Genomic DNA, 54,731 nt, shown 5'->3' on the forward strand with positions numbered 1-54,731 from the left:
CCAGGCTCAGCGACTTGTCCAGGCCCAGCCAAACGTTTTCGGCCACGGTGAGCGTGTCAAACAGGCTGAAGTGCTGAAACACCATGCTGATGCCCAGCTTGCGCGCTTCTTGTGGGTTGCGGATGTTGACCGGCTGGCCCTTGAAAAACACCTGGCCCTCATCGGGCTTGACCGAGCCGTAGATGATTTTCATCAGCGTGGACTTGCCCGCGCCGTTTTCACCCAACACGGCATGGGCCTGCCCCGGCATCACCGTGAGCGACACGTCCTGGTTGGCCACCACGCCGGGGTAGCGTTTGGTGATGCCTTGCAAAGACAAGAGGGGGGTGGTCATGACGGGCTCAAGGGGTTCGGATGGGGCAATTGGGCTGCACTGATTTTCACCTGTTCGCGCAACCACCGAGCAGAGGCCGACGCATGGCTGCGTTCGTGCCACAACTGGTAATAGACCATCTTGGGGAAATCCACCGGGCAAGGCAGCATCGTCAAACCCGGCAGCGCTTCCGGGCCTTGCAAAAAGCGCTGGCAATACTGGCGGCCCGTGGTCAACACAAGCAAACTCGATGCCACCATGCGCGGCATCAAACCAAAGTGGGCGCAACGCGCCGAAATGTTGCGCACCCAACCGCGCTGATCCAGGTGCTCGTCGATCACACCGCGCCAGCCAAGGTAAGCTGGGGTGGGCGCAATGTGCTCACAAGCCAGCCAGTCGTCCTGCGTCCAGCCCCGGCGCACCGCCGGGTGTTGGCTGCTGACCAGGCACACCACATCGTCTTCAAACAATTGGGCGCGGTGCAGCTCTTCGCTGGGCTGGGCCCAGTTGCCAATGACCACATCGATCAGGCCCTGACCCAGATCGTGCGCGTACTGAGCCTGTGCAGACAGCGCATGCACTTCCACCCGGCAGCCCGGTGCCAGCGACTTGATGCGCGCCACCACCGAGGGCAAAAACAAAGGGTCCAGTGTGTCGCTGGCAGCAATGCGGAAAGTCTCGCCAGCATGGGCGGGGTCAAACACACGGGCGGGCGAAAACAGGCTCTCGGCCGATTGCAGGATTTGCGACACCGGCCCCAGCATCTGCAGGCCCACATCGGTGGGCACCATGCCGGTGCCAGAGCGCACCAAAATCGGGTCCCCCGTCAGCTCACGCAGGCGTTTGAGCGCCACGGACACGGCGGGCTGCTGCTGGCCCAGTCGCATGGCGGTTTTGGAGACACTGCGTTCGGTGAGCAAGGTGTGAAGGGTTCGAATGAGTTGAAGGTCGATCTTGTCAAAAAGATGCGGCGGCTTCATATCAGATTCCCGATACAGCTTATGGCTTGGCGCATGCGCATTGCAGGGTTAACCCCGAAAAATTTGCGCGCCATCCATGCTAGTTGATCGCTCTTGCCCATGCCTTTGTCTCTGAAGTTGCCACTGTTTTTTCATTGCGGGTCGGTCACGCTGCCAAACCGCGACTTTTAAAGAATGCAGGGGAATGTAACACCTGTGCATGTGGCGACATGTGCCGAAGAAGTCGTTTACTTTGCCAATGGCGCAGACACCGTCTGCGCCATTGGACTGGCCTCAAGTTCAGCGCGCCACAGTCAAGATCCTGGATGACTTGCTTGGTCTGAATAACAAGAAAGTGAGGCCAGCCATTCCCAAAACCCCATAGCCAGTATCGTGATTTGGGCATATCAGCCCAAAGGCTTTGGTCTAGCATGAAGCACGCACAAGACGATGCCCATGAACCCAACTCCTCACCCTGTTACCGAAGCCCCCCTGCGCTTTTGGCACCGCGATGCGGTGGTTGAGCGCTGTCACGTTCCCCCCGACCGAACTTTGCTCGACCTGTTGCGCGAAGACCTGCGCCTGACCGCCACCAAAGAGGGTTGCGCAGCGGGCGACTGCGGGGCTTGCACCGTGGTGGTGGCAGAAGCCGTGAACGGGTGTTTGCACTACCGCGCTGTCAACAGCTGCATCAAGCCCGCGCACGCCATCGACGGCCTGGCGCTGTGGACCGCCGCCGACCTGGCCCAAGCCGACGGCACGCTGCACCCGGTGCAGCAAGCCATGCTGGCGTGCCATGGCTCGCAGTGCGGCTTTTGCACCCCCGGTTTTGTCATGAGCCTGTTTGCGCTGTACCAGCGCACGGTGGCGCTTGGCCAAGGCGTGGACAAGCACAGCGCCATGGAGGCCTTGTCGGGCAATCTGTGCCGCTGCACAGGCTACCGACCCATCGTGCAAGCGGCTTGCAGCATGGGCGAGCAGCCCAACCGCCGCTTAAACGAAACCCCCATCGTGGTCGCTTTGCAAGCCTTGGCCGACACAGCCCCTGCGACCCATCGCAGCGCCTACCAACGGCCTACCGACTTGCACGGCCTACTGCAAGCTCGCGCCCATCATCCGCAAGCGCAACTGCTGGCCGGGGCCACCGACGCGGGCTTGTGGCTCACCCAAGGCCTGCGCCGCCTGCCGCAAATCATCGACCTCACCCGCGTGGCCGAGTTGCGCCGGGTAGAGCATTACCCGCAGCACATCGCCATCGGCGCGGCGGTGAACTTGCAAGACGCTTTTGAAGCGCTGGCCGCCGACCGGCCGGTGATCGCGCCCTTTGGCGAGCGCTTTGCGGGCTGGCCGGTGCGCCAGTCGGGCACGCTGGGCGGCAATGTGGCCAACGGCTCGCCGATTGGCGACAGCATGCCGTTGCTCATCGCACTCGGCGCACAGCTGGTGCTGATGGCCTGGAGGAAAGGCCGCGCGGTGCACCGCCATGTGCCGCTCGAGCAGTTTTACACCGGCTACCGCCAAAGCCTGCTGGCCCCGGACGAGGTACTGGCTTGGGTGGTGGTGCCCAAGCCTTTGCCAGGCGAATGGCTGGGCGTCTACAAAGTGTCCAAGCGCCATGAAGACGACATCTCGGCCGTGTGTTTGGCGGTGCAGCTGCATGTCGAAAATGGGCACATCAACGCCGTGCGCATCGGCGCGGGCGGTGTGGCGGCCACACCTGTGCGGGCGCTGAAAACAGAAGCGGCCCTGCTGGGTCAAGTCTGGAACGAAACCTCCTTGCAACAAGCCCAAACGGTCATACAGCAAGAGTTTTCACCGCTGAGCGATTTGCGCGCCAGCGCCAGCTACCGCCGCCAGATCCTTGCCCAGCTGCTGCGCCGCGCCTGGCTGGAGAGCACAGGGCACCTCACCGTTCGACTGGAGGCAGTCGCATGAAAACGCCATCCAGCAAAGCCCCAGACAGCAGCACCCACCGCTTTCACGAAAGCGCCTGCGCGCAGGTGCAAGGCCGCGCCAGTTACATCGACGACCTGCCCTTGCTTGAGGGCACGCTGCACGCCGCGCCGCTGATGAGCCCGGTGGCCAATGCCCAACTGCTCGACATGGACCTGAACGCCACCCTCGCCTCGCCCGGTGTGAGCGGGGTGGTCACCGCAGAGGACATCCCGGGTGACCCGCTGCTGGCCACCTTGGTGCACGACGAACCCATCTTTGCCGGGCCACAACTCATGCACGTGGGCCAGGTGATGGGTTTGGTGCTGGGCCACAGCCACACCCAAGCGCGGCAGGCCGCACGCCTGATGCGATTGCAGACGAAGAACGACACGCCCTTGCTGCACGCCCGCGATGCCCTGCAAGCGGGCAGCTTTGTGTTGCCCCCAGTCACGGTGCAGCGCGGCGACGCCACTGCGGCCTTGCGCGCCGCAGCCCACCAATTGCAAGGCGCGCTGGAGATCGGCGGGCAAGAACATTTTTATTTGGAAAGCCAGATCGCCTACGCCATCCCGCAAGACAAGGGCCACTGGCTGATCCACAGCGGCACACAGCACCCGGGCGAGGTGCAGCACTGGGTGGCGCATGCGCTGCACATTCCGCTGTCGCAGGTGCGGGTGGTGTGCCGTCGCATGGGCGGCGGCTTTGGCGGCAAAGAAACCCAAGCCGGACATTTGGCGGTGTGGGCGGCGCTGGCCGCGCACAAGTTTGGGCGGCCGGTGAAGATGCGGCTCGACCGGGGCGACGACATCCTGATCACTGGCAAGCGCCACCCTTTCAGCCACGACTGGAGCGTCGGCTTTGATGCAACTGGCCGCGTGCTGGGGCTCGATTCGGTTCAGCTGGTGCACTGCGGGCACAGCGCCGACCTGAGCGGCCCGGTGGCCGATCGGGCGATTTTTCACACCGACAACGCTTATTTTTTAAGCGACCTGCAAATCACCTCGCACCGCTGCAAGACGCACACCCAAAGCCACACGGCGTTCCGCGGCTTTGGCGGGCCGCAAGGCGTGCTCTTGATCGAGACCGTCATGGGCGACATGGCCCGGCACTTGGGGCTGGATGCGCTCGATGTGCGCTTGGCCAACCTGTACGGCGTGGCGGATGGTGAAAACAAGCGCGACACCACGCCCTACGGCATGAAGGTCGAAGACAACATCCTGCACCCACTGATGACCCAGCTGGCCGAGCGCTGCAACTACCGCACACGCCGCCGCGCCATCAGCGACTGGAACGACCAGCACACGGTCATCAAAAAAGGCCTGGCGCTCACGCCGGTCAAGTTCGGCATCAGCTTCACCGCCACGCAGTTCAACCAGGCGGGCGCGGTGGTCTCGGTCTACACCGACGGCAGCGTGCGCGTGAACCACGGCGGCACCGAAATGGGCCAAGGCCTGCACACCAAGGTGTGTGGCTTGGTCGCGCGTGTGTTGGGCCTGCCCGCCACCCAAGTGCAAGCCAGCGCCAGCGACACCGACCAAGTGGCCAACGCCAGCGCCACCGCGGCTTCGAGCGGCACCGACCTGAACGGCCGCGCCGCCGAAAACGCCGCGATACAAGTGCGCCAGAACATCGCCGCCTGCATCGCCAAGGTCGATGGCTGCAGCGCCGAGGGCGTGCGTTTTGAAGGCGGCCAAGTCATCAGCCCCGCGCGCCAGCGCAGCTTCACCGAGGCCGTGCAATACGCCTATGGCCAGCGCGTACAACTGTGGAGCGACGGCTTTTATGCCACGCCCAAAATCCACTACGACCGCAGCACCTTGAGCGGCAGGCCGTTTTATTACTTCGCTTATGGCGCGGCCTGCAGCGAGGTGGCTATCGACACGCTCACGGGCGAATACCGCGTGCTGCGCACCGACATCCTGCACGACGTGGGGCATTCGCTGCACCCCGAAATCGACATCGGCCAGATCGAAGGCGGTTTTGCGCAAGGACTGGGCTGGCTCACCACCGAAGAACTGGTGTGGAACGCCAAAGGCGAGTTGCTCACCAAGGGTGCCAGCACCTACAAAATCCCGACCGCCGCCGACATGCCGGCGCAACTGAACATCGACCTGTGGCACGAGGCCAACCGAGAAGACACGGTGGGCGGCAGCAAAGCCGTGGGCGAGCCGCCCTTCATGCTGGCCATCAGCGTGTTCGAAGCCTTGCGCGACGCCATCGGCGCGACACGCCCCGGCCACACCCCCATCCGCCTGGACACCCCCGCCACACCCGAGCGCGTGCTGAACGCCCTCCTGAACCGGGTTTAATTGTTTAATTGGGGTCTGACCCCAATTTATGTTTAATTGGGGTCAGATCCCAATTTATGACCCCGATTTATTTGACTTGAATTGATCCTCCGATGACGGACCTTCCCTGTGTTTCCCATTTGCAAGGCTGGCGCGCAGGCCTTTTGTGGTTTCCTGACCCACTCGGCCCCGAGGCTCGGCATGAAAGCGATGGCCTGCTGGTCACCGCCCGCGAAGCCGATGGCGTTGTGCGCATCCAGGCCATTGGCCCTTACCGCGAGCTGGCCTCCCAGTACCCCGACCTGCCCGTGACCCACTGGCCCGGCCTGTGCATCGCGCCCGGCTTTGTGGACTTGCACATCCACTACCCGCAAACCGACGTGATTGGCTCGCCCGCCGACGGCCTGCTGCCCTGGCTTACGCACTACACCTTTCCACACGAAAAGCAGTTTTCCGACCCGGCTTACGCGCACGAGGTGACGAGCTTCTTTTTGGACGAGCTGATGCGCCACGGCGTGACCACGGCGCTGTGCTTTGCCACTGCCCACCCCGAGTCGGTCGATGTGTTCATGGCCGAGGCGCAAAAGCGCCAATTGCGCATGGTCACTGGCAAGGTGCTGCAAGACCGCCACAGCCCGGACGGCCTGCGCGACACCGACACCGACTTGAGCCTGCGCCAAACCGAAGCGCTGATCCGCCGCTGGCACGGTGTGGACCGCCTGGGCTACGCCATCACGCCGCGCTTTGCCCCCACCAGCACACTGGCGCAGCTGCACGGCGCGGGCGAGATCGCGCAGCAGTTTCCCGAGGTGTGGATTCAATCGCACGTGGCCGAAAACCTGGATGAAATCCGCTGGGTGCACGAACTCTTTCCCGATGCGCGCAGCTACCTCGATGTGTACGACCGTGCAGGGCTCTTGCGCGAGCGCTCGGTGTACGCGCACTGCATTTATTTGGACGAGGCCGACCGCCGCCGCATGGCCGAACTGGGTGCGACCGCCGCCGTCAGCCCCACCAGCAACCTGTTTTTGGGCAGCGGCTTTTTTGACTACGCCGCCTCGGACGCGGCAGGTCTGTGCTACGGCTTGGCCAGCGATGTGGGCGGCGGCACCAGCTTCAGCCCTTTTCACACCATGCACGCGGCCTACACCGTGGCCAGGCAAAGTGTGGGGCGTCCGGGCATCAGCCTCGCGCCCGAGCACCTGTGGTGGCAACACACGGCGGGCGCGGCCGCTGCGCTCGACCTGAGCGGCCAAGTGGGCAACCTGCTGCCCGGTTGCGAAGCCGACTTTGTGGTGCTCAACCCCCAAGCCACACCCCTGTTGGCGCGCCGCACCGCACAAACCGAGACCTTGGCCGAATGGCTGTTTGCGCTGATCGTGCTGGGCGATGAACGGCTGATTGCGCACACGGTGGTGCAGGGGCAGCCTGTGAACGTCGACCTGCAAAACCATGCATGAGCTGACCGACAATTGGGCATGACCGCCAACGAAGAGCACCTCATCATCGACCCCTGCGCATCCCAGCGCGCGTCTGTGCGCCGGGGCATTGCGCAGTTTCAGCAACGCCTGCAGGCCGCAGGCCATGACTTCCGGGAGCCGCCACCCGAGCCGACCTCGTGCTGCGGGCGCGGCTGCAATGGCTGCGTGTGGGAAAGCTACGACGCGGCGCTGCTGTTTTGGTACGAGGACGCTGGGGCTTTGCTGGCTTAAGGCTATCCAGCCCCCATTGGATCAAGCAGAGGCTGGCTGTTGGAACACCCGAATGCGTGGCGCAATCGCAGCAGTGAGCGTTCTCGCGGCTTGGCGCATGTCGTACTCGGTTTGCAGGTTCAGCCAAAAGCGGGGCTCCATGTTGAAAAACAGCCCCAAACGCAAAGCGGTATCGGCCGTCACGGGACGCTTGCCATTGACCAGATCGCTGATTCGACTGGGCGACACATCCATGTCAGCGGCCAGCTGACGCGCGGTAATCCCCATGGGCTTCATGAAGTCTTCCAACAAAATTTCGCCGGGGTGAATTTTGTCAAGTGATTCGGTCATCTTCAACTCCTCAGTGGTAGTCCACGATTTCGACTTGGTCAGCGCCGTTGTCGTGCCAAACAAAACAGAATATTTAAAAAACACGAATCCAGGTGCCCCATCACCCCGTCAAGCCTTTGACATCGCGCTTTCGATGTCCTGCGCGGCCGCAGGCCGCACCAGCCGTCCCACTTCCTGTCCATCGCGCAACAACACCAAGGTGGGCCAGAGCTTGACGCGGTAGCTGCGGCACAAGGGGCGGCCGGGGCCGTCTTCGACTTTGCAGTGCTGCCAATGCGGCTGCGCGGCCAGTCAAGTAACAACCCGTGCTGTGGATGAAAAATCCCAGACTGCAAAAATGAAGCGGTCAACGACGGTCAACGACGGCCAACGCATTGGCAAGATCATCCACCAACGCAAAATCAGCGGAGATTGACGCAAAAGACACCCAGTAGGAGCGGTCTCCGACCGCGAAGACCCCTATCGCGGTCAGAGACCGCTCCTACAAATGGTGTTCAAACCCCGGCCAGATCGCGCAGCGCTTGCGGGTTGGGCAGGCCCAGCACCCGGCCGCTGCCGCTGATGAGCTGGCGCTCGCGCAGGTGGCGCAGCACCCGCGAAAACGTTTCTGGGGCGATACCCAGTTGCGCAGCGATGGTCCGTTTGCGTTCGGTCAGTTTGACGGACAGACTGCCAGACTGATCGGTGGGTTCAGCATGACGCAGCAACCATTCAGCGCAACGTGCATCGGCGTCTTTGGCCAAGCGGCTCACACCCATTTCAGTTTGTTGACGCTGCGAACGCGCCATGTCCATGAGCAGGTTTTGCGAGGCCTCGGGCAAAGCGTGCACATCGGCCACAAAATTGGGTACGCTCACGTACTGCACATGCACCTCGGTTTCGGCCACCGCATCAACCGCGTGCGGCAAGCCCAGCAGGCCCGATGCAGCCTCCAGCCAAAATGGCCCTTCCACCACGCCCAGCTGGTGCGCCATGTGGCCATCCTCCAGCACCCCCAGCACCACGCGCCCCTGCATGACATGCAGGATACGGTCTACCGCGTCACCTCGGTGCAGCAACACAGTGCCTGCGACCACGGGGGCTGCGGGTTCGGACAAAGGGGGCAAAGAAATATCCAACATGGTGGAGCCAAATGTGCCAGAACAGCCAGCACCTGGCTTTGACGCACATCAAATCAGTCGTTCAACGAACCAAATGCAGCCTGCACCAGCGGAGAACACCAAACAAAGCTGGCGAATTTTGAGGGTTTGCCGGACTTGCAAATACCGCATCACCAGCCATGCCAAGCCGCCCAAACCACCCACCACCGCCGCTTGCGCCAATTCAATGCCCAAATTAAAACCCAGCAAACTCCAAAACCGGTGTGCAGAGTCAAGGCCAATGGCTTGCAAACTCGAGGCCAAGCCCAAACCATGCACCAAGGCGCTGGCCCACACCAACACCAAACGCAAGGTCATGCCCATGACACGACCGTGTTGCAGCAACCAGATCTCAGCCGCAGCCATGCCCATGACCGTCAAAGCGATGCCAGGCTCAACCCAAGCTGTGCCAAAGGGCAACTGGCCCATCAACCCCCAGGCCAAGGTCAAAGCGTGTCCAAAAGTGAAAGCACTCAAAATGACCAGAATTTGTCGCCAACTGACCCCGCCAAGCAACACCACGGCCAAAAACAGCAAATGGTCCCAACCCATCAGGATGTGCATGACACCCAATGCGGTGTAGTCCAGCGTCACTTCCCATGGGTTTGGAAACAAGGTCCGTTCGGGCCGCTCGGGCGTCAAGACCATCAACTGCTTATGCGCTCCCTGCGTGACGGCAATACTCAATTGCTGCTCGGCCTGGGACTGACCAAACAAACCCGCGCGAAAAGCCATGTTGTGCACAGGGGTCACATTCACGGACTCCACAGGATGGGCCAATTTAAAGCGCACCAACACCACCAAATGGTTCACTTCGTGCGCTGCCAAGTCATCGCTTGGGGTAGGCACCAAGGTGATGCCATCGATGTCTCTGGGACCCTGGGCATCGGTCAAACGCAACTGGGCCCGCAACTGCTGATGAATGCGGTCTTCATGTGCGGTCAGCTCTTGGCTAGACCAAGCCCCATCACCATCGTCGTCAATGCCACTGAAAGCCGACACCGGTAAAGAAACCACCAGATACGCGCCGTCGCCCTGCAAATGGAGTGTGCCTTTTTGCGCGACCATCAAATGGGCTTGTGCGCTGGAACAAAAAATCCCAAACGCGACAGCCAGCCAGTGTGCGCTTCGCCACACCCAGCTCATGCGTGCTCCAGACGGTGGCACGCCATCGGCCCAGTCCGCATCATGGGCGCGCGTTAGCCCAAGCTGCAGGCGTGCCTTTCACGCAACGTTGGATGAAGGGGTAGGTTTTGGTGATGAAGTAATGGTAAATGCCGTTTGGAAACTCGGGCGTCACGCCAGTACGGCCATTGCACTCGTCCAAATCACCCAAATCGGCCTCATATTCCCAGTCTTGCTGGAAGTGCCCCATGGCGAACAAGCTGGTCGAAGGACGGTCTGAATCGGGCGAAGTTTTGGTGCGGAAGCTGCCCTTCATTTCCTTGAGCGAAGAGCTGGCGCTGTTGGCCGTGGCGTAGCCCAGGTTGGCGTAAATCGGGAATCCATCTGCAGCCCAGCCGACCAAGGTCATGCTGGTCGCGCTGGCAGCGTTGAGCTTGGGGATCAAATGGGTGGGCATGCCGTGGTAGTGGTATTGGCCGTTGGGCTGGACATGGGCGTTGTTCTCGTCGGTGCCAAAGTCAAACTTCCAGGGGCTCACGGCCGGGTCACCCATGGCCTCCATGCGCCAAGCGCCGGTGCCGCCTGCGTAGTTACACCCCGACATGACAGAACTGGCTGTGTTGGTGCAGGTGCCTGCGGTGCCGGGGTCCATCTTCACGCTGTTGAGCGCAAACCCAGGCAACTTGACCGCAGTGCTGCTGGCCATGGCCACGGGATTGATCGTCACGCTGCCCGACACCGGTTGCGCTGACACCTTGGTCGCAAAATTACCACCGGTCACCACGTGGTTGGGGACACCGTTGCCAACCAAATTGCGCAATGTGTTGTTGCAAGTCCAGCTGTAATTGAACGCCAAGTTGTCATTGACCTGCGTTGCGAGGCCACCCGGCACCGTGTTGTTGTAAGACAAAGCCTGTGTGCCGCTGTTCAAGACACTGCACAAAACCCCGGCCGTGCCGCTGGCCATCGTTCCCTCGCTGGTCGTCCCCGTCGTGCTGTCACCGCCACCACCACAAGCCAGCAAACTGGAAGAAATCAGCAGCCAAAGGCCGCACTGGACAAAATGTTGTGTACGAAATTGATCAGTCATATCTTTTCAATAAAATTTCTAATGCAAAATTTTTTCACTTGAGAACCCAAATTATGTTGGGCATTCAAAAGAATTTTCCGCAAAGAAATGTAAAGATTGACCGGTCAACAGCGGCACCTCTTACATCACCAGCATGGCCCGGAAGTCGTTCACATTGGTGTGCGTGGGCCCGGTGATGACCAGGTCGCCCAGAGGCTCAAAAAAACCATAGGCGTCGTTGCGCTGCAAATGATCGGCCACTTTGCGCCCCAGCGCAGCAGCGCGCGCCAGCGTGTCGGGCGCCACTTGCGCCCCGGCGTTGTCTTCGCTGCCGTCGATGCCATCGGTGTCGGCCGCCAGCGCCCACACGCCGCCCTGGCCTTGCAGGGCCTCTGCCAGCCCCAAGCAAAACTCACCCGCCCGCCCACCGCGCCCGCGGGGCGTGCCCGCAGGCTGGGGCCTGAGGGTCACGGTGGTTTCGCCGCCGCTCAAGATCACGCAGGGCTTGGTGAACGGCCCCAGGCCCTTGGCCGCTGCACGCGCCAGCGCTGCATGCACCTTGGCCACCTCGCGTGACTCGCCCTCGATCTCGTCGCTCAAGATGTAGGCATTCAGCCCCATGGCGCGCGCTGCAGCGGCTGCGGCCTCGAGCGACTGCTGGGGCGTGGCGATCATGTGCACGCTGTGGCCCGCAAACACCGGCGAGCCGGGTTTGGGCGTTTCCCAAACACCCGACTGCAAAGCCTGCAGCAGCGAATCGGGCACGCTGATGGTGTAGCGCCTGAGAATGGTCAGCGCATCGGCGCAGCTGCTGGCATCGGGCACGGTGGGGCCACTGGCGATGATGGACGGGTCGTCCCCCGGCACATCGCTGATGGTGAGCGTGACCACCCGCGCAGGTGCGCACGCTGCCGCCAAGCGCCCGCCCTTGATGCGCGAGAGGTGCTTGCGCAGGCAGTTCATCTCGGCAATGTTCGCCCCGCTGGCCAGCAGTTGGCGGTTGATGTCTTGCTTGAGCTGCAAGCCGATGCCATCGGCTGGCAAAGTCAGCAAAGACGAGCCGCCGCCCGAAATCAGGCACAGCACCAAGTCGTCGGCTGTCAAGCCTTGGGTGAGTTCCAAAATGCGCTCAGCCGCTTGCAGCCCCGCTGCATCGGGCACCGGGTGCGCGGCCTCGACCACTTCAATGCGTTCAGGCAAGCCCGCCGGGCGCGGCGGTGTGTGGCCGTAGCGTGTGACCACCAAACCCGACAATGGCGCGTCTGCGGGCCAAAGGGCCTCGACCGCCTGCGCCATCGCACCGCCCGCCTTGCCAGCGCCCAGCACCAGGGTGCGGCCCTTGGCAGGGTCTGGTGGCGCAGGCAAATGGGCGGCTGTGTTGTGCAGCGGCAAGGCACGCTGCACCGCCACGTCATATAGCGCTTTCAAAAAGGCAGAAGGGTCTTGGGTCAAGCTGGAGATGTGGGGCTGGGCATCATGCATGGGCAAATTGTGCCCCAAGGCAGGTAAAGTTCGACCCATGACCACGCTGCTCATCCACCGCGCCCGCTGCATCGCAACCCAAGACGATGCCAACACTGAACTGAAAGACGCCTCGCTCTTGATCCGCGACGGCCGCATCGAAAGCATCATTCCCGCCACTGCAAACACCGACGAACTGCTTGCGCAAGTCGATGAGGTGATCGACGCCCGCCGCCATGTGGTGGTGCCGGGCTTGATCAACACGCACCACCACATGTACCAGTCGCTCACGCGGGCGATTCCCGGGGTGCAAAACGCCGAGCTGTTTTCTTGGCTCCAAGGCCTGTACCCGATCTGGGTGGGCCTCACTCCTGAGATGGTGCGTGTCTCAGGCCAAGTGGCCATGGCCGAGCTGTTGCTGAGTGGCTGCACCACCAGCTCTGACCACCTCTACATTTACCCCAACGGCGTGCGGCTGGACGACAGCATCGAAGCGGCACACACCATGGGCATGCGCTTCACGGCCACACGCGGCAGCATGAGCGTGGGGCAGTCGCAAGGCGGCCTGCCGCCCGACAGCGTGGTCGAGCAAGAACCCGCCATCTTGAAAGAAACCCAGCGCCTGATCGAGACTTGGCACGACGCCAGCTACGGCGCGATGACGCATGTGGCCGTTGCCCCCTGCTCGCCCTTCAGCGTGAGCAAGGACTTGATGCGTGAATCGGCAAAATTAGCCCGCGCTCACGGCGTGCGCCTGCACACCCACCTGGCCGAAAACGACCACGACATCGCCTACACCCGCGAGAAGTTCAACTGCACCCCGGCGCAATACGCGCAAGACCTGGGCTGGGTGGGCCACGATGTGTGGCACGCCCACGGCGTGAAGCTGGACGACGAAGGCACGTATTTGTTTGCCCGCACGCGCACCGGCATAGCCCACTGCCCCTGCAGCAACATGCGCTTGGCCAGCGGCATCTTGCCCCTGCGCAAAATGCTCGATGCGGGTGTGCCGATTGGCCTGGGCGTGGACGGCAGCGCCAGCAACGACGCGGCGCATTTGCTGAACGAAGCCCGTCAAGCCATGCTGCTGGCGCGAGTGGGCAGGGCCATGGAGCCACCGCGCGTCGAAGACGGGCGCACCGTGTACGGCTGTGACCGAGGCCCCGCCGAAATGACACCCCGCGACGCCCTGCGCCTGGCCACACGCGGCGGTGCCGAGGTGCTGGGCCGTGCGCACGAGCTGGGGCAAATCACCGAAGGCTTTTGCGCCGACATCGCGATGTTCCGCACCGACACCCTCAGCATGGCCGGCGGCGCGGTTCACGACCCGGTGGGCGCGCTGCTGCTCTGCGCCAGCGACAAGGCCGACCACACCCTCGTCAACGGGCGCGTGGTGGTGCGTCAGGGCGAAATTGCAACGGTTGACATGGGGCCGCTGATCGAACGGCACAACCAACTGGCTTTGCAGTTGGCTTTGACAGGAAAATGACGGTATTGGGTCTGCAAAATGGCAAAAACCAAGGCAAAGCCTTCCAGCTGCGAGAAGTTGAGTGCAACTGAAACTGCCATTAAGTTTGTCCTGACTTTGGGGTCCACTTCACTTTTTTGACTTGCAGCGAACGCCATCGGACAGCGTTGAACCTTACGGTACAGTCCAGTATAGAGATAGCATAAATCACACCAAATGACCCAAACCATAGGATCCGGACTGCTCTCCTGCGCAGACAAAATCTGGGACACAGCCGACACCCTGCGCGGGGCAGGCATCAAGGCCAGCGAATGGCCCGCTTACATGATGCCGTTTTTCGCGTTGATGATGCTCGAATCCCGCTTGCGGCGCTTTCGCCAATCACGCATTGAAGAATTCAAAACCGTGGTGGCCTCGGACTTCAAAATCGAAGACCCGGCACACCTGCAATGGCTGGACTACGCCGCTATTGCCGCCAACAAAGGCTACCACCGCGACCTGCTGATTCATGAAAAAGGCCTGAGCGAAACCTGTGCCGTGCCCGGTGGCAACTTTTTAAACCGGCTGCTCACGCACCTGGACCAATACGACCCAGCCACCAAACGTCTGCTCGGCATTAATTACGCCCAGGGCCATGCCAAATTCTTGGACATGCAAGGCAAGGCCGCAGACCTGTCCAGCCGCGACAACAACCCGCTGTTCCCCTTCGCGCAAAAGTGGGCCTCAATTGACCTCACACCGTTTGACAATTCTGAGATCACCACCATCGAGGAACACATCAAACGCAAATGGGCCGACATTTCAGCCGAAACGGCGGGCGAGCAATACACGCCCACCGATGTCATCGACCTGGCCAGTGCCATCATCGTCGAGCTGCGCCGCGAAGGCTCGGGCGGCACTGGCATTGCCGACGTGTACGACATGGCCTGTGGCGGCGGCAACTTTTTGTTTGCCACCGAAGATGCTCTGCGCGAGGCTTTCCCCGGCCTGTCGGTACGCAGCTTTGGCCAGGAGCTGAACGACGCGCTGTATGCACTGGCCGCCATTGAGGCGCGCTTTCGGCAAGACGCCCGCGTCGAGTGGGGCAACACCCTGACCAACGATCTTTTTCTGACCGAAAAGTTTGATGCCATCGTCGCCAACCCACCCTATGGCGTGGACTGGAAAGACATCAAAAAGACGCTGGAGCTGGACGCCTCGGGCCGCTTTGATGCCAACCGCATGCCGCCCACGTCCGACGGGCAACTGCTGTTTTTGCAGCACGCCGCTTACCATTTGTCAGATGTGGGTGTGGCCACTGTGGTGCATTCCGGCTCCACCCTGTTCTCTGGCGATGCCGGGGGTGGCGAGTCTGAAACCCGGCGCTGGCTGCTGCAAGAGCAAGACATGGTGGAAGCCATCATCCAGTTGCCAAAAAACGAGTTTTTCAACACTGGCATCCACACCTACCTGTGGGTGCTGAACCGCGCCAAGCCCGCCAGCCGCAAAGGCTTTGTGCTGCTGGTCAATGCCGAGAGCTGCTTTACCAAGCTCAAACGCAACCTCAACATGAAAAACTGCGAGATCGACGCCGTCAGTCGCGAGCGCATCGTGCAGGCGCTGCGCGATTTTGCCGACGGCCCCATTTCGCGCCGCATGACCATTGACGCGCTGCTGTACAACAAGGTCGAGCTTGAACTTTGGAGGCATGATGAAGAGGGCCGCGCCATTGGCGGCACCGAGCCCATTAATGGCCACCAGTTCACGGTCCGTTTTGACCAAACCGAATTCACGGTGGATGACGGTGTACTGAACCTGGCCCCCTTTTTTGTGGACCATCCCCACAGTACCGTCAAGGAAGCCGTCGCCCTGTTCAACGACGCAGCGCGCCAGGCCGAGCAAACAGCAGTCATGGTCACCGGCGGGCTGAGCTACCAACGCGACAACGAAACCGGGGCCATTCGGGTTGACTTGGCGGACGAGGGGCTGGGCGTGCTGTCGGTACGGGCCAAAGTGACCAAGTCCAAAGGGCTGGAGCGTGCCAAGGTGGATGTTGTGCTGGACCGGCTGCTGGAGAAAGACAACGAGACCGTGGCCTATGCGTCGGATGCAAATGTCAACAACCGGTTGATTGCAGAATTTTTGACCCGCTGGGTGCATGAGCCCTGGTGTTTGCACGGGGCGAAAACCGGGTGCGAGATCAACTTTAACCGGGTGTTTCCGAAGCAGAGCGAGGTGCGGGCGAGTGCTGCAATTTTGAAAGAAATTGACGCGATAGAGGCAGAAATGGCGCAGTTGGAGGCTGAAATTGCTAGCGGCCTAAAAGGACTGTGATCATGCCCAGGGCAATGAAAGACACTAACGTGCCTTGGATAGGCAAGATACCCCAGGACTGGGAGTTAGTGCGAGTGAAGGATGTTTCACCGGTCAACAGGGGTGCATCGCCACGCCCAATTGACGATGAAATCTACTTTGACGACCAAGGCGAATACGCGTGGGTTCGAATATCTGACGTTACCGCTTCTGGCGGTTTTCTTGAGTCCACAACGCAACGGCTCTCAAAGTTGGGCGATGTCAAAAGTGTTAAACGTCAGCCAGGTGATTTGTTTCTGAGCATTGCTGGAACAGTTGGCAAAGCCTGCATTACAAACATCAAAGCTTGCATTCATGACGGGTTTGTCTATTTTCCAAGGATGAATGACCGGTCAACCAAGAGTTTTTTCTTTTATCTTTTCAACTCAGGTTTGGCATACGACGGTCTTGGCAAGCTTGGTACGCAACTGAACCTTAATACAGAGACTGTCAGCAGTATCTTGGTGCCACTCCCGCCGATAACCGAACGAGCTTTGATCACTGATTACATATTTAGACAAACCACCCGCATTGACAAACGCCGCGAACTTCTCGCCAAGAAGCGTGAGCTGTTGCGCGACCTGCGCAGCAACCTGGTTGGCGAGACCTTGGCCTCTGGTTTGCACGGTCAGGAGACGACACTCACCGGCTTGGTTGACCTCCCGGCGCTGCCCATGGGTTGGCAAGCCAGCCACACCAAACGCCTTCTGCGCTTCATCACCAGCGGCTCACGCGGCTGGGCCGAGTATTACGCCGAACAGGGCGACATCTTCTTGCGCATTGGCAACCTGACGCGCGAAACCGTTGACCTCGATGTGAGTGACCTGAAATACGTGGCGCTGCCCGCCAAGGCCGCAGAAGGCAAACGCACTCGACTGCGACCGGGCGACATGCTGGTGTCCATCACCGCTGACTTGGGCTCGATTGCGGTCGTGCCGGTGCTGGACAAGCCCGCTTATGTGAGCCAGCACATTGCGCTGTGTCGGCCCAAAGAGGGCGTGTATCCGCGCTGGTTGGGCTACGCCATGGTGAGCCCGCAGGCCAAACGGCAGTTGATGAATTCGGGCTACGGCGGCACCAAGATTCAGTTGAGTCTGGACGATGTGCGCAACGTCTGGCAGGCTGTGCCGCCACTGGATGAACAGATTGAGATTGCAGACTTTTTAGACCAGCGGCTTAGCAAGATTGCCCGCCAGATCATCCTGATCGACCAGCTCGACGACCTGCTCAAACAGCAACGCAAAGCCATCATCCACGAGGCGGTGACCGGCAAGATTGATTTGTCAGCGGTTTCACTGGAGTGAGTTGAGACCTAGAGTCTTTCGAAAACGCTACAAAAATAATATCTGCTTGCGCAAGTAGTACGAGGGCTAGAGGCATATTTGATCAAAATAATTGACAGGGAGACCCCATGGCACATGGCTTCAAAGAGAGCGACTTTCAACACGGCGTTTTTATCCCCTACCTGACCGCGCCACGCCCGGCGGGGCTGGACTGGATACTGGGCAAACCCGCAGACATTGACCAGGCGCGTTGGCTGGTGCCCGCCGACTTGTTGCATTTTTTGCGCGAAGGCAGCCCCCTCAATGCTTCTTCCTTTGCCAAGGCGGTCAAGGCTTATGACAGCGATGCCGACTTTTTGCAGGCATTCTTAAGCGAGGCGTTGTTGCCCAAGATTGAGGCCAAAGCGAATGCGGCATTCGTGCTGCGCGAGAGCCTGAGTTTTGCCGGTCAGTCTTTTGTGCTGTGGAACGAGGCACCGCGCGCGGGGGCAGACTCGACTGCTGCCCACCTGTTCCAGAAGAACCTGCTGCGCGTCATTCCCGAGGCCACGTTTGAGCGCAAGTTTGCCCATGGCAACAAACGCATTCGCCGCAGGCCCGACCTGGTGTTTTTCGTCAACGGGCTGTACTTGGCGTATGCCGAGCTCAAAACCGCACAGACCGGCCAGACCGCAGCCGGGCATGGTCGCAAAAAAATAGCGCACGATTGTGTGGAGGCGGGCGCTGCTCTGCTGCGCGAGGCCCGTGAACACTACGCCGCCCAGGGCTCACCGTGGCCGGGTTTCAGGCACCGCGACCTGAGCGAAAAGCTGCGCTGGGAGTTGCGCCAAACCATCTGCCTGTACGAAAAAGCCACACACATCAGTTGCATCGACATGGGCGAAATGATGCTGTTGCCCGACATCGACTGGCTGCTGCCCGAGATTGACGATGCCCTGGAGGCGGACGACACCCAGGCGCTGGTGGAGACTCTGCCCGACAAGCTGGTCGCCTCATTTATGCGCACTGCTGAAATGCGCGACCGGCCTGCCTTTGCCGCTCTGGCCCAGCACTTGGCATCGTTCTTTGACCCGGCGGATGGTATTGACCGCGAGATTCACTTCTTTAACCAAAACCGCCCCAGCCGCACCACCACCGGCACTGAGGTGTTGCGCCCCCGCCCGGCGCAACGCACCATGCTGCACCAAACCCTGTGCCGGGTACGCGAGCTGTATGCCGATGAGGGCAAAGCCAAGATCAACGAGGCCGATATTCGCGCCGCATTGGCGCTGTCGCTACCGGCGCTTGACCCCAAAAAGGCCGATGAGATCGTCAACAAAACCCTGCTGCACCGCAATGGGCAAGAGTCGCATTCCATTTTGTTGCAAGGTGCCGCTGGGCTGGGCAAGACCAATGTCATCGTCTGGTTGGCTCAGGCGCTGGCCGATATGCCCGATGCGCGCAGTGCCGCAGCAGCGCCCCTGTTTGACCTGTGCATTTTGCTGACCGACCGCACCGAGCTACGACAAAACGTGGCCGACGAGGCGGCGCGCCTGCGCGCCACGCAAAGCATCGTGGCCGAGGCCGAAACCTTCAAAGACCTGCGCGATGGCCTGCAAAACGGCGTGCGGGTGGTGGTGGTGAATATCCAGAAATTCCCCTCCATCCAGCGGCTGGCAGTGGCAGACCCCGCGTTGTCACAAATGCTGGCTGACAAGCGGGTGGCGTTTGTGATTGACGAGGTGCACCGCAGCCAAAACGGTGTGCTGCACGATGCCACGCTGGAGATTTTTGACCAGTGGGGCACCGTGCGCCCGGCGGGTGCCAAGCGCAACCTGATCATTGGCCTAACGGCCACGCCGCGTGATGACATATTGGCGCGGTTTGGCGAGTGGCGCTCACCCGCCGCAGCAGGGGATGACATCCGCTGGGCACCGTACTTCGCCTACACCATGACGCAGGCCATTCGTGACCGGGTGATATTAAACCCGATACAAAACGTGATCCGGTTTGAAGACCACCTGATCTACAAGCAGGTGGAGACCATCCAGAAGCTCAAACCCGGCGAGACGCTGCGCCCCCCCAGCACCGATGAGATTTACCAAAACCACGGACGTCAAGTGTTGGTTGCAAAGCAAGCGGCGCTGGTGTTTTGTGCCAAAACGATTCTGGCTATACGGCCACCCGGGCGCGCATTGGGTGAGGGCAAGGCGCTGTTTGCCGCGCATTCCATCAAAGCGGCTATTGCCTTCCAGAAGCTGCTGCGTGCCGAGCTAGATACCCTGGCCAGCGACCCCCGTTTTGTGGAGCACGCATCCGCTATCAAGGCTTGCCCGGTGCTGCTGCTCTACACCGACAAACAGGGCGAGGCCAGTTGTGCGTCGCTCAACGGCGGGCGAAATCAGGATGCCATCCTTGACGAGTTTCGGCGCAAGGGCGAGGGTGCCAAGCCAGGCCTGAAGGTTTACAACGCGCTGATGGTGGTGGTGGACAAGCTGCTCACCGGGTTTGATGAGCCCACGCTGCACACCCTATTTATTGACCGGGGCATGGACGACGTGCTGCTGTTCCAAGCGGCATGCCGCGTCAACCGCTGGCGCAAATGGAAGGCCGACTGCCTGCTGGTGGACTTTTCACACGAGGGGGTGGTGTCCAAAAACCTGCCCAAAGTGTTTGCCAAGTACGGCGGCATCACGGTGTCGGACCTGGATGCCATGACGCTCAAAGACAAGATGGACGCGGCGTTCAAAGTGTTCTTCAAGGACGACAAAGACATCATTGCGCACTGGAAGAGCTGGAAGGCCACGCAAGTGGGCGGCAAGGACAAGGGTGGTGCCATTGGCTTGTCAGACTTTTTGGATGACTTGGTCAAGAACCAAAAACCGCGTGCCGTGGCGCTGCGCAAGGCCGGCTCAGCCTGGCTGGGTTGCCGAGAGCGGCTGTGGGGCATTCTGGATTTCACCAAGCCTGTACTGGTTAAACATGCCGATGAGAAACGTGCCGCGTTTGCCGAGCAGGTGGTTCGACACCTGGGCTCTAAATTGCAGGATGACGATAACCGGGTTGGCGCAGTGTTTGATATTGATCTGGTGGAGGATGCCATTGGTTGGGGCCTGGATGAAATGCCGCAACAGCCCGAGAAAAAGAAATCAGCCAAGAGCGAAGACTTGCCGCATGCCATCGGCGGTTTGATGGGGTCGCTGGATGCAATTGAACTGCTGGCCGCACTGGAGCTGACCGAGAAACAGAAGCTGGTGCTGATTGAAAAGCTCAAGGCCTTTTTGATCCTCTTGTTTGGGGTGATTGATGCCGAGGGCAAGCAGCGCAACAACGACATCTACCGCAAACTCATTCTGGATATGGCCTCTGAGGGCAAAGACTTTCCGTGGGATGAACGCTTCACCAGCTTCAAGACCATGTTTGACCTGAGCGCCAACAACCTGAAAATTGCCTTTCACACGGATCGCAAAGCGTTGTTGGCGCCTTTGATGAAACGTGCTGAACTGGTCATGGCGGACTACGAGGAGTGGATTACCTCGAGTGGTACGTCGATTGTGATATGTGTCCAGCCAGTCGAACGCGAGGAGGACGATGACAACACTTACGACGTGCTAGTAAAGCGAAAACTCGGCCGTCAAAGATCGGTTGAATTGCTTAGACAGCAGCTTGGGACCGATTTAAAGTGGAGCCAAATCAATGATGCCTTTTGGTCTGCTATTGAAAAAAGTGAACGCGGAGCGCTTAGCCTTGCGGATTTGAGCCCCATTGCGGACGCTGGCGGATGGAAGCAATCGGAACTTTTAGCGGTGCTGGGTTTGCTTGGCGCTCCCAAGGCAGCTCTACTGCGAATGGAATTACGTGCGCCTGATGGCGCTGAAGTGCCAGTGGAGGAGGTATCCCAAAAGCTGGCCGCGTGGTGGAAGACCAAAACCATGACGGACGCTGAATGGAAGGCTTGGGCAACGCAATATGCGGTTTCATGGTCATCCGTGGCAGCGAAAGGGGTGTCCAAATGAATCTCGAAGGCGGCACTCTGTTTGATCTGACTAAGCATTTAAGTCAGCAATCGCCCGAGCATCTGGACTTGTTCGCTTCTCTGACTGACGATCAATTTCAGTTGGCATTTGATTCGCTCTTGAATAAAGCCCTGGCGGGACTTGAGGAAAGCAAGGACGGTTTTGAGGCCTTGAATGAGCCCGCGCTTTCTGCAGTTTTGCGTTTGGCCATGTTGGTCCCAGGCTTATCAGTCTCTTTGGAGCAGCATTCAAACGGCCACGCCGATCTCACATTTGAGTCATACCGGTTTGGCATTTCGCGACGAATCCTCGGAGAAGCAAAGATTCATCGTGGTCCCAAGTACCACATTGATGGCGTTGGGCAACTGTTGGGTTACATGACGGGGCGGGAACTTCGGGGCGTGATGGTGATCTACATGCGTGATGCAAATGGCTCTGGCCTGATGAGGAAGGTTCGCGACACTATGGATGAGGAGAAGCCATCAGATCAACAGGGGCTGACCACGCCGCATGTATTGAAGTGGGCTTTCGATTCCAACCACTTGCACTCTTGTGGCGACAACATCCGCATCAGTCACGTCGCTTGCAATTTGCATGTTGACAAGGGTTCTACATGATGGCCCTCCGGCGGTAAGCCTTAAGCCGACTTTGCCGAAATTAGGTGTTTGCAATGAGTAAACCAGATAAAAACCCCGAGGCGCGAGTGGCGCTTTTTCAAAGCCGCGAAATACGCCGCACGCTGCACAACGACGAATGGTGGTTCGTCATCACCGACATTGTTGCAGCGCTGACGGATGCCGCCGATCCATCGGACTACTGGAAGAAGATGCGCAGGCGTGACCCCGATTTGAGCCTGGACAGCCAAGGGGGGGGGGGCAAATTGACCCCCCCCTTGCGCTGGCGTTTAAGACGGCGGGGGGACGGCAAAAACTGCAATGCTGGAACACGCAGGGCATTTTTCGTTTGATCCAGTCCATCCCCAGCCCCAAGGCCGAACCCTTCAAGCGCTGGTTGGCCAAGGTGGGCAAAGAGCGCCTCGACGAGATCGAAAACCCCGAGCTGGCCATGGGCCGTATGCAAGAGCTGTACGAGAAAAAAGGCTACCCGAAGGAGTGGATCGACAAGCGCCTGCGCGGCATTGCCCTGCGCCAAGACCTGACGGATGAATGGGAAAGCAGCCAGTTCGAAAAAGAATTCAGCGACTGGATTGCCGCGCAAAACAGCTGGGTAGAAAAGAACGGCATCCCCGGGGCCGATTTGCGGCCTTGGTAAACCGCCGTGGATTTGGCAATTGCAAACGCCAATAACCAAGCTGAAATCCTGACACTGAAGTCACAAGTCTTTCGCCCCCAACGCGAACTCAAGCTGTCTACACTGAGGCCATGATCCAAGGCCTCGTTCAACTCTTCATCTTCCAAGCCTTGGGCGAGCTGCTCTCCAAGTTCGCCCTGCCCTTCATCCCCGGCCCGGTGCTGGGCCTGGTGTTGTTGCTGGTGTTTTTGGCGCTGCGTGGCCATGTGCCAGCCGCCATGGACTTGGTGGGCAGCAGCATCTTGCAGCACTTGGGGCTGTTGTTCATTCCGGCGTCGGTGGGGGTGGTGCTTTATTTGCCGGTGCTAAGGGCCCATGCCTGGGCCATCAGCGCGGCGCTGGTGGTCAGCGTGTTGGCCACGGTGGCGGTGACAGCACTTGTGCTCAAGCTGCTGGCCCCCAAGGATTGAGGCCATGAACCCCATGACACGCGCCGACCTGCCCGCCATCTCCGAGATTTGGGTCTACCTCTCGGGCAGCCCGTTGCTGGCCTTGGTGCTCACCCTCAGCGCTTACCTGATCGGCTTGACCGTGTACGAGCGCAGCCAGCGCAACCCGCTGGCCAACCCGGTGCTGATCGCGGTGGTGCTGGTGTGCCTGAGCATCAGCGTGCTCGACATGCCTTATGCGCAGTATTTCGAAGGCGCGCAGTTTGTGCACTTTTTGCTGGGCACGGCCACGGTGTCGCTGGCCATTCCCATCTACAAGGGTTTCGCCTCGCTCAAGGGGCGCATGGGGGTGTTGCTGTTGTCGCTGTTGGCGGGCGGCGTGACCTCGATGCTCACGGCCGTGGGCGTGGCGCGCTGGCTGGGGGTGGACGAAGCCTTGGTGCGCGGACTGGTGGCCAAGTCGGTCACCGCGCCGATTGCCATGGGCATTGCCGAACGGGTGCAGGCCTCGCCCACCTTGACCGCCATCTTTGCGGTGAGCACCGGCATTTTGGGCGCGGTGCTGGGCCGCTATGTGCTCGACGCTTTGCGCGTCTCGGCCTGGTGGCAGCGCGGCTTTGCCTTGGGTGTGGCCGCGCACGGCATTGGCACCTCACGCGCTTTCAGCGTGAACGCCCAAGCCGGGGCCTATGCCAGCTTGGGCATGGGACTGCACGGCATTGCGGGGGCGGTGCTGATCCCCCATGCGGTGGCTTGGTGGTTTTGACCGTGAATGCGAATTCAGGCCTTGCGCAATGGGTCAAATTTGACAGACATAATCGGTGCTCCCCGAGCCATGCGCGATCGCGTGTCACCCTCGCCGATTTCCGTTGACCGTCCATGCGCCATGCATCGAACCATTTTTGACACCCCCGTCGTCAACACCGCCTTGCGCGGCATCTCGTTGGCATTTCTCAAATTCACAGGCTGGAAGATCGAGGGCAGTTTGCCCGAGGGTGTGCACAAATGCGTGGTGATTGCAGCCCCGCACACCAGCAACTGGGATTTGCCCTACACCCTGATGGTGGCGTTTGCCTTGCGCTTGCAGATTTACTGGATGGGCAAAAGCAGCATCTTCTCGTTTCCCTTTGGCCCGGTCATGCGCTGGCTGGGCGGCATCGCGGTCAACCGCTCACAAGCTTCCAACTTGGTGGACTCCTGTGCCAAAGCCTTGGTCCAAGCCGAGGGCTCGGTGCACCTGGTGGTGCCCCCCGAAGGCACGCGCAGCAAAACGCGCTATTGGAAAACCGGCTTTTACTATATTGCGCTGCAGGCACAGGTGCCCATCGTGATGGCCTACATGGACTACCCGCGCAAACTCAGTGGCCTGGGCCCCTTGTTCTACCCCACGGGCGACATCGACAAGGACATGGTCGCCATCAAGGCGTTTTATGCGCCCTTCAAAGGCAAAAACGCGGACTATTTCGAACCCTCCCTCCAGACCCACACCGAGTCCACTGGGTCTGAACTCCCTCAGCCAAGGTCGAATCAAGACCCTGACCAAGGCCCGGGCCAGCGCGCAGCGAGTCGAGGTGGCGACAGCACTTGAGAGGCTTCTTTTTATGATGCCCAGCATGCACTACAACACCTCTCACCTGCAGGCTTTCGCCGACCACCTCTTGCAAGCCGCGGGCTTGCCGCCCGACAAAGCCCAGGCCGTGGCCGATGTGCTGCTGGAAGGCGACTTGCTGGGCCACACCACGCACGGCCTGGCTTTGCTGGCCCCTTACCTGGCCGAACTGGAGGCGGGCAAGATGCGCAAAGACGGCCAAGCCCTGGTGGTGTCGGACCACTCGGCCGCAGTGACTTGGGACGGGCAGCGCCTGCCCGGCCCTTGGCTCGTGCTGCAAGCCATCGAACTGGCCAGCCAGCGCGCACGCACGCAAGGCACCTGCACGGTGGTGATTCGGCGCAGCCACCACATCGCTTGTCTTGCCGCTTACCACCAGCGCGTGACCGATCAGGGCTTTTTGATGCTGCTGCATTGCTCAGACCCCAACGCCGCCAGCATCGCGCCCTTTGGCGGGCTGGACCCGGTCTTCACCCCCAACCCCATGTCGGTGGGCATTCCCACATCGGGCATTCCGGTGCTGATCGACGTGTCCACCTCGTCCACCACCAACGGCATGACCAACCGCCTGCACAAAGAAGGCGGCTTGCTGCCGGCTGAATGGGTGATGGATGGCCACGGCCAGCCCAGCCGCGACCCGGCGGTGTTGTTCCACGAACCCAAGGGCACGATCTTGCCCCTGGGCGGCATGGACTCGGGCCACAAGGGCTACGGCCTGAGTTGGATGGTCGAGGCCTTGACCGGCGGCTTGGCCGGCCACGGCAGGGCCGACGCGCCAGAAGGCTGGGGTGCCACGGTGTTCTTGCAGATCATGGACCCGCGCGCTTTTGCGGGCCAAAGCGCTTTCAATACCCAGATGGACGAAGTGTCACGCCAGTGCCATGCCTCGCGGCCCGCCCAGCCCGACCGCTGGGTGCGCACGCCAGGCGAGCGCGGCCTGAAGCTCAAAGCCGACAGCGCAGCCCAAGGCCTGGCGCTGTACCCCAACATCATGCCCATGCTGCAGCCCTGGGCCGACAAATTCAACATCAAGCCACCACAGCCCTTGTGAGGGCGTGTGCAGGTGGCCTTGTGATGCGCGCACAGCAGGCCTTTGCCAAGGGCTGCGCTGCGCGCTACATCCCGGACTTTGGCCCGGGACGCCGTGTCAAAAGCGCCAGCATCACCCCACCGCCGCAGGTTTGCGCAAAGCGCGCAACAACAAGGGGGCAAACCAAACCAGCACCGTCAAAATGGCCAAGGACATGGCAATCGGGCGCGACACAAAGGCCGTCAAATCGCCATCGCTCTTGATCATGGAGGTGATGAAGTTTTCTTCCAGCATGCTGCCCAGCACCACACCCAATATGGCCGGAGCCACTGGGAATTTGTTGGCCTCCAGCAGGTAAGCGGCAATACCCGCCACCAGCATCACCCCCACTTGAAACACCGAGTTGTTGATGGCAAAAGTACCCACCACGCAAAACAACAAAATCATCGGCATCAGGATGTCTCTGGGCACCAGCAAGATGCGCTTAGCCACTTTGATGCACAAAATGCCCAAGGGAATCATGATCAGGTTGGCCATGATGAAGAGCAAAAACACGGCATAAATGTTTTGCGGATTGGTGGTGAACAAGGTCGGACCAGGGTTCATGTTTTTCATGTAAAGAACACCGATCACAATGGCCGTGATCGAGTCACCGGGAATGCCAAACACCAAAGCCGGAATCCACGATCCCGCCAAGGCGCTGTTGTTGGCCGAGCCCGACTCCACAATGCCTTCCACATGGCCTGTGCCAAACTTTTCGGGCTCTTTTGAAAATTTCTTGCTGACAGCGTAGGACATCCAGGCTGCGATGTCAGCACCCGCGCCCGGCAAAGCGCCCACCGCCGTGCCCAACACGCTGCCGCGCAAAATTTGCTTAGGGTATTTTTTGGCCAAGGCCCATTGGCCTTTGAGCACCCCCCCCACTTCCTCGACCACCAGCTCGGCGGGCGGGTTGGTGTCCACCACGTAGCGGATGATTTCAGAGATGGCAAACATGCCGATCATCATGGCGATCAAGCCGATGCCGCCTGTCATTTCGGCATTGCCAAAAGTAAAGCGCGGAAAACCGGCCGGGTTGCCCAGGCCAATGCAGGCCACCAGCAAGCCCAGAGACAACATCACCAAGCCCTTGAGCGGCGAACCGGTGGAGATGAAGACCGCACAGGTCAGGCCCAGCAAGACCAACCAAAAATACTCAAAGGAGCTGAAGTTCAGGGCAAATTCGGCCAAAGCAGGCGCCGCCAAAATCAGCACCATCGTGCCAAACAAGCCCCCTACGGCTGAAAACACCAAGCCCGCACCAAGGGCTTTTTCGGCTTGGCCCTTGCGCGTCATGGCATACGCTTCGTCGGCATAAGCTGCAGACGCAGGTGTGCCCGGTATGCGCAACAAACAACCCGGTATATCGCCCGAAAAAATCGCCATGGCGGTGGCCGTGACCATCGCCGCCACAGCAGGAATGGGCGGCATGAAAAAGGTGACAGGCACCAACAAGGCCGTGGCCATGGTGGCGGTCAGCCCGGGCACCGAGCCGACAAACAAACCATAAAAAGCAGCGAGCACCATCACCATCAAGGTGTAGGGCTCAAAGACCATCGAGAAGGCTTGACCAACGGCTGTCCACATAGGGAAGAATCCTCAGACTGACACAGCCAACAGGCCGAAAAAACGCCGACGCACTACCATGCAATGGGCGTCAACACGCCCCAAGGCAAATTCACGCGCAGCAATTTGTAAAAGGCAAAGTGCACCGCCAAGGTGGCCAAAACAGCCCAAAATACCGACTTGCGCCAAGGCAACTGCAAGGCCCGAAAAAGCGCCAGCATCATGCACGCCGCGGTGAGAAAAAACCCCAAACGCTCAGACACCGCAATGTAGAAAACCACCGAGCCCAGCAGCACGGCCAAGGCATTGCGGTGCCGGGGCGAGTGGACCCAAGCCTCCCAAACCAGCCAAGGCGCCTCGGTGCGCTTGCGCCAACCCTGCCACAGCAAGATGGCACCCGCCAGACACAAGCCCATGGCGATCAGCCCCGGAAAAAGTGCGGGGCCAACAGGCTGGCCCGGGATGTTGGGGTAGTCGCGCACAGCCCAGAGCACCGCAGCGCCCAAGGCCATGAACAACGCGCCCCAAAAGGCGTCGTTGATTTTCATAAAACCGACTTACTTGACCAGGCCCACAGCCTTCATGGTCACGCCCATTTCGGCATCCGACTTGGCCATGAACTTCGCGGTGTCTTCGGGTCCGGCATACAACACGCCCAAGCCACGGCTGCTCATGAAATCTGTGTAGTCTTTGCTGGCCACCACCTTGCGCACCGACTCTGCCAGCTTGGCCTGAATGGGTGCGGGCAGGCCTTTGGGTGCCAACACACCGCGCCAAGCGGCCATGGTCCAATTGCTGCCCGTGGCCGACTTGAGCGTAGGCACATTGGGGTACAGCGCAGAGGGCTTGTCGTTCATGATGGCCAAGCTTTTGACCTTGCCCGCGTCAATCAGCGAACGCGCTTCAGGCAAAGACACTGGGGCCACTTCCACGCCGCCAGCCACCATGTCTTGCAAGCCGGGGGCAGCACCGTTGCTGGGCACCCAAGGCAATGCGGCCGGATCGATTTTTTGGTCCAGCAACAAACCGGCAATCGCCAAATGCCAGATGCCGCCTTGGCCGGTGCCCGAGGCTTTGAACTTGCCGGGGTTGGCCTTGATGGCGGTCAGCAATTCGTTGACGTTTTTGTACGGCGCGTCAGCGCGCACTTGAATCCCCGCAGGGTCGGCATTGACCAAACCGATGGGGGTGTAAGAAGCACCCGTCAGTTGGGTCAGGCCTTGCCAGTGCATCATGCCGATCTCGACGGTGGCCAGACCGATGGTGTAACCATCGGCGGGGGCCGCAGCAATCGCCGCATGACCCACCACGCCGCTGCCGCCCGTGCGGTTGACCACGTTAACGGGCTGTCCCAAATCTCTCTCGAGCAAGCTGGCGATGATGCGGGCCACCGCATCGGTGCCGCCACCAGCACCCCAAGGCACGATCATGGTGATAGGTCGGGTGGGGTAGTTTTGCGCAGCGGCAGGCATGGCAGCAGCCAGGCAAGCCAAGCCAGCAACAGCACTGGCCACCAAGGTACGGCGTGAGCGAATGAACATGAGGGTCTCCAATTGATTTGAAAGGCCGATCGCACAAGGACCAACCAAGGCAAAATTTATACCCATTCGAACGTCATACCAATAGGGTCAACCATATCGCCAGTAACTCTGGCGACTGCCTGACCTGGCCCGCACCCCTCAGTCCACCACTGCACCCGCCATGAACCAACGTCCCAACAGTGCACGGTTTTCTTCGGTGAATCCAGCAGCATTGCCCATGGGCATTTGCTTGGTCACCACCACTTGCTGGTGAATGTTTTGGGCATGCTGCTTGATCAACGCAGGGCTGTCCAAGCGCACGTTTTTCATTTGCACTTGCGCACCATGGCAAGCGATGCAGTGTTGGTTCAGCAGACTTTGCACTTGAACAAAACCCGCCGCCGGCGCAGGCAGCGCCGATGCGACCGCCGGTGCGGCGGGTGCGGGTCGCAAAGCCACCATCACGCCCACCACCATCAGCACACCCACTGCGGCAAAAGGCCATGGGTTGGCCGCCCGACCCAAGTGAAAGGCGTGCCTTTGCACAAAAAATTGGCGAATCAGGGCCCCGGCCAGCATCATCACAAACAGCAGCACCCAGCGCTGTTCGTGGGTGTACAAAAAGCTGTAATGGTTGCTCAGCATCGCAAAGATGACGGGCAGCGTGAAATAGGTGTTGTGCACGCTGCGCTGCTTGCCGCGTTTGCCATGAATGGCCAAGGCGTTGGCGTCATAAGCTTGGCCAGAAGTCATGGCCGCGACCACTTTGCGTTGACCGGGAATGATCCAGAAGAACACATTGGCACTCATGGCGGTGGCGATCATCGCGCCCACCAGCAAAAAGGCGGCGCGGCCGGCAAACAACTCGTTGGCCAACCACGAAGCCAAGCCCACCACCACGATCATCAAGCCGGCCACGATCAGTTCACCGTTTTTGCGAAAACCAAAAATCCGGCAAATGGCGTCGTACACCCACCAAAAAATCACCAAAGAACCCACCGCTGCAGAACCTGCCATGACGGGCGTCCAATCCATCAGCGATTTGTCGATCAAAAACGTGCCAGCGTTCCACAGGTAGAGCACGGTGAACAGGGCAAAGCCGGTCAACCAGGTGGAATAGGCCTCCCAATAAAACCAGTGCAACTTGGTGTGGATGAGCTTGGGGGCCACCATGTACTTTTGCGGGTTGTAAAAACCACCACCGTGCACCGCCCACATGGCGCCACCTACGCCTTTTTCGAGCAGGTCCGGTGAGTTGGGTTTTTGCAGGTTGTTGTCGAGAAAGACAAAATAAAACGAGGAGCCAATCCAGGCGATGGCGGTGATGACGTGCACCCATCGCAACAACAAATTGGCCCATTCCAGCAGATACGTTTCCATCAAGGAATCTCCGACCCACTCACCACCGCGGGCCCTGTGAGTGGGTAATCGGCCGCGAACATGAACCCGGGGGCTCCTGCGCCGCTGCGACCAGTGCACCCGAGTGTATACAGTTTGCGGTGCCAAATCCAGTGCCCAACTGCACGAGGACCCGCCGGAGCTCAGAACCTGAGCACGCCTGCCGTGTTCTGGTGTGTTTGGATCTCGCAAGCTTTGAGCGCGCCGCCACTTTTTGAGTTCAGCACAGACCCCCTATGGCGTCTGCAGGCGCATGCTCACTTTCCAGCCCTTTGCAGGAGCTGCGCCGCCACCGCCACGGCGATGACCTCGGGCTCTTTGCCGGTGATGCCAGGCACGCCAATCGGGCAGGTGATGTGGGCGATTTCCAACGCGCTGAAACCACGCGCTTGCAGGCGATGGCCAAAAGTGGCCCATTTGGTGGCGCTGCCAATCAGGCCCACAAAGGGCAAATCACCCCGCTCACGCTGGCGTTTCAGGCAAGCGATCACGATGTCCAGGTCCTCGGCGTGGCTGAAGCTCATGACCAGCACACGGCTGCCAGGGGCCAAATCGGCCACCGCCGCCTGCACCGGATTGGAGTGCTCACAGTCCACCTCGTCGGGCACATCGTCCGGGAAAATCTCGTCCCGGCTGTCGATCCAGCGCACCTCAAATGGCAGGCACGCCAAGGTGTTGACAATCGCGCGGCCCACATGGCCACCACCGAACAAGGCCAAAGGCGTGCGCGGCGGCAACAACTGGCTGCGCAAACGGGCCACATCCTTGGCATCGACCCGTGCAAACACCAACTCCACCACCCCGCCGCAGCACTGCCCCAGACTGGGGCCAAGCACTTGGCGCATGTGGCTTGAAACCAACTCGCCGGCCAAGCAGCGCCGCGCATGCGCCAGCGCCTCAAACTCCAGATGCCCACCACCAATCGTGCCCGCCTCGCCACGGCTGAACACCAGCATGTGGGTGCCCGGCCCACGTGGCACCGAGCCCTGCGTGGCCTGCACGCTCACCTGCACCGCCGCCTCATGCGCCAAACGCGCCAACGCTGACTTGATCCCATTCACAAGCTGTTCCATTTCTCCATAAGCCGCGCGCCAAGCGGGCGGCTCAATGCCTCAAGGCCGGCCAAAGCTTGAGTATGCCAACAGGCAGGACTGGCATGGCGCAGTCCGATCGGTGCACAGAACGCATGCGACGCGCCACGTACCCCAAGTCATGCCAAACATTGCGCACTTGGTCAAAGCTGCAAGGCCCTGGCCTTTGCCCCTGTAACTGAGCCAAGTCACTTGCACCGACGCGTGCTTGTGGCAGCACAGCGGCCAGTTTCAGCCCGACACACTGACCGAAGGACCCGACCGAGGGCTTGTGCCAGGGCAGCGCGTGATTCGCGCAAGCCCGCAAGCCCGCAAGCCCGCAAGCCATCGCCCAAGCCATCGCCCAAGCCAAAGGGGCCGCGCTAGGAAGAGGCCATCTGCCCCGCCTTGGCCTGGTCGCGCGCCAAAGCTTCGCGGTCGCTGCGGCGGCGAAACACCACGGTCACAATGCTGCTGCTGATCACGATGAACAGCGAGTACAGCACCGGAATCAGCAAAATGTCTTGTTGCATGCTGCCCGCAAAACTCAAGGTCACGATCAAAATTGCCAGCGGGCCGTTCTGAATGCCGGTCTCCAAAGCGATGGTTCGGCTGCGCTTGGCGTCTTGGCGCAGCAAGCGCGCCAAGCCATAACCTAAAGCCATGCCGATCAAGCCCAGACCAATGGCCGCGAAATAAACCGTCCAAGGCGTGGTGGCCAGCAGTTGGTGGTTGCGCGGTATCCAAGTCACAACCAAAAACAAGATCACCAAGATGCCCAAAAAGCCGCCCAGCAGCTCGATGGTGGCACCGATGTTGGGACTCATCTTGCGTAAACCCATGCCGATCAAAGTGGGCACCAAGAGCACCACCAACACCTGCGCCACATTGCCGGCCGGTATCTTGAAGTCGCCACTGATGCCAGCGGCTTGCGAATAAAACTCCAGCAAGGCGGGCACCATGACCAGCGCCACCAGAGTCGACACACTGGTCATCATGATGGACAGCGCCAGCACGCCTTTGCTGAAATAAGCAAAGATGTTGGAGGTGGTGCCCCCCGGCATGCAGGCCATCAAGATCAGGCCGACCGCCAGCGCGGGTGGCAGGTCAAGCGCCATGGCCATGGCAAAACCCAAGAACGGCATGATGCCGTACTGGCAAAAAACGCCCACCAGCACACCCTTGGGCTTGCGAAAGGCGATCAAAAAGTCGCGCCAAGTGAGCGATGCGCCCATGCCCATCATGATGACCATCATCATCACGCCCAGCAGTTTGGTTTCAAATTCGGTGACCATATCAAACTCCGCTGTGGCGCTCAGGCGCGATTGAATTCATTGTTGACTTCGGCTTTGAGGTCTTTGCGCAGCACCTTGCCAATCGGGGACTTGGGCAGTTCCTCGCGCAGCACCACCGAGCTGGGCCGCTTGTAGGCGGCCAAGTGTTGTTGGCAATGCGCCAACACGTCTTCGGCGCGCAGCTGCCCAGCATGGTCCGGGTTGGCCACCACATAGACGCGAACGGCCTCACCGGTGCGCTCGTCGGGCGTGCCGACCACGGCCACCTCGAGCACCGCGTCCATCTGGGCGATCACGTCTTCCACCTCGTTGGGGTAGACGTTGAAGCCCGACACCAACACCATGTCTTTTTTGCGGTCCACGATGCGGAAGAAACCCTCTGCATCCATCACGCCGATGTCGCCTGTGGCCAACCAAGCGTCCCGCATCACGTTGGCGGTTTCTGCCTCGTTTTGCCAATAGCCTTGCATGACTTGCGGGCCACGCACCCAGATCTCGCCAGGCTCGCCCACGGGCACGTCTTGCCCGGCCTCAGACACCAAGCGCACATCGGTGCCCGGTGCAGGAATGCCGATGCTGCCCAATCGGGGCTCGCCACTCAAGGGGTTGAAACTCACCACCGGCGAGGTTTCGGTCAGGCCATAACCTTCGGCAATGGGGGTGCCGGTGACTTCGCGCCAGCGCAGCGCCACGGCGCTGTGCAAGGCGGTGCCACCAGCGATGGAGGCTTTCAGGTGCTTGGGCGGGTAGGCCAAAAACCACTCTTCATTGAGCAGCCCATTGAACAAGGTGTTCACACCCGTCATCCACGTGATGGGGTAATTTTCGACGGCGCGTTGCAGGTTTTGCACCGGGCGCGGGCTGGGCACCAAAATGTTGTGCGCCCCGATGGACAAGAAGCCCAGCAAATTGGCCGTGAAGGCAAAGATGTGGTACAGCGGCAGCGCCGTCAAGACACACTCTTTGCCGGGGCTCATGTGGGTCGCTCCCATGGCCAACATCTGCTGCACGTTGTGCAACAAATTGCCGTGACTGAGCATCGCGCCCTTGCTCACACCCGTGGTGCCCCCGGTGTACTGCAACACAGCCAAATCCTGCGGCTGAAGGTCTTGCCAATAGCTTTTGGCTGGGTGTTCGGCCAAGCTGGCCTGGCCCAATTCCAGTGCCGTTTGCAGGCGCACATGCGGCACGGTGACGGCGGGCAAGACTTTGTTCCAGACCTTTTGCACACCCCGGATGATGCCGCGCGGAATGGCCGGGAAAAACTCTGGCACCCCCGCCAACACCATGTGCTGCACACCGGTTTGTGCCAAAACTTCGGGCAATTTATCGGCAAACATGTCGACCACCACCAAGGCCTTGGCCTGGCAGTTGTTGAACTGTTGCACCATCTCGCTCACGGTGTAGAGCGGGTTGGTGTTGACCAACACACAACCGGCCTTGAGCACGCCAAAGGCCACCACCGGGTAAGACAAGCTGTTGGGCAACTGCACCGCCACACGGTCGCCCCGGGCCAGACCCAAAGTGCCGCGCAAATAGCCTGCAAACGCATCCGATAAAGCATCCACCTCTGCAAAACCCAAACTGCCATTCATGCCATTGGGCACCACACAGGTAAACGCCGCCTTGGCTTGGCTGTCACGCGCCCAGCGGGTGCAATGGTCATGCACAAAATGCGCCAAGCTGGGGTGCTCGGGCGCAGGCAAATCGGGGACGATGCCCACTTGGGGGTAAACCGTTTGCCACGGGCGCATGGCGCTCGTGGGGTCTGGGGTGAAACTCATGGAAGTCCTTGGGGAAAGGGTAAAACGGACGGACCTGTCAGGGGCCGAGCAGGCACAAACGGGTGTTGGCGCGTGCGGCGCGTGGCACCAAGCCAGCGCGGCCTTGCACACCCGAAGGGCCCCACTGCGGTGTGCAATGAGCCGCCATTATTGACGCATTCAGGCCCCGGATGCCCCATCACCACCCAGGCGGAGTGGGTGTTTTCCCTGATCGAGATTTTGGGCCCAGAGGGCAAACACCGCACCCGCGCTTATCCGGGTGCTGAGCCGAGGCCTTGTTCGTGGGCCACGCTGGGCAGCCAGCTCAAGATCAAGACCGTGGTCATCGAAAAGCCCGCCAACAGCAGCAGCGAACTGCCAAAGCCCATGGCCTTGACCACCGGCCCCAAAGCCCATACCGACAAAGAGCTGACTGCAAAAGACACGCCCAACCGCATGCCCGAAACACGCGAGCGCAAGCGGTCGTCCACATAACGGGCAATCATGAAATCGGTGAATGGGATGGCCCCGAAAATGAACACCATCACCCCGGTGAGGGCTGCAAACAGCCACCAGCCCTGCGCCTGTGAGGCCAACACCAGCATGGGAATTTGCGCCACCACCATGCACATGAAAAAAGGCTTGAGCGGGAAGCGGTTGAGCAATTGGCCCACCACCACCTGCGCCACCGAGGCCAGGGCATAGACCAAGGCCAACAACAAACCCAAAGCGGCCGGGTCCTGCATCACGCCTTGGAAACGCTCGGCCAGCAACAAGCCGTTGCCGTTGGTGGTGAAGTTGAACAACACGCTGCTGGTGATGGCCGCTGCCGTCATCACCACCAAGGCCCGAACCAGCATGGGCGCAGGCAAATGCACCTTGGCCCCGCCAGACCGCTGGGCAGGGGCCGACTGCTCGCGCGGGCAGACACGGGCAAACACCAGCCCACACAGCATGGCCACCACGCCCGGCACCACAAAGGCTGCACGCCAGCCCAGCCATTGAATCAAAAAGCCGGTGAGCAAAGCCGCCACCGCCACACCCAAATTGCCCGCCAGGCCATTGAAACCAATCGTCGCGCCCGGATTGGACGAACGCTCCAGCAGCATGGGAATGCCCACCGGGTGGTAGATCGATGCGAACACGCCGATCAAAGTCAGACAGGCTGCCAACTGCCAGGGCGTTTGCGCGAAGGCGGTCAAGACAGCGGCTGCACCCATGCCAAAAAAGAAGATCAGCATCATGCTGCGGCGGCCCCACAAATCGCCCAAGCGACCTGCGGGCCAAGCGCCCAAACCAAACATGAAAAACGCCCCCGCGCCATAGGGCATGAGGTCTTGCCATTGGGCCAAGCCCATGTCGACCGCGATGGTGCTGACAGCCGCCGCAAAAATCAACAAAAACAAGTGGTCCAGCGCGTGGGCGATGTTGAGCAAGCCCCGCACCGTGCGCGGGTGATCGGCGAAAGCAGCGGGTGCAGGTGCTGCTGCTGCGGTGGTGTGCGTCATGGTCAACTCCATCTTTTGGACCCCAAGGCCAGCCCTGTGCAGGTCAATCCATGCGCAGTTTAAACAAGGCCCACTCTGCACGTGACGAGCGGCCTGTGATAATTGGCACCGCTTGCTTGATAACCACAAGCCACAGAAGACCGCCATGATCCGCATCTCAGAACTCAAACTCCCTTTGTCGGCCCTGCCGGTGGATGCGCGCCGCGCCGCCGATGCGCCGTCCGAGACCGACCAAGACCGGCTGCCCACGCCCCACCCTAACGACGCGCTGCGCCAACTGGCAGCTCAGGCACTGGGCATCGGCACTGCCGACATCGCCACACTCAAGGTCTTCAAGCGCAGCTTTGACGCCCGCAAGGCCGATCTGCTGGCGGTGTACATCGTGGACCTGTCGCTGGCCGATGCGCTGGACGAAGGCCGCTTGCTGCACAAGTTCGAGGCCCACCCGCACATTCAAGCCACGCCCGACATGGCCTGGCACCCGCCCTGCCAAGCCCCGGCAGATTTTGGCGCGTGTGAGGGCCAGCGCCCGGTGGTGGTGGGCTTTGGGCCCTGCGGCATGTTCGCGGCGCTGGCCTTGGCGCAAATGGGCTTTCGGCCCATCGTGCTGGAACGCGGCAAACCGGTGCGCGAGCGCACCAAAGACACCTGGGGCCTGTGGCGCAAAAAGCTACTCAACCCCGAGAGCAATGTGCAGTTTGGCGAAGGCGGCGCTGGCACCTTCAGCGACGGCAAGCTTTACAGCCAAATCAAAGACCCGCGCCACCTGGGCCGCAAGGTGATGGATGAGTTCGTCAAGGCGGGGGCGCCCGCCGACATCTTGTATGCCGCGCACCCGCACATCGGCACTTTCAAGCTGGTCAAAGTGGTCGAGCACATGCGCGGGCAAATCATCGCTTTGGGCGGTGAGATCCGTTTTGAGCAGCGCGTCAGCGATGTGCTGCTTTCGCCCAGCGCTGAGGGCCAGCAGCTCACCGGCCTGCAAGTGCAAGCGCTGCGCACAGGCCAAACTTACACCCTGCCCACGCGCCACGCGGTGCTGGCCCTGGGACACAGCGCGCGCGACACCTTTGTCATGCTGCACCGGCGGGGCGTGGCCATGCAGGCCAAAGCATTTTCGATCGGCGTGCGCATCGAGCACCCCCAAAGCGTGATCGACCAGGCCCGTTGGGGCCGCCACGCAGGCCACCCGCTGCTGGGCGCGGCCGACTACAAGCTGGTGCACCACGCGCAAAACGGCCGCGCCGTCTACAGCTTTTGCATGTGCCCCGGCGGCACCGTGGTGGCCGCCACCAGCGAACCAGGCCGTGTGGTGACCAACGGCATGAGCCAGTACTCGCGCAATGAGCGCAACGCCAACGCCGGCATGGTGGTGGCCATTGACCCACCCGATTACCCCTTGGACAGCGCCGCATGGCGGGCCGCCTTTGGCGACCAAGACGGCACGGCGCTGGCGCTGCAAGCCCAGGCCTTGGCGGCACAACACCCGCCTGCCGCGCACCCGCTGGCGGGCATCGTGCTGCAGCGTCAGCTGGAAACCCGCGCCTTTGAAGTGGGCGGCAGCAACTACGAAGCACCCGGCCAACTGGTGGGTGACTTTTTGGCTGAGCGGCCTTCCACCCTGTGGGGCAGCGTGCAGCCGTCTTACAAGCCCGGCGTGAAGTTGGTCGATCTGGCCGATGTGTTGCCGGGCTACGCGGTCGATGCCATGCGCGAAGCGCTGCCGGTGTTTGGCCGCAAGATCAAGGGCTACGACATGCATGACGCGGTCATGACCGGGGTGGAAACGCGCACCTCCTCGCCCCTGCGCATTCCGCGTGGCGACGACCACCAAAGCACCAACACCCGGGGCCTGTACCCGGCTGGCGAAGGCGCAAGCTATGCGGGTGGCATTTTGTCGGCGGGGGTAGACGGCATCAAAGTGGCCGAGTCTTTGGCTTGCCAATGCGCCGCAGAGGCTTTGTAAAAGCCAACTGCCCAGGCGCGCGCGTCAGGCGCTAGACCGACACCAACTGGTTGCGAATGGCATAACGGGTCAGGTCCGCCACTTTGTGCAAGCCCACCTTGCGCATGATGTTGCGCCGGTGCACCTCCACCGTGCTGGGTGCAATCAGCAAGTTGCGGGCGATTTCTTTCGAAGAAAACCCGTCTGCAACCAAGCGCAACACCTGCGCCTCGCGGCCCCCTAAGCTGCCGCGTACAGGCTGATCGCCCGAGCGAAACTTGCGTACCGAGGCCATCATTTCAGAAGCTGCGCTTTGGCACAGGTAGGTCCGTCCACCCGCCACGGCGCGAATGGCCGACATCAACTCGTCCATGCTGCTGGTGGTCGACACGTAGCCCATGGCGCCGGCGTCCAAAATTTCAATGACCGAGAGCCGGTCCGAATCGCCCGAGAACGCCACCACGCGTTGACCGGGCTGCTGGGTCGCCATTTTTTGCATCAAAGACAAATTTTGGGAACCGTTGTCGTGCAGGCCCAGCAGCACCACATCGGGGGCCATTTCGGCGCACAGCGACTGTGTTTGGTCGTCGGTCTCGGCCATGCCTAACAGGTTCATATCGTGGTGGGTGCGCAATACGGCGGCAATGCCCTCGCAGACCACTTTGTGTTTGGACGATAACAAGACGCGGACTGCCATGGCGAAGCCCCTTTCTTCAAAAATCACAAGCCCAAGACCGATGTGGGCTGCGGCCAGCGCTTGACAAGTGCTGGCCACGCCAAATCCGCATCCCTGAGCGGCCCAGCTTAGCCAGCGAAAGGGCTGTTGACTGTTCGATGCCGCACCAAGCCGCTCAGCAGACGCCTCGCACGCCGCCCACACCCTGTCTCGCTGTGGCCATTTGCGAAGACAATCCCGTACGCAAAATGCCGACCCCACCTCTGCCCAACAGCCTGCCATGCCAACACCCGAAGCGAAACCCACACAAGCGCGCAACCCTCTGCATGGTTTGACGCTGGAGAGCATCGTCACCCAATTGGCCGATTTTTATGGCTGGGACGGTCTGGGGCAGCACATGCCCATTCGTTGCTTCACGCACGATCCCAGTGTCGGCTCCAGCTTGAAATTTTTGCGCAAAACCCCTTGGGCGCGCGACAAAGTGGAAAGCCTGTACCTGTTCATGCTGCGCGAGCAAAAACGGCAAAAACTCAAGGATTGATGCGGCCTTGTGGTGTTTGCCAGGGTCAAGGCCAAGCCCTGACAAGACGAGGCTCAGCGCAAAGAGGCCGACCTCAAGCGCGCCTGCGCACCACCGACACCACCAAAGTGATGAGTGTCAAAGGCACCACAAAACTCAGCATCACCGTGCTGAAGGTGCCCAGCGCAGCATGCTCCTGCGCCGCCAAAATCAAATAGGCCACATAGGCCACGTAATAGCCTGCAAAAACGCCACCTTCCCAGCGAGCGATCTCACCGCCGGTGATGAACATGGGCAAACACGCCAGCGCGACCGCCAACATGACCCAAATGTCAAAGGCCAACAATGACGGCGCCACCACCAAGCCTGCGCTGCCCGCGACCAAACCGCTGAGGCCCAAGCAACCCAAAATGTTGAAGATGTTGCTGCCCACCACATTGCCCACCGCAATGTCACGCTCACCTTTGAGCGCCGCAGTGATCGAAGTGGCCACCTCGGGCATCGAGGTGCCGGCCGCCACGATGGTCAGCGCAATCACCACATCGCTCACGCCCAAGGCCTTGGCAAAAACCACCGCTGCACTCACCAACCAGTCGGAGCCCAGTACCAAAAAGACCAAACCCACCCCCATCAGCGCCAGCTGCACGGGCAGCTTGGCGTCCCAAGCGCCAGGCACTGGGGCCTGCAGTTCGGTCTCCAACTCATCGCCGCCTTGAGCCAGCGCTTTGGCAAGGGCCGATTCGCGGCGCGACTGCACCACCAAAAAGCTGGTGTAGGCCACCAACAACAGCACCAACATGAGGCTTTCCCACATCTGAAAAAGACCATCCAAGGCCATCATGGCCATGAGCAAGCTCACGCCAAACATGATCGGCACCTCTTGGCGTATCAACTGGCGGTGCACCACCATGGGCACGATCAAGGCGCTCAAGCCCAAAATGAACAAGACATTGAAAATATTGCTGCCCACCACATTGCCCACCGCCATGTCGCTCTTGCCCTCCAGCACCGAGGCCACCGACACCGCGATTTCAGGTGCACTGGTGCCCAAGGCCACAATGGTCAAGCCCACCACCAAGGGCGAGATTCCAAAAGACAGCGCCAGTTTGCTGGCCCCTCGAACCAACAAATTGGCCCCCGCGACCAAGCTGATCAGCCCGGCCATGAACATGAATAAATGGATCATTTGGTATGTACTCAGAGAAAAAATGGGTGAGCATGGGCAGCTTCAAGACCCCACTGTGACAGGCAAAGTGCAGAGTTTGACACCTTCTGAGCTGACATCCACGCATAGCCTCACTTGAGCGGTCTCATTTTCTTGAGGCCAAGGGTCTGAGCAGGCCATGACCCCAAGCCCAAACGCGTCCTCAAGGCCCAAGGCTGAACCCCTGTGCATCTGCACCGCCCATGGGCACAGCCTGTGTGGCGGCGCCCGATCTGTCGATGGTTTGCTCGCCCGGGCTTGGTGGCCAGCCCAGTTTGTTTTTGCCACCCCGGGCAAAGACCGGTGATCCAGTGTGCACCGCTTGCCCATTGCCAAAGCCAGTTCCAGCTGACAGATTGCAAAACGGCCCGAGACAAAAATCAAGACGAGATGGATCGCGGTGGATCGCGGCCCCGCTCAGTCCGACAGCATCGTGCCCCGGCACTTGGGGGCGCCACAGCGGCAGGCGTAACGGGCTTTCAAAGCCGGGGTCATCGGCTCATCGCTGAACAGGCCGTAGTCAAAACTCAGCTCCTCCCCCTTGAAGACCGGTCTGCGCGTCAGAATGAAAATACGGCTGTGCACCTCCTCGGGCACGCAGTTGGGGCGGCAGGAGTGGTTGATCCATTTCGAGTCGTTGCCGCCGTACAGCGCATCGATCACCCGGCCATCGTCCAAGTGAAAGTAAAAGCTGTGGTCCGGGTTGGCCGCGTCGTGCGGGTGGCGGGCAATCGCCTCGGACATGCTGATCACCTCGCCCACGTATTCCACCACCCGCTCGCCGGCGGCCAGATGCCGGGTGGCGAACACGCCTTGGCCGTGCACCCCAGAGGCGTGCACCCAAATGGCTGGGAAATCGCTGGAAGTGCGCAAAACAGCTGGGGGTCGGGGCAAAGCAGCTTGGCCCTCAAGCCGTGGGGGGCGTTGCCAGGCCCAGTTCGGCCACCATGGCCTCGCGCATCAAAAACTTTTGCGGCTTGCCTGTCACGGTCACCGGCAGTTCTGCCACCAGCCGGATGTAGCGCGGCACCTTGTAGTGCGCGATGTTTTGCTCGCAAAAGCTGCGCAACTCTTGCTCTGAGCAATCGGCCCCCGGGCGCGGCACCACCCAAGCACACAGCTGCTCGCCATAACGCGCATCGGGCACGCCGAAAACTTGCGCTGCGGCGACCTTGGGGTGGCGAAACAAAAACTCTTCGATTTCGCGCGGGTAAATGTTCTCGCCCCCGCGAATCACCAAGTCTTTGAGGCGTCCCACGATGTTGCAGTAACCGTCGGCGTCCAGCGTGGCCAAGTCGCCGGTGTGCATCCAGCCGTCCCGGATGGTGTCGGCCGTGCGCTCGGGCTCGTCCCAATAGCCCTGCATGACCGAGTAGCCCCGGGTGCACAACTCACCCGTTTCACCCACCGGCACGGTCTGGCCCTGTGCGTCCACGATGCGCACCTCCAAATGCGGCAGCACACGGCCCACGGTGGTGACGCGTTTGTCCAGCGGGTCGTCGGTGGCACTTTGAAAGCTGACCGGGCTGGTCTCGGTCATGCCATAAGCAATGGTCACCTCGCGCATGTGCATCAGCGACTGCACACGCCGCATGACCTCCATCGGGCAGGGCGCCCCCGCCATGATGCCGGTGCGCAGGCTGCGCAAATCAAACTTTGAAAATTCAGGGTGCTCGAGTTCGGCAATGAACATGGTCGGCACGCCGTGCAAGGCGGTGCAGCTTTCGTCCTGCACCGCGGCCAGTGTTTGCAAGGGGTCAAAGCCCTCGCCGGGAAACACCATGGCCGCCCCCACCGAGGTGCAGGCCAGCACCGACAACACCATGCCAAAGCAGTGGTACAGCGGGACCGGGATGCACAGGCGGTCTTGCTCAGAAAGCCGCATGCAGTCGGCCACCGCGATGGCGTTGTTGACGATGTTGTGGTGCGTCAGCGTGGCCCCCTTGGGCGCGCCCGTGGTGCCACTGGTGAACTGGATGTTGATCGGCTGGTGCGCGTTCAGCTCTTGTGCATGGGGCAGCTGGGTGTGGCCTTGTGCCAGCAAGGCTGACCAATCGAGCATGCCCTCATGGCCCCCTGCACCCAATCGAATCACTTGCCGCAATGCAGGCAGTTGGGTGTCAGCGCCACCAAAACCCAATTGCACCAGCATGCCCAGGTAATCGCTGGTTTTGAAACGGCTGGCGCTGACCAGCACCGACACCCCCGCCTTGTTCAGCGCATAGGCCAACTCGGCCACGCGGTAGGCGGGGTTGATGTTGACCAAGATGGCCCCCAAACGGGCGGTGGCAAATTGTGTGACCAACCACTCCGAACGGTTGGGTGACCAAATGCCCACCCGGTCACCACGCCGCACACCATGGGCATGCAAGGCCGCGGCGGCGGCGTTGACTTGGCGGCCCAGCTCGGCCCAAGTCCAGCGCACGCCCTCGGCGCAAAAAATGGCCGCGTCACGCTCTGGCCAGCGCTGCACGGTGTGGGCCAACAAGGCGTGCACACAAGCATCGCTCAAGGGCGCATCGACCAGGCCCTGAACATGGGACAGGCCCGCCATGGGGCTGCGGGGGTGGGGCAAGGCAGAAAGCTGTGTCATGGGTGTGCTCATGGCTAAGGGTGTGGGCAGGGGTATGAACAGGGCACAAGGTCTGAAAAATCAAGCGGGTCCAGCGCGGGGCGAACCCACACGGCAGGGGCCACCTCTAACGGTCATCTCTTACGGCCATCGCTAGGGGGCTTGGCTGGGCGCAGCGCCTGAGCGTAGCGTACCCGAAACAGGCGCAGTGTGCGCCCCGCTGTGCGCCCCGCTGTGCGCCCCGGATGGCTCGCCCAACAAGGCCTCCAAACGCCTGCGCTCAGCCATCACATCGGCCAAGGGCGTGCGCCGGGCTTGGCTGACTTCGGCCACAGCGAAGGCTGGCTGATCGGGGGGGCGGCTTTGGCGGGCCATGCCGTCCAGCAACCAGTTCAGCACCGCCGCCACCTGCGCGTCGTCCAAACCCGAGCCCATGACGCCTGGCACGCGCAACAAAAACCCACGCCCGCCCGGCAAGCCTAAAAACTGCCCCATGCCCCGCAGGTCTGGCACCTTGGCGCTGTAAGTGCCTTGCCCACCCAAGCCATGACAGCCCGCGCAGTGCAAGACATACAGCGAGCGCGCACCGCTGACCTTGGCGAGGGTGGGGGCGTCGGGCCGCAACACCACCTGGTGGCCGGTGACGGTGTGCAAGCTGCGGTGCAGCTTGTCTTGTGCCCAGACCGAACTGGCCAGCGTGCAACTCAGCGCACTGCTCAGTGCGCTCATCCAGCCAAGGGCTCGCAAGCAGCGCATGGCCATCAGCGCAGTGTTTTTTCCCGCAAAGCGCGGGTGCTGCTGGGGTTGCCGCCTGCGCTGCGCCATTGGGCCAAAGCCGACGCGTCTTGCGGCGCGGCGGTTCGGCCTTGCAGCTGCGCAACATGCGCCATCACGGCCCACAACTGGGGGTCGCTCAAGCTGCTGGCAAAGCCCGGCATGACGCCCACAAAGCGTTGGCCATCGACCACGATGGGACCCGACAAACCGTGCAGCACAACGCTGGCCAGGTAGTGCGGCGTCTGGCCCAGCTGGGCCCAGTGCGCGCCCTTGATCGCGGGTGCCAAGCCTGGCGTGCCCACACCGGTGGTTTGGTGGCAGGCTGCGCAGTGTTGGGCATACAGCGCCGCACCGTCCGGGGACTGCGACTGCGGTGATGGCGTCGGGGCTGACTGCGCCAGTGCCCAGCCGCTGCCCAGCAGCAAGCCAGCGATGGCCCCCAGCAGCACCGTCTTCATGCGGTGCCCACAATGATGGCCGTGGTGCAATGGAACATGGAGTTGGTGTTGGCCATGCACCAGTTGATGTCGTTGTGCACACCGAGGCGGTAACCTGGCCGCTCGCGCTCGTTGTTGTTGCACAGGCACTCGCCGCAAGAGCCTTTGCCACAGCAGTCGTTGTAAGACACCAAGTAATGCCGACCATCGTCCGGGTTCAAGCAAGTGCCCACCCAGGACACCTTGGACACCTCGGTGCCGGGTGGGCAGGTGGTCAAGCTGCCGCCACAACAAGTGCACAGGTAACCGTCGATGGCGCAATAACGCCAGTAATCGCACTGCGTGGGGTCAGACTTCTTGGCGTTTTTGGGCGCGGCACCCGCGCCAGCGGCATGGGCCGCGCCAAACTGCCCACTGCGGTCAAACGGCAACATGGGCAGCAAGGCGCCGCCCACCAAGCCCGTGCCCAAGCGGGTGATGAAACTGCGCCGACCATGGCGGTGGGCGACTTGGCGCACGCTGCGCTCGGTGACGCGGTCAACGATGTTGAAAAGCCAATTCATGGGGTGCTCCTTCAGGCAGACTCAAGACGGGTTCAAGACGGGTTCAAGACGGGTTCAAGGTGGTGGGCTCGGGCCATCAGGCAGCGCTGGCGGGCTCGCCCAAGTACTGCTGGATGCTGGGCACTTTCATGTCGTGGGCATTGAGCAAGCTGTCGAGTTGCTCGCGGCTGTTCACCAAGCCTTTGGCCACCACCAGGCCTTGCCGGTCCATCAGCACCGCATACGGCAGGCGCGAGACGCGAAAGCCCAGCCCCAGCTCGGTGGACAGCACATAGGGCATGTCTTGCAGGCCTTGTTCGCGCACAAAGCCCAGGTGATCGGCATCGCCATCGCTGGCCAGCACCAGCTGCATGTCTGCCGATTCGTCACGCACCAAGCCCTTGAGCACCGGGATCAGCTTTTTGCAGACCGGGCAGGTGGGGGCCAAAAAGAACACCAGCGTGGCCTTGGCTTGCGGCCCCCCGATCTGCACCGGCTCGGACTGCAGCCCCACCAGCGACAAGCTGGGCGCGGCGGCCCCCACCGCCGGGCCCGAGTCGGTCACCAGCGCCCCCATGGGGGCGACGCGCTCGAACAGCACGCCCACTTGGCGCGAAAGCGCCCACAACATGACGGCCAGCACCAGCACAGCCAGCCAAAGCAACAGGGTAGAAAGGGTCAAAGCATCCATGAAAACTCTCCAGTCAATGGCGTGAAGCATGAGAAACAAGATCGGGGCGCTGGCTGCGCAGCAGTTGGTGAAACACCAGCCACAACACCCCGCCCACCAGCAGCGCAAGCACCAGCACAGCGCCGTCCATCGGCGTGAGCGCGCGGTCCTGCACCGGCAGCGCACTCAAACCGGCCAGCAGCACCAGGCCCAGGTTGCGCAGCACCAGCGCCGCACTCACCCGCAGCGGCTCGCCGCCGCAGCCGCAGTCCAAGCGGTGGCCGCGCGCCAAGTGCCATGCCATGGCACCCGCGTAGCTCAACAACAAAGCCGCTGCGCCTGCCGCGCCCAAAGGGCGCAAGGGGCTGACCAAACTCAGCGCCACGGCCAAGGACAGCAGTGGCAAGGCCCAACTCATGGGGGTCAACCAGACCCATGGCACACGGTAGGCGGCCAAATGCTGCAAAAACAATTGGCGGTCCAGCAGCTGGCTCACGCCCGCGTGCGCCCACAACAAGGCCAGCCAGGCGGTAGGAATCCACACCAGCAGCGGCTCCAGCGGGCTCAGTTCCCAGCCTGTCAAAAAAGGGTGCAGAGCGGTCAAGGCCTCTGGGTTCAATGGCGTCATGGCAAGCACCCGGCTCAGTCGTGCGACTCAAGGTGCAAAGCGGCTTCACCGGCCTTGACCACCCGGGTTTGCTTGAGCCAGCGCTGCGGGCTGGCAAAGCGCCACACCTGCATGGCACCGGTCAGGCCGTCCAGGGCTTGCAAACGCTCGCCTTGGCGCGAGAAGGTCAAGGACACCGCACCCGAGCCCGGGTGCGTGGCCACGCGCTGGCCCGTGGCCATGTCCACCACCCAGAGTTTTTCGGCCGGGAATTTGTGCGAACCCTCTGCACCCTTGGCATGCATGGCGGCCACCAGCCAGCGGCCGTTGGGGTGCACCGCAAAGTTTTGGTAGCCACCTGGTCGCCAGCCGGCCTTGCGCGAGGCCGCATCCACCAAACCCTTTTGGCGCACGACTTGGCCCGTCGCACCGCCCAGGTTCATTTCGGTCAAAACGCCTTGGAACGACAAAAAGAAGAAACGGTCGCCGATCTGCTCGGCGTGGTGGAACCAAGCATCGCCATCGGGATCAAAAACCTTGTCGGTCACGCCGCGATCGGCCAACTGCCCGTCCTCGTCGAGTGTGACGGTGGCCACTTTTCCGTCGCCGCACAGCATGGAAAACCTGGCCGGGTGGCTGCTCGCGGGCAAGGAGCCCCAGCAGCCAGGCGTGTCGATTTGGCTGGCAACGCGGCGATTTTGCAGGTCCACCACGGTGATGGAGGTGCCCGGTGTGGCGTTTTGCACCAAGACAAAACGCCCATTGGCCGTGAGCGACACCAAGCCGCGGTAGTTCAAGGCCTGCGCCCGCTGGGGCGGCAGCTGCACCTCGTACTTGAAGCCCAGCGAGGTGGTGTCGTGAACCTCCAGCACATCGATGCGCTCACCCCGGTAACTGCGGCTGAGGTAGGTGGTGGCCACGTACAGCTCTTGGGCGGCCGGGTTCACCGCAAAATTGCCGGCAAAGCCGGTGGACACCATGCCCAAAAAGCGGCCGTTGACGGCATCAAAAATGCGGATGCGGCCATCGGCAATGTGGCTGATGGCGATGTCGGCGACGTAAACCCGGTTTGGACTGCGCCCCTCCAAGGTGCTGGGCTCCAGGGTTTCTGCGGGCAACTCGGGCGGCTTGGGCTGCGCCAGGCAGGCCAAGCACAGTCCCCAGCCGGCCACCAGCAGCGCAGTGTTTTTCAAGGCTGCTTTTTTCAGGGCGTTGTTGCGGTCCATGACCGGTCTCCTCACAGAATTTGGGGGAAGCACCCAGACCCGGCGTACACGCTGGCATCGACCGAATCGGGGTGAAGGCTTTCCGCAGCTTGACAACACAGCTTGTGGAAAGTGGCTGGACCGATGCTAGGAAACAAAGGCCTGCCCCGTCCATCGTCCAAATGAGGGGGGTCCGGTGCAATCAGGCCTCAGTCGCGCTGCAGGCTGTCTGTTTTCAGAAGGAAGTTCGGGTTTGTGCTTGGTTCAATTGAACGACCCGGGGGAGATTCCCTTGGTGCTTTTGAACGGTGGCGCGCGCGGCGCGCGCTGCCTAGACTGCGACCTGTTCAAAACCCCAAACTTTGGAGACAACATGACACAGCCTTTCCCCTTCCCCGTTCCTCGCCGCACCGTGTTGCAAGCGCTGGGGGCCAGCGCGGCCGCAGCCGCTTGGCCCTCGCTGGCACAGGCCCAAGCCAAGGGCAAACCCATCAGCATCGGCTTGCCGATAGCGCAAAGCGGGCCAGCGGGTGTGGCCGACCACGCCGACTACTTGAACGGTGCCAAGTTGGCCGCCAAACAAATCAACGCCGCCGGGGGCGTCAAAGGCCGCCCCATCGAGCTCAGGGTGGTGGACATCGACATCATGACGCCCGAGGGCACACAAGCGGCCTTTCGCAAACTGATCGATGCCAAGGTGCAGGCGATTGCTTCGCCCTTTGTGCTGATCCCCGTGCCGGCCATGACCACGGTGGCCAATTACAAAGCGCCTTACCTGCACGGCAACACGCAACAGGCATCGCTGGATTTGGTGCGCAAGAACCCCAAGCGATACGACCACATCTACCAGATCGATCCGCCCGAGACGTTTTACGGCGCAGGCTTTCCCTTGTTTTGCGAACAAATGGAGGCCAGTGGCGCTTGGAAGCCGGTCAACCGCAAAGTGCACATCGTCACCGAACAAATCGCCTACACCCAGACCATCACCCAATCGGCCGAGGCCCAGTTCAAGGCGCGCGGCAAGTACGAGGTGGCCAAGGTCACGCAAATCCAGTTTCCGGTGCAGGATTGGGGCCCGGTCATGCAAGATCTGAAGAGGACCGGTGCCGGTGTGATCATGATCAACCATTGGGTGGCGGCCGAGCTGGCGGCTTTTGCCAAACAGTTTGCCGCCAACCCGGTGCCCGGCGCGCTGGTGTACCTGCAATACGGCCCCTCGCAGCCCGAGTTCTTGACCCTGGCAGGCCCGGCGGCCGAGGGCATGGTCTGGGGCACGGTGTATGGCGTTTACGCCGACAAACAAGGCCAGACCTTCCGCGACCAATACAAGGCCGAATACCTGTCCAAAGGCGGTGTCATGGGCCTGGTCTACACCGGCGGGGGTTATGACACGGTGCAGTTGCTGGCCAACGCCTGGGCGCAGGCCGAGCCCGAAAACTTCGCGGCCGTGAACCAAGCCATCAAGCGCCTGCGCTACCGGGGCGTGAATGGCCATTACCGCTTTGACAACCCCAACCAAGCCCCCTTGCATTACCCGCTGGAAACGCAAAAATTGGAGGAAGGCATTGCCCACCTGTTCTTCCAGGTGCAGGGCGGGCAGCACCGCATCATTGCGCCCGAGGTGCTGAAGGAATCGGCCTTCAAAGCCGCGCCTTGGATGAAGTGACGCCCAAACCATGACCGCGCCTTTGTTCCAGTGCCAGCAAGTGGGCATGCGCTTCGGCTCGCGCTGCGTCTTGAGCAGCGTCTCGCTGTCGGTCCAAGCCGGCGACGTGCTGGGGGTGGTCGGCCCCAATGGGGCGGGCAAAACCACCTTGTTCGAGATCTTGAGCGGGCGTCTGCGGCCCACCCAAGGGCAGGTTTTTCTGCGCGGCCAAGACATCACCGCCCTGCCCTTGCATGCACGCGCACGCTTGGGCGTGGCGCGCACTTACCAAAGCCCGGTGGTGCCCGAACTGCTGACGGTGGGCGAGGTGTTCAAGGCGGCGCGCCAAGCCTACCGGCCTTTTTTGACCGCGCACGACGCCGAGTGGGCAGCGCGGCAAGTGGGTCTGAAGGTGCCCTCGGACAGGCCTGCGGCAGCGCTGGGCACGCTGGACCGCCGCCGCTTGCTGCTGGCTTGCTTGCTGATGCGCAAGCCCTCGGTCTTGCTGATGGACGAACCGGCGGCGGGTTTGATCAACGCCGAGGTCGACGCCATCGACGCGATTTTGCGGTTTGCCGCGCAAGAGATGGGCATGGCCATCTTGCTGGTCGAGCACCGCCTGGAGTTGCTGGCCGCTTTGGCCCACCGGGTGGTGGTGCTGGACGCGGGCGAGCTGATCGCGCAAGGGCGGCCCGACACCGTGTTTGACGACCCACGCGTGCGTGCGGCTTACTTTGAAACGCAAACCTCATGAACGCGCACCCCTCACCGCCGGTGGATTCGGCCCTGCAGCCAAACAGGGCATCGGCCCCGGATTTGGCTTTGGCTTTGGCTTTGGACGCCAGCTTGCCCGCCGTCTTGCAGGTGCAAGGCCTGTCGGCCGGTTATGGGCCCCTGACGGTCTTGCACGATCTGGACCTCAGCGTGCGCGCTGGCGAGCGCGTGGCCCTGATTGGCCTGAACGGCCATGGCAAGTCCACCTTGTTTCGGGCCATCAGCGGCCTGACCGACTGGCAGCGCGGCTCGATCCGACTGGCCGGGCAAGAAGTGGGCGGCAGCCGCAGCGGCTCGCCTGGCCGCCACACCCACCGCATTGTGCGGGCCGGGCTGGCGCACATGCCGCAAGGCGATGCGATTTTTCCCGGCCTGACGGTGGCCCAGCACTTGGACTGCGGCGCCTTCACCAACGCCGCTTGGCGACAGCGCCGAGAGCGGCGCGAAGCCTTGCTGGAGGTCTTTGAGCCCTTGCGCAAGTTGCTCGACGCGCCAGCGGGCACCTTGTCGGGCGGCGAGCGGCGCATGGTCTCGCTGGCGCGTGGCCTGATGACGCCCGCCAAGCTCTACTTGGTGGACGAGCCCTCTTTGGGCTTGGCCCCCAAGATCAGCCAAAGCGTGGTCGACGCCTTGATGCGCATTGACATCGGCCAAGGCGCCATGGTCATTGCCGAACAGAACCTCGCCTTGCTCAGCGGCCGGGTGCACCGCACCCTGGGCATGCATGCGGGCCAACTCAAAGGAAGTGCGTGATGGACGTCGATTGGGGATTTGTGGCCATCACGGCGCTGACACTGGGCTGCATTTACGCCCTGCTCGCGCTGGGTGTGTCCATTGTTTTTGCCAGCTTGGGCCTGGTCAACATGGCGCATGGCCTGAGTTTTGCCGTGGCCGGTTACGGGGCATGGGCCACGGCGCAATGGGTCTCGGCCTCACCTTTGGTGGTGATGGGCGGCGGTTTGCTGGCAGGGGCTGTGTGTGGCCTGCTCATTTGCAGCGTGGCCTTCATCCCGCTGCACGACAAACCCAACTTTGTGGTGCGCGGCCTGGTGGCCACGCTGGCCATCAGCCTGCTGGGGGTGCAGGGTTTGTTGACGGTGTTCGGCCCCAATGCGAAAAGCCTGCCGCCACTGTTTGGCACCCAGCCCTGGGTTTGGGGCAGTTGGCAGGTGCCTGCCGACAAGGGCGGCGCGATTGTCTGCGCGTTGGTGCTGATGGGCATCACCTTGCTGTGGATGACGCGCAGCCGCATGGGCTTGCAGGTGCGCGCCATGATGCAAAACCCCGAAGGGGCCGCCTTGGTGGGCATTGGCGTGCGCCGCACGGCCTTGATCGTCATGGCCGTCACGGGGGCGATGGCCGGGCTGGCTGCGGTGCTGTTGTCGCAGACTTATTTTGTCAGCCCGTTTTCTGGCACGACCCCTTTGGTCAAGGGCCTGATTGTGGCGCTGGCCGGGGGCCTGGGCTCGGTGCCCGGGGCCGTGGCGGCGGCCGCCATGGTGGGTGTGGTGGAGGCCCTGACCGGTGCGCTGCTGGGCGGGCAATACGTGCTGATCACCCAGTTTTTGTTCATCATCGCGGTGCTGCTGTGGCGACCGCGTGGCCTGGGCGGTTTGCTCAGCCATACACGCGAATGAGGCGGTCCCGCATGTCCACTTCCCCTGCTCGCAAATACCTGGTGGGTGCCCGCCACTGGCGGCCCCGCTGGCTGGGCCATGGTGCCCAGTTGTGGGTGCGCTGGCGCTACCCCTTGACCCGGCGCACGGTGCTCAGCAGCCAAGGCCGCTTCAACGCCAAAGACCTTTCGCGCGAAATCAAGGTGCTGGACAAGCGCCCGCTGTGGTGGCTCTTGGGTTTGAGCCTGCTGGCGGTGCTGCCCCCGGTGGCCGGTGTGGCGCTGGACAGCAGCAGCTTGCTCTCGGCCGCCGCCATTTTTGCGCTGTACGCGGCCATCAACCTGATGTGGATGCTGGTCATCGGCACGGCCGGTATTTTTTCATTGGCCACCTTGGCCATCGTGGGCATGGCGGCCTATGCCGGCTCGTGGTTGTCCATCGAGTACGCCCTGCCCTGGTGGGGCATGGTGGGTGTGGGCAGTGCCACCGGCTTGGTGTTTGGCCTGTTGATCGCCTTGCCCGCCATGCGCCTGGAGGGCTTTTACTACGCGCTGCTGACCTTGGGTATGGTGGAGTTGTGCCGGGTCTCGGTGGTGCAGTCGAAGGCGCTGGGCTCGGCCACGGGTGGCCTGTTTGGCGCAGACAGCTATTTGCCCGACGGCTTGGGCAGCAACGAGGCCTTGCTGGCCAGCTATGCCGCATGCTTTGTGGTGATGCTGCTGGCGCTGGCCCTGTACCGTGCGGTGAACGGCCAGCGCTTGGGTCGGCTGCTGCGCAGCGCGCCCGAAAAGCACGAAGCCTTTGCCCAAGCCTGCGGCGTGAACGTGCAGCGCGCGCGGTTGCAGGTGTTCTTGATTTCTTCGGCCGCGTTGGGGGCCATTGGGGGCTTTTATGGCGCGCACTTTCAGGGCGCTTCACCGTCTTTGTTTGGCATCGACAACCTGCTCTTGATGCTGGCCATGATCGTGATTGGTGGTCTGGGCACGGCCCAAGGCGCGGTGGTGGGCACGCTGATCGTGGTCGTCATCGACAAGCTGCTGGTCGACTGGGGGCCTTGGCGCATGGTGCTGATCGGCGGCCTGATGCTGGCCACCGTGCTGTTCACGCAGGCGGGCCTGTTTGGCATCCGCGCCCAATTCATCGCCTGGCGCGAGAAAAAGAAAAGCGAGGCCCGTGCCGCACGCACGAAAGCCGGTGGAGAAGTCAGCCCTGAGGAGGCCATTGAGATGCCCGATAAAAATGCCATCGCCCTGCGCCGCCACGACGAGCGCCTGCGCGACGAACTCAAAACCCTGGTCACGCCCGAAGTCTTGGCCGAACACGCGCGCCACCCCTGGGGGCAGCACAGCGAGGCCTTGACGCGTTTGCTGCACTACTTCCGCTTCACGGCCATCACCGACAAATACGCGCTCTTGGTGGACAAACCTTTCCAGCAATACCGCCTGATTGCCCTGTCCGGTCAGCGCGGCGTGCCGCCCCGCAGCGTGGACGACAAAACCTACGACACCTTGGCGCAAGCAACACACGCGGTGTTCCTCAAGCGTTGCCAAGACCTTTTAGAAAGTTGATTTTTGCCATGGCCCAGATCCGATTGCACGGCTACACCGACCCCCTCAGCCTCAAAGCAGGCCAAAGCATCCAGGCCTATGTCAGCCTGGAGGGGGCGACCCAAGTTCAGGCCCAAGTGGTGCGCCTGATCCACGGTGACGAAAACCCCGAAGGGCCCGGCTTTGTCGAAGAGTTGGTCGAGGCCTCGGTCAACCACGCCTGGCCGGCCCAGCGCCAATACATCCAGGCGGGCAACTTGCTGACGGTGAGCGACCCGCAAGACCGCCTGCGCGTCGCGCAAGGCCCCATCACCTTGCATGGCTTCATTTACCCGACCCTGCCCAGTGCTGGACGGCAGGTGATTTTGGGCCGCTGGGACGTGACGACCCAACGCGGCATGGCTTTGGGGCTCAACGCCAGCGGCCACCTGGAGCTGTGGGTGGGCGATGGCCAACAGGTGGATGCGGTCGCGGCCGAAGTGCCCCTGTGGCCGCATGTGTGGGTCTGGGTGGCCGCCACCTACGACCCGGCCACCGGGCAGGCCAGCGTGCACCAAGTGCCGGTGGCCAACCGCTACAACTCGCGCATCTCGCTGCAAGTCACGCCGCTGGACCTGCGCTCGCATGTGCAAATGACGCTGCGCGTGCGCCCCCAAGAAGCGGCCGCTGGCTTTTTGGTGGCGGCGGGCCACGAAAGCAACCCCGCACGCGGGGCCTTTTTCAGCCAGTGCTTCAACGGCAAGATCGACCGCCCCGGCGTGCTGTCGGTGGTGGCCACGGCCGCCCAGCAACAGCGTTTGGCCCAAGGCCATGCCCCCGAAACGCTAGACCACTGCTTGGCCTATTGGGACACCCACCTGGGTTTGGGCGACCACGGCGTGGGCGACAGCGTGCAAGACATCGGCCCGCTGGGCCTGCACGCCTTGGGCCTGAACCGGCCCGTGCGCGGCCAAACCGGCTGGAACTGGAACGGCCGCAACGACAGCTACCGCTTGGCCCCTCAGGAATACGGCGCGATTGAGTTCCACGACGACGCGCTGACCGACTGCCGCTGGCACCCCACCTTTGCTTGGGAGGTGCCCGGCGATCTGAAAAGTGGCTGTTACGCCTTCAAACTCAGCGCCGGAGAAGGCGCGCAAACGGCCGAAGAGTACCTGCCCTTTTTTGTGCGTGCCCAGGTGGCGCGTGCCCCGGTGGCTTTGCTGATCCCCACCGCCAGTTACCTGGCTTATGGCAACGCGCAGCTGGCCTTTGAGGTCAACGCCGTGCAGTCCATCACCTCGGTGGTGCCGGTGTTTCAAAAAAGCGACATCGACTATTACCGCGACGGCCTGCCCTTTGGCCTGAGCGTGTACGACCACCACCGCAGCGGCGAGGGCTGCTGCCACAGCTCTTGGCGGCGGCCCCTCATCAACATGCGGCCCAAGTGCCGCATGCCCGGCGTGGCCTGGCCCTGGCAGTTCCCGGCCGACCTGTCCATCGTGGCCTGGCTCGAAAACCAACACATCGACTACGAGGTCTTGACCGACTTTGACCTGCACGCCGAAGGCGTGGACGCGCTCAAGCCCTACCAAGTGGTGATCAACGGCACGCATGCCGAGTACTACACCGAACGCATGATGGACGGCACCGAGGACTACTTGGCACAAGGTGGACGCCTGATGTACCTGTCTGGCAACGGCTATTACTGGGTCAGCGGCTTCAGAGACGACGAGCCCTGGGTGCTGGAGGTGCGCAAACTCGACAGCGGCTCGCGCGCTTGGCAAGCCCGCCCCGGCGAAGGGTATCTCGCCAGCACCGGCGAACGCAGCGGGCTGTGGCGACACCGGGGCCGTGCGCCGCAAAAACTGGTGGGCACCGGTTTTGCCAGCGAAGGCATGGACGAGTCCGTGCCCTACAAACGCATGGCCGACTCCTGGCACAAAAGCGTGGCCTGGATTTTTGACGGCGTGCCCGAAGAAGTGTTTGGCGACTTTGGCCTGGCCGGCGGCGGGGCCGCTGGCATCGAGGTGGACCGCTACGACCTGAGCCTGGGCACACCGCCCCACGCCAAACTGCTGGCCAGCTCCGACGGCTTCAGCGACAACT

General features: G+C 61.6%; 47 protein-coding genes and 2 pseudogenes. 23 read left to right on the forward strand and 26 right to left on the reverse strand.

Annotation, left to right across the window (positions count from 1 at the left end; all coding sequences use genetic code 11):
- Positions 1-334, reverse strand: a 334-nt coding sequence (locus tag ACIQ39_RS02350) for an ATP-binding cassette domain-containing protein (protein WP_396433005.1), incomplete at its 3' end; no start/stop codon positions are given.
- On the reverse strand, positions 331-1,293 hold the full coding sequence (locus tag ACIQ39_RS02355; protein WP_396433006.1) for a LysR family transcriptional regulator: 963 nt from the start codon (positions 1,291-1,293) through the stop codon (positions 331-333). The genes ACIQ39_RS02350 and ACIQ39_RS02355, both read right to left, overlap by 4 nt.
- Positions 1,294-1,722: 429 nt before the next feature.
- Between ACIQ39_RS02355 and xdhA the strand changes: the two genes are divergently transcribed.
- From xdhA to ACIQ39_RS02375, 4 genes are all read left to right on the forward strand, one after another.
- Positions 1,723-3,207, forward strand: a complete 1,485-nt coding sequence (gene xdhA / locus ACIQ39_RS02360; protein WP_396433007.1) for a xanthine dehydrogenase small subunit — start codon at positions 1,723-1,725, stop codon at positions 3,205-3,207.
- Complete coding sequence (gene xdhB, locus ACIQ39_RS02365; protein ID WP_396433008.1) at positions 3,204-5,516, forward strand: xanthine dehydrogenase molybdopterin binding subunit; 2,313 nt, start codon at positions 3,204-3,206, stop codon at positions 5,514-5,516. Before xdhA ends, xdhB begins: the two co-directional genes overlap by 4 nt.
- Positions 5,517-5,608: 92 nt before the next feature.
- Complete coding sequence (gene guaD, locus ACIQ39_RS02370; protein ID WP_396433009.1) at positions 5,609-6,955, forward strand: guanine deaminase; 1,347 nt, start codon at positions 5,609-5,611, stop codon at positions 6,953-6,955.
- An 18-nt stretch (positions 6,956-6,973) separates the two neighbouring features.
- Complete coding sequence (locus ACIQ39_RS02375) at positions 6,974-7,207, forward strand: oxidoreductase-like domain-containing protein (protein WP_396433010.1); 234 nt, start codon at positions 6,974-6,976, stop codon at positions 7,205-7,207.
- Positions 7,208-7,228: 21 nt separating this feature from the next.
- Here the strand turns inward: ACIQ39_RS02375 and ACIQ39_RS02380 are convergent, their stop codons facing one another.
- From ACIQ39_RS02380 to ACIQ39_RS02405, 6 genes and pseudogenes are all read right to left on the reverse strand, one after another.
- A complete protein-coding gene (locus ACIQ39_RS02380; RefSeq protein WP_396433011.1) occupies positions 7,229-7,537 on the reverse strand; it encodes a HigA family addiction module antitoxin in 309 nt (102 codons plus the stop codon).
- Positions 7,538-7,645: 108 nt separating this feature from the next.
- Positions 7,646-7,828 (reverse strand): annotated as a pseudogene (locus tag ACIQ39_RS02385) (thioredoxin family protein); the annotation flags it as partial.
- A gap of 203 nt (positions 7,829-8,031) precedes the next feature.
- Entirely contained in the window at positions 8,032-8,658 is a 627-nt protein-coding gene (locus ACIQ39_RS02390) for a Crp/Fnr family transcriptional regulator (protein WP_396433012.1), read from the reverse strand.
- A gap of 48 nt (positions 8,659-8,706) precedes the next feature.
- On the reverse strand, positions 8,707-9,744 hold the full coding sequence (locus tag ACIQ39_RS02395) for a HupE/UreJ family protein (protein WP_396433013.1): 1,038 nt from the start codon (positions 9,742-9,744) through the stop codon (positions 8,707-8,709).
- Between the two features lie 118 nt (positions 9,745-9,862).
- Entirely contained in the window at positions 9,863-10,891 is a 1,029-nt protein-coding gene (locus ACIQ39_RS02400) for a YHYH protein (protein ID WP_396433014.1), read from the reverse strand.
- A 120-nt stretch (positions 10,892-11,011) separates the two neighbouring features.
- Entirely contained in the window at positions 11,012-12,352 is a 1,341-nt protein-coding gene (locus ACIQ39_RS02405) for a glycerate kinase (protein WP_396433049.1), read from the reverse strand.
- A 37-nt stretch (positions 12,353-12,389) separates the two neighbouring features.
- Here ACIQ39_RS02405 and ACIQ39_RS02410 point away from each other — a divergent pair, with 37 nt between their 5' ends.
- From ACIQ39_RS02410 to ACIQ39_RS02460, 11 genes and pseudogenes are all read left to right on the forward strand, one after another.
- Entirely contained in the window at positions 12,390-13,820 is a 1,431-nt protein-coding gene (locus ACIQ39_RS02410) for an 8-oxoguanine deaminase (protein ID WP_396433015.1), read from the forward strand.
- A 195-nt stretch (positions 13,821-14,015) separates the two neighbouring features.
- Entirely contained in the window at positions 14,016-16,112 is a 2,097-nt protein-coding gene (locus tag ACIQ39_RS02415; protein WP_396433016.1) for a class I SAM-dependent DNA methyltransferase, read from the forward strand.
- Between the two features lie 14 nt (positions 16,113-16,126).
- Positions 16,127-17,434, forward strand: coding sequence for a restriction endonuclease subunit S (locus ACIQ39_RS02420; protein WP_396433017.1), 1,308 nt, complete (start codon positions 16,127-16,129; stop codon positions 17,432-17,434).
- Positions 17,435-17,541: 107 nt separating this feature from the next.
- Complete coding sequence (locus ACIQ39_RS02425; protein ID WP_396433018.1) at positions 17,542-21,408, forward strand: UvrB domain 3-containing protein; 3,867 nt, start codon at positions 17,542-17,544, stop codon at positions 21,406-21,408.
- Positions 21,405-22,025 (forward strand): hypothetical protein, encoded by a 621-nt coding sequence (locus ACIQ39_RS02430; protein ID WP_396433019.1) that lies wholly within the window; start codon positions 21,405-21,407, stop codon positions 22,023-22,025. Before ACIQ39_RS02425 ends, ACIQ39_RS02430 begins: the two co-directional genes overlap by 4 nt.
- A gap of 53 nt (positions 22,026-22,078) precedes the next feature.
- Positions 22,079-22,375: a hypothetical protein gene (locus ACIQ39_RS02435; protein WP_396433020.1), complete on the forward strand. Its 297-nt coding sequence runs from the start codon at positions 22,079-22,081 to the stop codon at positions 22,373-22,375.
- The gene (locus tag ACIQ39_RS02440; RefSeq protein WP_396433050.1) at positions 22,363-22,680 is read left to right on the forward strand and encodes a hypothetical protein; all 318 of its coding nucleotides are present in this window, start codon (positions 22,363-22,365) and stop codon (positions 22,678-22,680) included. Before ACIQ39_RS02435 ends, ACIQ39_RS02440 begins: the two co-directional genes overlap by 13 nt.
- A 110-nt stretch (positions 22,681-22,790) precedes the next feature.
- The gene (locus ACIQ39_RS02445) at positions 22,791-23,129 is read left to right on the forward strand and encodes a CidA/LrgA family protein (protein ID WP_396433021.1); all 339 of its coding nucleotides are present in this window, start codon (positions 22,791-22,793) and stop codon (positions 23,127-23,129) included.
- A 4-nt stretch (positions 23,130-23,133) separates the two neighbouring features.
- On the forward strand, positions 23,134-23,874 hold the full coding sequence (locus ACIQ39_RS02450; RefSeq protein WP_396433022.1) for an LrgB family protein: 741 nt from the start codon (positions 23,134-23,136) through the stop codon (positions 23,872-23,874).
- Between the two features lie 120 nt (positions 23,875-23,994).
- A pseudogene (locus ACIQ39_RS02455) lies at positions 23,995-24,576 on the forward strand (lysophospholipid acyltransferase family protein); the annotation flags it as partial.
- Between the two features lie 133 nt (positions 24,577-24,709).
- Positions 24,710-25,768: an Ldh family oxidoreductase gene (locus ACIQ39_RS02460; RefSeq protein WP_396433023.1), complete on the forward strand. Its 1,059-nt coding sequence runs from the start codon at positions 24,710-24,712 to the stop codon at positions 25,766-25,768.
- 111 nt (positions 25,769-25,879) lie between these two features.
- Here ACIQ39_RS02460 and ACIQ39_RS02465 read toward each other — a convergent pair whose 3' ends face one another.
- The 8 genes from ACIQ39_RS02465 to ACIQ39_RS02500 form a co-directional block, all read right to left on the reverse strand.
- Positions 25,880-27,373 carry a tripartite tricarboxylate transporter permease gene (locus ACIQ39_RS02465; protein WP_396433024.1) on the reverse strand — a complete coding sequence of 498 codons (1,494 nt, stop codon included), beginning with the start codon at positions 27,371-27,373 and terminating at the stop codon, positions 25,880-25,882.
- A 53-nt stretch (positions 27,374-27,426) separates the two neighbouring features.
- On the reverse strand, positions 27,427-27,900 hold the full coding sequence (locus ACIQ39_RS02470; protein ID WP_396433025.1) for a tripartite tricarboxylate transporter TctB family protein: 474 nt from the start codon (positions 27,898-27,900) through the stop codon (positions 27,427-27,429).
- Between the two features lie 9 nt (positions 27,901-27,909).
- A complete protein-coding gene (locus ACIQ39_RS02475) occupies positions 27,910-28,893 on the reverse strand; it encodes a tripartite tricarboxylate transporter substrate binding protein (protein WP_396433026.1) in 984 nt (327 codons plus the stop codon).
- A 138-nt stretch (positions 28,894-29,031) separates the two neighbouring features.
- Complete coding sequence (locus ACIQ39_RS02480) at positions 29,032-30,252, reverse strand: urate hydroxylase PuuD (RefSeq protein ID WP_396433027.1); 1,221 nt, start codon at positions 30,250-30,252, stop codon at positions 29,032-29,034.
- Positions 30,253-30,527: 275 nt separating this feature from the next.
- A complete protein-coding gene (xdhC, locus tag ACIQ39_RS02485; protein ID WP_396433028.1) occupies positions 30,528-31,331 on the reverse strand; it encodes a xanthine dehydrogenase accessory protein XdhC in 804 nt (267 codons plus the stop codon).
- A gap of 392 nt (positions 31,332-31,723) precedes the next feature.
- Positions 31,724-32,635, reverse strand: a complete 912-nt coding sequence (locus ACIQ39_RS02490) for a bile acid:sodium symporter family protein (protein ID WP_396433029.1) — start codon at positions 32,633-32,635, stop codon at positions 31,724-31,726.
- A 20-nt stretch (positions 32,636-32,655) separates the two neighbouring features.
- Positions 32,656-34,419, reverse strand: coding sequence for an AMP-binding protein (locus ACIQ39_RS02495; protein ID WP_396433030.1), 1,764 nt, complete (start codon positions 34,417-34,419; stop codon positions 32,656-32,658).
- Positions 34,420-34,670: 251 nt separating this feature from the next.
- Positions 34,671-35,906 (reverse strand): MFS transporter, encoded by a 1,236-nt coding sequence (locus ACIQ39_RS02500; RefSeq protein ID WP_396433031.1) that lies wholly within the window; start codon positions 35,904-35,906, stop codon positions 34,671-34,673.
- Between the two features lie 145 nt (positions 35,907-36,051).
- On the opposite strand from ACIQ39_RS02500, the gene ACIQ39_RS02505 reads away from it, so the two are divergent.
- Complete coding sequence (locus ACIQ39_RS02505; protein ID WP_396433032.1) at positions 36,052-37,872, forward strand: NAD(P)/FAD-dependent oxidoreductase; 1,821 nt, start codon at positions 36,052-36,054, stop codon at positions 37,870-37,872.
- Positions 37,873-37,903: 31 nt separating this feature from the next.
- Here ACIQ39_RS02505 and ACIQ39_RS02510 read toward each other — a convergent pair whose 3' ends face one another.
- Positions 37,904-38,548, reverse strand: a complete 645-nt coding sequence (locus ACIQ39_RS02510) for a LuxR C-terminal-related transcriptional regulator (RefSeq protein WP_396433033.1) — start codon at positions 38,546-38,548, stop codon at positions 37,904-37,906.
- A gap of 259 nt (positions 38,549-38,807) precedes the next feature.
- Here ACIQ39_RS02510 and ACIQ39_RS02515 point away from each other — a divergent pair, with 259 nt between their 5' ends.
- The gene (locus ACIQ39_RS02515; RefSeq protein WP_396433034.1) at positions 38,808-39,068 is read left to right on the forward strand and encodes a VF530 family DNA-binding protein; all 261 of its coding nucleotides are present in this window, start codon (positions 38,808-38,810) and stop codon (positions 39,066-39,068) included.
- A 73-nt stretch (positions 39,069-39,141) separates the two neighbouring features.
- Here ACIQ39_RS02515 and ACIQ39_RS02520 read toward each other — a convergent pair whose 3' ends face one another.
- The 9 genes from ACIQ39_RS02520 to ACIQ39_RS02560 all read right to left on the reverse strand — a co-directional run bounded on the left by ACIQ39_RS02520 (position 39,142) and on the right by ACIQ39_RS02560 (position 47,082).
- Positions 39,142-40,230 carry a calcium/sodium antiporter gene (locus ACIQ39_RS02520; RefSeq protein ID WP_396433051.1) on the reverse strand — a complete coding sequence of 363 codons (1,089 nt, stop codon included), beginning with the start codon at positions 40,228-40,230 and terminating at the stop codon, positions 39,142-39,144.
- A 438-nt stretch (positions 40,231-40,668) separates the two neighbouring features.
- Positions 40,669-41,124 carry an SET domain-containing protein gene (locus ACIQ39_RS02525; protein ID WP_396433035.1) on the reverse strand — a complete coding sequence of 152 codons (456 nt, stop codon included), beginning with the start codon at positions 41,122-41,124 and terminating at the stop codon, positions 40,669-40,671.
- Positions 41,125-41,158: 34 nt separating this feature from the next.
- Positions 41,159-42,844 (reverse strand): AMP-binding protein, encoded by a 1,686-nt coding sequence (locus ACIQ39_RS02530; protein ID WP_396433036.1) that lies wholly within the window; start codon positions 42,842-42,844, stop codon positions 41,159-41,161.
- Between the two features lie 132 nt (positions 42,845-42,976).
- Positions 42,977-43,552, reverse strand: a complete 576-nt coding sequence (locus ACIQ39_RS02535) for a c-type cytochrome (RefSeq protein WP_396433037.1) — start codon at positions 43,550-43,552, stop codon at positions 42,977-42,979.
- A 32-nt stretch (positions 43,553-43,584) separates the two neighbouring features.
- Positions 43,585-44,058 carry a c-type cytochrome gene (locus ACIQ39_RS02540; protein WP_396433038.1) on the reverse strand — a complete coding sequence of 158 codons (474 nt, stop codon included), beginning with the start codon at positions 44,056-44,058 and terminating at the stop codon, positions 43,585-43,587.
- Entirely contained in the window at positions 44,055-44,600 is a 546-nt protein-coding gene (locus ACIQ39_RS02545; protein ID WP_396433039.1) for a methylamine dehydrogenase light chain, read from the reverse strand. Before ACIQ39_RS02545 ends, ACIQ39_RS02540 begins: the two co-directional genes overlap by 4 nt.
- Before the next feature lie 76 nt (positions 44,601-44,676).
- Complete coding sequence (mauD, locus tag ACIQ39_RS02550; RefSeq protein WP_396433040.1) at positions 44,677-45,270, reverse strand: methylamine dehydrogenase accessory protein MauD; 594 nt, start codon at positions 45,268-45,270, stop codon at positions 44,677-44,679.
- Between the two features lie 13 nt (positions 45,271-45,283).
- Positions 45,284-45,877, reverse strand: coding sequence for a MauE/DoxX family redox-associated membrane protein (locus ACIQ39_RS02555; protein WP_396433041.1), 594 nt, complete (start codon positions 45,875-45,877; stop codon positions 45,284-45,286).
- A gap of 14 nt (positions 45,878-45,891) precedes the next feature.
- Complete coding sequence (locus ACIQ39_RS02560) at positions 45,892-47,082, reverse strand: amine dehydrogenase large subunit (protein ID WP_396433042.1); 1,191 nt, start codon at positions 47,080-47,082, stop codon at positions 45,892-45,894.
- A 352-nt stretch (positions 47,083-47,434) separates the two neighbouring features.
- On the opposite strand from ACIQ39_RS02560, the gene ACIQ39_RS02565 reads away from it, so the two are divergent.
- The 6 genes from ACIQ39_RS02565 to ACIQ39_RS02590 all read left to right on the forward strand — a co-directional run.
- Positions 47,435-48,727, forward strand: coding sequence for an ABC transporter substrate-binding protein (locus ACIQ39_RS02565; protein WP_396433043.1), 1,293 nt, complete (start codon positions 47,435-47,437; stop codon positions 48,725-48,727).
- A 10-nt stretch (positions 48,728-48,737) separates the two neighbouring features.
- Positions 48,738-49,460 carry an ABC transporter ATP-binding protein gene (locus ACIQ39_RS02570; RefSeq protein ID WP_396433044.1) on the forward strand — a complete coding sequence of 241 codons (723 nt, stop codon included), beginning with the start codon at positions 48,738-48,740 and terminating at the stop codon, positions 49,458-49,460.
- The gene (locus ACIQ39_RS02575) at positions 49,457-50,233 is read left to right on the forward strand and encodes an ABC transporter ATP-binding protein (RefSeq protein ID WP_396433045.1); all 777 of its coding nucleotides are present in this window, start codon (positions 49,457-49,459) and stop codon (positions 50,231-50,233) included. Before ACIQ39_RS02570 ends, ACIQ39_RS02575 begins: the two co-directional genes overlap by 4 nt.
- A complete protein-coding gene (locus tag ACIQ39_RS02580; protein ID WP_396433046.1) occupies positions 50,233-51,117 on the forward strand; it encodes a branched-chain amino acid ABC transporter permease in 885 nt (294 codons plus the stop codon). Before ACIQ39_RS02575 ends, ACIQ39_RS02580 begins: the two co-directional genes overlap by 1 nt.
- Positions 51,118-51,128: 11 nt before the next feature.
- Entirely contained in the window at positions 51,129-52,664 is a 1,536-nt protein-coding gene (locus ACIQ39_RS02585) for a branched-chain amino acid ABC transporter permease (RefSeq protein ID WP_396433047.1), read from the forward strand.
- A gap of 8 nt (positions 52,665-52,672) precedes the next feature.
- Positions 52,673-54,731, forward strand: a 2,059-nt coding sequence (locus ACIQ39_RS02590; protein WP_396433048.1) for a N,N-dimethylformamidase beta subunit family domain-containing protein, incomplete at its 3' end; no start/stop codon positions are given.

Origin of the sequence: Limnohabitans sp. (assembly GCF_044361645.1) — a bacterium.
Classification (GTDB): domain Bacteria; phylum Pseudomonadota; class Gammaproteobacteria; order Burkholderiales; family Burkholderiaceae_C; genus Limnohabitans_A.

Bases quoted from the DNA above. Each gene is read 5' to 3' on its own strand.
- ACIQ39_RS02420 (WP_396433017.1), top strand. From the start codon at position 16,127: ATGAAAGACACTAACGTGCCTTGGATAGGCAAGATACCCCAGGACTGG.
- ACIQ39_RS02435 (WP_396433020.1), top strand. From the start codon at position 22,079: ATGAGTAAACCAGATAAAAACCCCGAGGCGCGAGTGGCGCTTTTTCAA.
- guaD (WP_396433009.1), top strand. From the start codon at position 5,609: ATGACGGACCTTCCCTGTGTTTCCCATTTGCAAGGCTGGCGCGCAGGC.
- ACIQ39_RS02585 (WP_396433047.1), top strand. From the start codon at position 51,129: ATGTCCACTTCCCCTGCTCGCAAATACCTGGTGGGTGCCCGCCACTGG.
- ACIQ39_RS02540 (WP_396433038.1), bottom strand. From the start codon at position 44,058: ATGAAGACGGTGCTGCTGGGGGCCATCGCTGGCTTGCTGCTGGGCAGC.
- ACIQ39_RS02475 (WP_396433026.1), bottom strand. From the start codon at position 28,893: ATGTTCATTCGCTCACGCCGTACCTTGGTGGCCAGTGCTGTTGCTGGC.
- ACIQ39_RS02500 (WP_396433031.1), bottom strand. From the start codon at position 35,906: ATGACGCACACCACCGCAGCAGCAGCACCTGCACCCGCTGCTTTCGCC.
- ACIQ39_RS02480 (WP_396433027.1), bottom strand. From the start codon at position 30,252: ATGGAAACGTATCTGCTGGAATGGGCCAATTTGTTGTTGCGATGGGTG.
- ACIQ39_RS02430 (WP_396433019.1), top strand. From the start codon at position 21,405: ATGAATCTCGAAGGCGGCACTCTGTTTGATCTGACTAAGCATTTAAGT.
- ACIQ39_RS02575 (WP_396433045.1), top strand. From the start codon at position 49,457: ATGAACGCGCACCCCTCACCGCCGGTGGATTCGGCCCTGCAGCCAAAC.
- ACIQ39_RS02565 (WP_396433043.1), top strand. From the start codon at position 47,435: ATGACACAGCCTTTCCCCTTCCCCGTTCCTCGCCGCACCGTGTTGCAA.
- ACIQ39_RS02555 (WP_396433041.1), bottom strand. From the start codon at position 45,877: ATGACGCCATTGAACCCAGAGGCCTTGACCGCTCTGCACCCTTTTTTG.
- ACIQ39_RS02410 (WP_396433015.1), top strand. From the start codon at position 12,390: ATGACCACGCTGCTCATCCACCGCGCCCGCTGCATCGCAACCCAAGAC.
- ACIQ39_RS02515 (WP_396433034.1), top strand. From the start codon at position 38,808: ATGCCAACACCCGAAGCGAAACCCACACAAGCGCGCAACCCTCTGCAT.
- ACIQ39_RS02535 (WP_396433037.1), bottom strand. From the start codon at position 43,552: ATGAGCGCACTGAGCAGTGCGCTGAGTTGCACGCTGGCCAGTTCGGTC.
- ACIQ39_RS02375 (WP_396433010.1), top strand. From the start codon at position 6,974: ATGACCGCCAACGAAGAGCACCTCATCATCGACCCCTGCGCATCCCAG.
- ACIQ39_RS02405 (WP_396433049.1), bottom strand. From the start codon at position 12,352: ATGCATGATGCCCAGCCCCACATCTCCAGCTTGACCCAAGACCCTTCT.
- xdhA (WP_396433007.1), top strand. From the start codon at position 1,723: ATGCCCATGAACCCAACTCCTCACCCTGTTACCGAAGCCCCCCTGCGC.
- xdhB (WP_396433008.1), top strand. From the start codon at position 3,204: ATGAAAACGCCATCCAGCAAAGCCCCAGACAGCAGCACCCACCGCTTT.
- ACIQ39_RS02470 (WP_396433025.1), bottom strand. From the start codon at position 27,900: ATGAAAATCAACGACGCCTTTTGGGGCGCGTTGTTCATGGCCTTGGGC.
- ACIQ39_RS02450 (WP_396433022.1), top strand. From the start codon at position 23,134: ATGAACCCCATGACACGCGCCGACCTGCCCGCCATCTCCGAGATTTGG.
- ACIQ39_RS02510 (WP_396433033.1), bottom strand. From the start codon at position 38,548: ATGGCAGTCCGCGTCTTGTTATCGTCCAAACACAAAGTGGTCTGCGAG.
- ACIQ39_RS02545 (WP_396433039.1), bottom strand. From the start codon at position 44,600: ATGAATTGGCTTTTCAACATCGTTGACCGCGTCACCGAGCGCAGCGTG.
- ACIQ39_RS02380 (WP_396433011.1), bottom strand. From the start codon at position 7,537: ATGACCGAATCACTTGACAAAATTCACCCCGGCGAAATTTTGTTGGAA.
- ACIQ39_RS02495 (WP_396433030.1), bottom strand. From the start codon at position 34,419: ATGAGTTTCACCCCAGACCCCACGAGCGCCATGCGCCCGTGGCAAACG.
- ACIQ39_RS02465 (WP_396433024.1), bottom strand. From the start codon at position 27,373: ATGTGGACAGCCGTTGGTCAAGCCTTCTCGATGGTCTTTGAGCCCTAC.
- ACIQ39_RS02460 (WP_396433023.1), top strand. From the start codon at position 24,710: ATGATGCCCAGCATGCACTACAACACCTCTCACCTGCAGGCTTTCGCC.
- mauD (WP_396433040.1), bottom strand. From the start codon at position 45,270: ATGGATGCTTTGACCCTTTCTACCCTGTTGCTTTGGCTGGCTGTGCTG.
- ACIQ39_RS02415 (WP_396433016.1), top strand. From the start codon at position 14,016: ATGACCCAAACCATAGGATCCGGACTGCTCTCCTGCGCAGACAAAATC.
- ACIQ39_RS02390 (WP_396433012.1), bottom strand. From the start codon at position 8,658: ATGTTGGATATTTCTTTGCCCCCTTTGTCCGAACCCGCAGCCCCCGTG.
- ACIQ39_RS02395 (WP_396433013.1), bottom strand. From the start codon at position 9,744: ATGGTCGCGCAAAAAGGCACACTCCATTTGCAGGGCGACGGCGCGTAT.
- ACIQ39_RS02425 (WP_396433018.1), top strand. From the start codon at position 17,542: ATGGCACATGGCTTCAAAGAGAGCGACTTTCAACACGGCGTTTTTATC.
- ACIQ39_RS02580 (WP_396433046.1), top strand. From the start codon at position 50,233: ATGGACGTCGATTGGGGATTTGTGGCCATCACGGCGCTGACACTGGGC.
- ACIQ39_RS02400 (WP_396433014.1), bottom strand. From the start codon at position 10,891: ATGACTGATCAATTTCGTACACAACATTTTGTCCAGTGCGGCCTTTGG.
- ACIQ39_RS02560 (WP_396433042.1), bottom strand. From the start codon at position 47,082: ATGGACCGCAACAACGCCCTGAAAAAAGCAGCCTTGAAAAACACTGCG.
- ACIQ39_RS02505 (WP_396433032.1), top strand. From the start codon at position 36,052: ATGATCCGCATCTCAGAACTCAAACTCCCTTTGTCGGCCCTGCCGGTG.
- ACIQ39_RS02490 (WP_396433029.1), bottom strand. From the start codon at position 32,635: ATGGTCACCGAATTTGAAACCAAACTGCTGGGCGTGATGATGATGGTC.
- ACIQ39_RS02570 (WP_396433044.1), top strand. From the start codon at position 48,738: ATGACCGCGCCTTTGTTCCAGTGCCAGCAAGTGGGCATGCGCTTCGGC.
- ACIQ39_RS02530 (WP_396433036.1), bottom strand. From the start codon at position 42,844: ATGACACAGCTTTCTGCCTTGCCCCACCCCCGCAGCCCCATGGCGGGC.
- ACIQ39_RS02355 (WP_396433006.1), bottom strand. From the start codon at position 1,293: ATGAAGCCGCCGCATCTTTTTGACAAGATCGACCTTCAACTCATTCGA.
- ACIQ39_RS02445 (WP_396433021.1), top strand. From the start codon at position 22,791: ATGATCCAAGGCCTCGTTCAACTCTTCATCTTCCAAGCCTTGGGCGAG.